We start from the raw sequence: 57,671 nt of genomic DNA, 5'->3' as shown, positions 1-57,671 counted from the left end.
ATAGTCGTTTTTGTAAGTGCATGATTTTCCGTTATGATGCAAGAAAACAATCCTCCACTGTGTTGTATCAGGTATTTTCTGTAAATCTTGCTTCAGCCATTCAAGCTGCTCCTTGTAGTCATACATTTCTCCGTTTTTAGTGTCCAAAGCAATAAAATGGGCGCTTCCTTTATCAAAACTATAATAATGCTCATTCCCCGGAAGCTTCCACTCCTTCATATAGTTATTTTCAGGCTTATGCCAATCGTGGTTTCCAAGCACGGTAAAAACAGGTACATAAGGAAAAACTCCTCCAAAATGATCGAAAAGATTAACATCGTAATCTTTACTTCTTCCATCCGGGTAAATAATATCTCCCAGTAAGAGGCCAAAATTTACAGAATCTTTGTAGGGAGCCAGTGCCTTTGCCAGCTTATCAGGCGTTCCGCCCTCTTCTATAGGTTCACCTATATCGCCCACCGCAAAGAATGAAAAGCTTTTGGTGTTAGAAGCCAGCGGGGCTTTAAAATAATAAGTTTCACTCTCTGCTAGAGAAAGATTATCCGTAAATATTTTATATTCATAGGTTGTTGAAGGAGAAAGTTCATGAAGTACAACTTCGTTTTCTATAAGGCCGGTATTTGTTTTTCTAATCTGCCCTTTTTGGTACTTCCAGTCAGTAGAACTCTTTGACTTATAAGCTACACTACAGGAACTACCTTCATTTGTTCTCCATAGTATAGTTAAACTATCAGCGATGGCACTTTGAAGGTAAGGCTTTCTGGCGATAACAGGTTTGTCTTGTTTTTGGGCTATAATAGTCGAGGGTGAATATAATAAATCTGCCAGGAGCAGAATAAAAAGGATTTTACGGAGCATATATTTTGAATTATTAAAATAAAAGTAGCAACTATTGCCACTACTTTCAAAGTACTTTTATTAAGATGGTTAATTGTATGGGTTATTGATATAAGTTCTGGAAAAATTTCCGGTTCCCTCGAAGTAAATATCGAATAATTTTGCAGGATCTGTCGCAATTTCTCCTACCTGCACATCTCCGTCATTTCCATCGTTCCAAGCCCAGGGAGCATTGGCTCCGCCACTTTTAAAGTCGTTTCCTTTGAAGCCACCACCTGAATTAAAAAACAGAGAGGTATTATTTCTCTGACTCCAAAGTCCCCCATTTTCGAAAATATCGACAAGCTTATAGCTTACGGAATTATCATAATTGTCTGCTGGCACCTCAGCAGTTCCATTGGCAGAAGGATAATAGATTACGCCATCTCCATTAATTTGGTACTGTGGCCATGCTTTTAAACCATGTCCCTTTGCCTCCTGGGCAGTAACCGGATGTAATTGCCCATCATAGTTAGTTAGCTGAAGTGTTCCATCAATAGTTTCCTGACCGTTCGTAAAGGGGCTGCCTGCAGGAGTGTAAGAGAAGAAATCGGAATGACTTACTGTTACAGCTCCTTCCAATTTTCCGTATTGGGAACCATCTTTTCTCACGGCAAGTACTATCCCTTCAAGATCATTTTCATGTTGATCCAAATAGTAAAGAAAAAAAATATCTGTCCAGTCTCTTGGATGGAAGAAAGCATAAGTTAAGAACCAGTGAGTATTGGTTTCAACCACAGAATAGTAGCAATGAGCTGAAAGTGTGCTGTTAGGAACATTGTTCCAGTTGTTTTCTGCATTCCAGTCGCCATCGTAATTTATGGCTGTAATGTAGTCGGATTTCCCACCTTCTGAATAAGTGCCTGTAGCATCTACATCCTGGTGGTGGATAGGCGCCCACCTGTAAGCTAAACCACTATCAAAGCTTACATTATTTAGAAGCTTGTTCTGAGCTTGTAACTCCAATTGGTTGAATTGCTCGTCCTGGCAGGCAAATGCGATTAAAACAACAAATGCGGTAAAGAGTCTGGTTAAGACAGTTGAATTTTTCATTTTATTATTTAAGGATTGGTGAAAATACTTTTAAGATTCTCTGTAGTATGAGCGGGGGAATTGGGTGCAGCTTTATAAATCAGTGAATTAAGAATAGGATTAATTGAACCTATTAGTTGAGAGCTAATAATTCTCAGGTATACTATTATATGGCTTGAACTATCATCCATTCCACTTAATGCAATACCAGAATTATCCTTCGAAATCATATTCCCTGTTTAAAATCTTTTCAAAGAAATTCATTTTCACTATAGAAAGGGAAAATAGACAGTTAATGAATTATTAAGTTTAAGGCAAATTGTAAATACTAAATTCTTATTGTTCTTCAATTGTTTGATTATCAATTGTTTTTATGATTGGAAAGAAAGTAGTTGACTTATGAAAGTAAACATTGGCTTAATTATGTGGAATATGTAAGCTTGTCAAGGCTTAAATGACATTCAAAGAGATAATTTTTCTACTGCGACCAATATAGTTTTAATCCAATATTTCTTTCTCTATTTTTGAAGCCGGATATTATTAGAAAATGAAGAAGAAAGTTTTGTTTATAGATAGGGATGGAACCTTAATTGTAGAGCCACCAACAGATTTTCAGGTAGATTCACTAGAAAAACTGGAATTTTTGCCTTTCGTACTATCATCCATGCAAAAGATAGTACAAAACTCTGATTATGAATTGGTAATGGTTACTAATCAGGATGGGTTAGGTACGGATTCATACCCTGAAGATACATTTTGGCCTGCCCATAATAAAATGCTGAAACAGTTGGAGAATGAAGGCATAGTCTTCAGCGAGATACTGATTGACAGAAGTTTTGAAAAGGATAATCTTCCCACACGTAAACCAGGTACAGGCTTATTGAAGAAATATATGTCAGGTGACTATGATTTAGCTAACAGCTTTGTAATAGGCGACAGAAAAACTGATGTTCAGTTAGCTGAAAACCTGGGAGCGCAATCCATTTTTATAGGTGATGAATTAAAAGAAGCTAACTTCAGTACTAAAGACTGGCGGGAAATCGCGAGATTTTTAGTGCTACCGGCTAGAAAAGCGAATATTTCCAGAAACACGAATGAAACTAAAATTTCCATTCAACTAAACCTGGATGGTAATGGCAAGTCTGAAAATACTACCGGCTTAAAATTCTTTGATCATATGCTTGACCAGCTGGGTAAACATGGCGGGCTGGATTTGAAAATTGATGTGGATGGCGATCTGGAGGTAGATGAACATCATACCATTGAAGATACTGCATTGGCTTTAGGCGAAGCATTTAAACAAGCATTAGGGAACAAAAAGGGTATTTACAGATATGGATTTTTATTACCTATGGATGATGCTTTGGCACAAGTAGGTATTGATTTTGGCGGCAGGCCCTGGATCAACTGGAAGGCAGACTTTAGAAGAGAGATGGTGGGAGATATGCCGACTGAAATGTTTTTTCATTTTTTCAAGTCATTTACGGATGCAGCTCAATGCAATTTGGATATCCAGGTGAGTGGAGATAATGAACATCATAAAATTGAGGCCATTTTTAAAGCCTGGGCGCGTGCTATTAAAATGGCTGTTAGTAGGGATGAAAGCCGATTAAACGATTTGCCCAGTACGAAAGGAACACTTTAAGCGCTTTAGTTAATCCTGATGAGCTCTGTTGTAGAAACAAAGTTTGTTTTATACGTATAGTTTTATTATTTTAGCGGTATAAAAAAATGAGTGGTCATGGATGCTAAAGTTACACTGTCTTTTAATGAAGAGGTAATAGGTAAAGCTAAGCAATTTGCTGAGAAAAATAATATTAGCTTGTCTCGTTTAACTGAGTTTCTTTTACGGCAAATCACCACCGGAGAATATAAATCTCTTGATGAATTACCTGTTGCAGATTGGGTAAATCAGGTGGCAGAAGGTAAGGCAGAATACCATACTAAATCTCGAAAAAGAAAAGATATGAAAGCAGAGTATTTAGCTTCTAAAAAATGAGAATATTTTTGGATGCTAATATTATTGTGTCTGTACTCAATAAAGAATATCCTCTATTTAATCGCACGGCAAGAATATTAAGTTTAGCTGATAACGCTAAATTCCAATTTTACACTTCTCCCATTTGCCTTGCTATTGCATTTTACTTCGCTTCTAAGAAAGTAAGCGAGGAGAAAGCAAAACAAAAAATTGCTATACTTTGTCAGCATATTAAAATAGCAGATGCTGATCAGTCAGGGGTTGAAAAAGCATTAGCAAATAAGAAAATATATGATCTGGAAGATGGCTTTGAGTATTATTCAGCTGAAAGAGTAGGCTGCCAGATTATTTTGACAGAAAATAAAGATGATTTTTACTTCAGTGAAATAGAAGTACTGGATTCAAGCGAATTTATTGCTCACAAACTTTAATGCTCTGAATGGGAAGTTTATCTCACGTAGTAAAATAGGTGATGAGTACTTATTTTCGATAAAAAACTAGACGGGTTTAAATTAATAATTATAGTTTTGTGGCTTCAAAAAAATGAATATGCATTTCAAACTTATTATTACTTTCTAGTTTGCTTTTAATAATCGCATTTCTCATATATAAGTAGTGGGTTGCCATACCAGCTGCCCTTTTATTTTCTCAAATTTATCTATAATGAATAAATACATTAACCTTTTTAATTTTTCGCAGAAAGTAAACTACAAAACCGAAGTTTTATCTGGTTTAACAGTCGCACTTGCTTTAATACCTGAGGCAGTTGCATTTGCTTTTATGGCAGAATTATCGCCCCTAACTGGTTTATATGCTGCTTTCGTAATGGGGTTAATTACAGCCATTTTAGGGGGCAGACCGGGAATGATCTCAGGAGCAACCGGAGCGGTTGCAGTAGTTATTGTTGCTTTATCTCAATCTCACGGGGTGGAATATGTATTGGCAACTGTAATTTTAGCAGGATTAATTCAGGTTACTGCTGGTTTTCTTCGTTTAGGAAAATTAATGCGATTAGTTCCTCATCCCGTTATATTTGGTTTTGTAAACGGTTTGGCGCTGATTATTTTTAGTTCTCAGCTTGATCAATTTAAAGACAAATCAGACAATTGGTTAACTGGTTCGGAGCTATATATTTTACTGGGACTTGTTCTTTTAACAATGTTAATCATTTGGGGATTGCCAAAGATAACTAAGGTATTTCCTTCAACACTTGCTGCAATTCTGGTAGTATTTGGGATTGTGTTTTTCTTTGACATTGATACCCGAAGTGTAGGAGATATTGCTTCCATTAAAGGAGGTTTTCCTCCTTTTCATGTACCGGCCATTCCTCTCACCTGGGATACGCTTGTTCTCATTTTTCCTTATGCATTAATTATGGCAGGTGTGGGCTTAATAGAAAGCCTCTTAACGCTCAATATTCTGGATGAGATTACTGAAACACGTGGGAGAGGTAATAAAGAGGCTGTTGCGCAGGGTGTGGCTAATATCTTTTCAGGATTTCTATCAGGGATGGGAGGCTGCGCCATGCTAGGTCAAAGTTTAATAAATGTTTCCAATGGTGCCAGAGCTCGTTTGTCAGGTATTGTAGCAGCCATAATGCTTTTAGTATTTATTATGTTTGGAGCAAGCCTGGTGGAGCAATTGCCAATGGCAGCATTAACAGGATTGATGATAATGGTAGCTATTGGTACTTTTGAATGGGCTAGCCTGCGCACAATAAAAAGAATGCCACGATCCGACATTTTTGTGATGTTCCTGGTGACTATAGTTACTATTGTGCTGCATAATCTTGCTTTAGCGGTAGTTGTAGGGGTTATTATATCTGCTTTAGTTTTTGCCTGGGATAACGCAAAGAGAATTCGTGCCAGAAAGCATATTGATGATAAAGGAACTAAGCACTATGAAATTTATGGCCCTTTATTTTTTGGATCAGTTACTGCTTTTAATGAAAAATTTGATGTAACAGATGATCCTGATGAAGTAATTATTGACTTTGCAGAAAGCAGAGTAGTGGACATGTCGGCTATAGAAGCATTAAATAAGCTCACTGAAAGATACCAGAAGGTAGGTAAAATAGTACATCTGCGCCATTTAAGCCCTGATTGTAGAAGGTTATTACAAAATGCAGAACAAATAATTGATGTAAATGTGATAGAAGACCCTACTTATAAAGTAGCTACTGATAGCGTTTGATGTTTTAGTTAAGAGCTTTTTCCGCTATTAATTCATTCCAAAAAGAATAAAATAATATAAGTAAAGCACTATTTACTGGTTTAAAAATTGATGTTTAGTAAGAATTGTGTAACTATGTAGGGGAATTAATATTGAACCTTCTATTATTGCAATTATGAGTCACCCTAATTTGCTGACTTCAACCAGAGAACCCCTAGATGTAGAATTAAAAGTTAAGACAGGCGAAATCCCCAAAGATTTAAGCGGATTTGTTTTTATTAATTCAGGTGCTGGGACAGTAAATTCCGGTGGCTTGCCGTATGAGAAAACCTTACCCAATGGCGAATTTAATCAGGAGTATGGCTCGCCTCTCATCAATGGTGATGGCTATATGTTCCGATTTGATTTAACCTCTTCCGGCAAGGTAAAGCTTAAAACAAGGTTGTTGAAGCCCCCATGCTATTATGCAGATATTGCCACCAGCCCTTTTCTGAATGGTGAAGAGAGCTTGTACTCTGACCTGGCTTTTAAAAATAATGGCTTAGCAAGGATGTCCCGCAAGTTAGGGACAAGAAATCAACTTAACACCGCTATCACGCCATTTAGAGTTCCCGGAGATTCGCAAGCTAGACTTTTAGCAACATTTGATGCGGGAAGACCCTTTGAATTCGATCCTGAATCGATGAACTTAATTACTCCAGTAGGGGAGAATCGGTTTTGGCGTGCAGGCACTCCACCTATAGTAAATAGTCTCTTTCCCATGATTCTTACAACAGCCCATCCTGTATATGATCCGGAAACTAATGAGCTATTCAGTGTTAATTTCACTAAAACTAATAAAGCATTACTTGACCCTACTAAAATCTTTGATTTTCTATTTAGAGATGATGAAACGCTAGAACAAAAATTAGAAGAGAAAATAGCACACTGGAAACATTATGATAGCAAGGAAAAGGTGGCTCAGGAGGTCAATGATTTTTTCTATGCAGCTAATGTAGTGCCTAAAAGAAAAAGTTTATGGGAAAATCTGAAAGTATTATTTCACAGGCTAGTCGGATACAGGATTTCCAATGAAAATGCAGTGTATCTTGTAAAATGGAAAGGCGAGAAAACACCTCAAACTTTTAAGATTGTAAACGAGGATGGTTCACCTATTGATATTGAGCATAATATGCATCAAATCGGCTTTAGTAAAGATTATTTAATTCTGGCTGATACCAATTTTAAATTTACGCTGGATGTAATGGTTAACAATCCTTATCCTAAAAATGTTAAGATTGATTCTTTTCTAAGAGAATTGCTTACCGGAGCACAGAATGATTACTCAAGTCTTTATATTATTCCCAGAAGTAAATTATTGAGCCAGGAGAAGGAAGTAAAAGCTTACAGAGTGATACTTCCGGTTGAAACTGTACATTTTTCTGTTGACTATCAAAATGACAATGATATATTAACTATTCATACAGCTCATAATTGCTGTGCTTGTCCTGCAGAATGGATTAGGTATTATGATAGGTGTAAAGTAACCCAAGCACCTATAGATGTCCAAAGAGTAGGTCTGCTTGCTGTAGGAGAAATGGATATTGGTAAAATTGGAAAGATTTTAATTGATGTAAAGAATAGAGATGTACTGGAAAGTAAGTCAAAATTTCTTCATCTCACAGGGAATCTTGATAAGATGGATCCGGGACCTCATACCTGGGGGGTAGGGCTTTACACTTATAGAGATATGCTTTCCCCTGATGCCAATGTCAATAAAATTGAATATACCTTCTGGCAGGCTTACGGTTTGTCTGATCAGATGCTAACAGAATTTATGTATGATTTATACAGAAATTCAGATAGGAACAGAGTATACTCAGCTGAAGAAATGTTAGAGTTTTGTAAGAAAGGTGCACCATTTATTTTACAATGTGTGGATACAAAAACAATGGAAGTTACAGACCATTACTCCTTTCCTAAGAATACTTTTATGTGGTCGCTTCAGTTTGTTCCTTCTTCTGAGCAAAATATTAATATTCCTTGGTCTTTAAATGGGTATATTCTTTGTACAGTAATTGGCGAAGTGGAAAATAATGAGAGCCTTACTTCCTATTTTTCAGAAATTTGGATTTTTGATGCCAAAGAACTGAATAAAGGGCCAATTGTAAAACTGTATCATGAAGAATTACAATTTGCTTTCACAATACATTCAGTATGGGTAAAAGAAGCTGTAAATGTGTCTGTTCCCTCTTATAAAATTGATATAAGGAAAGACTACAATCAGCAAATAAAAAGGATGAAGGGTAGGAGACTTCGCAAAAAAGTACAATCTTTAATGGCTGAAAATGTATATCCTCAGTTTACATAAAGGTTTGTATCTTTTATATAATAATATCAATAATAAATCAGCCTTATAAGGAATGATATTCAATTTTACTGATAATTTTGGTTTTAAATTGCAGGAAGCCTGGAAGGAAGAATACAGGAGAATTGGCTCTCTTTATGCAAGGTGGGGAGCAATTTTGGTTATCTTCTTATTCCCTTTAAGTACAATTCCTGAACTTTCAATTGAGAAGTCCAATGTAACAATATGGTATTTGTTCAGGTTTGGTCCCTCTGTTGTAGTGGGCGTTGTTTATTTATTTCATCAGAGGTATAAATTTAGCCATGAGTTGTTATTTGAGGTAATAGCTTTTTGCTTATTTACATCAGCAGCTTATATGGTTGAATGCGGAGATTGGCTTAATTATGTTATCTCAATGGTTACCGTATTTATTACAAGTGCTGTATTGGTTATACTCCGTCCCTTTTACTTTATCATTAATTTTATTGTTGTATTTATCATTCAGGTGGTGGTGAATATGGTTTTTTGCACTATGGGAGTGATGGATTATTTCCTTTTGAAGGGGGTTAATATTTTAATAGTTGTAGGTATTTCCTGCTTTTCAATAGCCGCTTTCCGCTATTATATTATGAAGAATAACTTTATGCATAGAGTTGCACTTCAGGAAGCACATTTTGAATTACAGGAGCGAAATCAGAGCTTAATAAAAGTACAAAAGGACCTACGATTCAAAAGTGAGCAAATAGCTGAGCAGAATGAAGAATTGTTGTTGCAGAAAGAGGAAATTCTTACTCAAAGAGATACGTTGCAGATTCAAAAAGAATATATAGAAAAGCAGAATGGGGATATTATTGGAAGCATTCGTTATGCCAAAAGGATTCAAAGTGCCATGTTGCCCTCTTATAGTTTGTTTACAAAATATTTACCGGACTCTTTTATCTTCTTTGCTCCGAGAGATATTGTCTCAGGAGATTTTCACTGGATAACAGAAAAGAATGGAAAAATCATAGTGGCTGCTGTTGATTGCACAGGGCACGGGGTACCGGGAGCGTTTATGTCTTTGGTTGGCCATACACATTTAACACAGGCTGTTATACAAAACGGGATAATAAACCCAGCAGATATTTTGAGTCAAATGCATAATGGAATCAATGAATCTTTAAAACAAACAGAAAATGATAACCAGGATGGAATGGATGTTGGTATAGTGACGATAGATAAAGAAGCTGGAACAATTCATTTTGCAGGAGCAAAGAATACTTTAATTATTATTGATTCTGAGGGTAATTTGGAAGAGGTAAAAGGAAATAGAACATCACTTGGGGGAATGAATAAAGATGAGTCTTCGCTTTCCTTTAAACTTTATGAAAAGAAGATTGAAATGAATGCCTCTTATTATTTATTTTCTGATGGTTTTTCGGATCAATTTGGGGGACCAAATGATAAAAAATATATGCTATCAAATTTCAAAAAATACCTGCAGAGTATTTCTAGTGAAACTATGGCAGACCAACGGCAGCTCTTAAAGCAAAAGTTTGAATCGTGGAAAAGTGATGCAGCCCAAACTGATGATGTTCTTGTAATAGGGTTCAGGTTGAATTAATACACCCACCACATATATTTTAGATGTTTCTATTTGCTGATAAAGTTGAGTATTTTCTGTAATTTACCTTATTATTCAGTAAATTTATCCAATGGAAGATTATAAGTTTCTCATATATATAGTTTTAGCTATTATCTATTATATTTTTAAAGGAATAGGTAATAAAAAGAAGCCGGTAACGCGAAGAAAATCAGAGACAAATTCTGATCCTCAAAGTACCGGAAGGCCTAAATCTTTTGAAGAAATTTTAAGGGAATTAAGTGGTGAGTCACCTCAGAATCAAAGAGAGCTGGAGTTTGAACCAGCTAAGCCTTTGGCCGATCAGGTTGAAGAGCGTGTGTTGGATCAAAAGGTAGATGGTGATGATTATGAAAATGCAGATGATACTTTAAAAGAGCTTTATAAAAAGGGAGAGCGTTTAAAAACTATAGATGAGTTGGTTGATCTAAAAGAGGTGGAAAAACAAGAAACTTCTCGTTTTGAGTCTTTTTCGATAGAAGAAGATGATAATGAATTTGCAAAGGAGATAAGAGAAGGCTTATCTGACCCTGAAAGTGCCAGAAAAGCTATAATTTACGCTGAAATACTTAACCGGAAATATTAACTTCTTTTACTTTATATTTTGAGACTTTCCATTCGTTATCGGTTTTCTTTAAATCCGCTGTTAAAACAATTTTCTTTTTCTCTTCGAAATAGAGCCTGGCATTTTTATAGCTTAACACCAATGCAGCTTTTTTATCACTGATTTCAAACTCGTCAATTTGAATGAGAAATATTTTATCATTTAAAAAAGCTGAGGCACTATCTATTATTTCCACAGGAATCTGATTGATTTCCAGTTTATAATCTTTGCTAATTTTATTGTGAGCCACCAATAAGATATGATGATTCTGGCTACCCATATATCTGGGGGTCTTAGATATATATTGTTTAAATTCTTTAATATTTAAAACTTGTTGCAATACCTTCTGATTATCAGCTGTTTCGTTAAATGAAAGAGAGAATAGGAAAGAGGTAATTAGGAATAAAATTTTCATTGTAGTAAGTATTTATATAATACTTCTTTAATTTAAGAATAAATTTTAATTTTCTTCAATTTATATAAAAGAAACTCCGAAAAGTTATTTTGTTAGGTTTACGGAATCACTGAAGTAAAATGTTATAAAGCAAAGCGTATAGGTATTATACGTTGAGATCTTACAATTATTCCATCTTGTTTTCCTGGTGTCCAATTAGAAGATTTCTTTAAGGCTTCCACTGCAAGTTCATCACATCCTCCGCCAATTCCTTTTACAGGTGTTATGTTACTTAAGCTGCCATCTTTTTCAATTATAAATTGTAGGTAAACAATACCTTCTATGCCTTTGTTCTTAGCTTCTTGAGGGTATTTTCCTTCTAAATATTCAGAGATTCCATTATAAAATTTTTGAAGATCGTCTTTAGGCTTAGCGGGAACTTCCACAATAGTGAATACCTGCTGGTCGGAGAAACTTTGATCTTGACTGGCTTCCACCTCTACTACTTCAGGTGCTATTTTAATTTCCGGTTCTTCCTGAATATCACATGCGTAAATAACAAGCATGAAAAAAGCTAATGAAATTGCTATAATACTTTTAGAAATGCTTCTTTTCCCATTTTTCAACATATTAATTCTATTCAAAATTGAAGGTTTTGCAAAAGAACTCACCATTTTTAAGTGGCTTGGGAATAGCGTCTGCTCTATTAGTAATTCAATGTATTTAGATTCAGTATCTTCCTTTATAGCAGCAGCATCTGCCATATATTCGTGGTTTTGCAGTATGAATTCTTTGTATTTTCTTCTTAAAGGATTGATAAAAAGGAGGCAACCTACTATTTCCGTTAGAATGACATCCATGCTATGCCATTGCTTAGCATGTGTTTTTTCATGCTTCAAAATTAATTCAGCATCTTGTTTTTCTATGATGGATGCTGGGATTATACAGTCACTAAAGAAGGTAAATGGAGCAGTTTTGGATGAAGTTATATAAATGTCAAGCTTATCATTAAAAGTTGACCTACTTTTTAAATCTTCTACGCTGCGGAGAAGCTTTAAAAATTTGATCGAAAATGACAAGAGAAGAATAGCGGAAATTATGAGATATACGAAAGAAGCAATTTGCCAGGAAGTAAAGCCTTTTGTTCCTTCTTGTTCACTTCCCGTAGAAGGATTGCTTGTAATGTTCGCTATGTCATTAATTGCAGGAAAAGATAGAGTGGAAGCTTCATTGACGATAGGAATTGATATAAATGGAAGAGAAAAACTAACTATAGCCACTCCCAGCAGAAAATAGCGATTGAACTTAAAGTTAGCTTCTTTCTTGAGTAATAAATGATAAATAACCACCAATATAATAAATACTATATTAACCTGAATAATGTAACTAATAGCAGTCATATTATTTGTCTTTTATATCCTTTTTAAGATGACTGAGAAGTTCATCTACCTCTTTTGTACTTAAATTTTCTTCTTTGGCAAAGAAAGAAGCCATTTGAGAAAACGAGCCCTCAAAATAGCCTTGGATCAATTGCTTCAGAGATTGCTTTTTATATTCCTCTTTCCTTAAAATCGGGAAATACAAATGGCTCTTGCCCACAACTTCATGACCTACCACTCCTTTTTTTTCCAGAATTCTTATGATGGTACTCACTGTGTTATAGGCTGGTTTGGGCTCTGGCATTAAACTCAAAACTTCTTTAACATGAGCTTTTTCCAGCTCCCAAAGCTTCTGCATAATTTCTTCTTCGGCTCTTGTAAGTTGTTGCATATCTGGTTAATAATGATTACACTAAGATATACTAAATATTTAGTTGATCAACAATATAAAGCAATTCTTTATTCTAATCTTAGCGAAATAATTAAATATATAAATGCATTTAATTTATCGAATGTCAGAGAATCAAGTAATTGTAAAAATTCACTAAGGAAAATAAAGTAGGTGTATTAATAATGTTTTAGACTTAAAAGATAGGCACATCAACCTCGTGAAAGATTGCTGACATCGTCATTATTAAATTCGTAGAATAGTTTCTCGCTATAATTTATTGTAGAGGATGAATAAATCCCATACTAGCTTTCAGTACTTTGCATGTCATAATTCTTCTTTTTTAAGAAAATTAGTCTGTCCTCTTTCTCTACTTCCTCAGGGTAACCTGAAATTATATGAAGCTTTTTACCGGGTTTGATTATAAATAGTGGGATTATGCTTTTACCTTTTTCTTCTATAAATTCCTCATACTCTGAATCAGCATTAAATCTCACTTCTGAAATTTCGCTGTTTTCTCTCAGCATCTGGTTAAGGCTTAGGTAGTCCAGTCTGGATTTAAAAAGGACATTTTTGGGCAAAGGAAGATTTTCGTTTTCAGCTTCCTCTTTGCTTACAAGTCTGTAAGTGTTTTGCATCCCCAATTCATTGTCGAACCAGCTTAGTGCTAATGAGTTGATGCCCGAGTTACTGGTAACTGCTACAAGTTTTCCTATTTGGGAGAGGTCCAGCTCTTCAAAGATTTCTTCCGATAGAATATTTCCTTCATACACATGTAAATCCAGCTTTCTGGCCTCCTCAACATTATGTTTTGCTGTGTCGGCCAATAATACATAAAAGCCTTCTTTCTTAAGAAAAAGCGCAAGTTTCTTAGCGATTTCATTTGCACCTACAAATAGTACACCTTGAGGTTCTTTACGTAATACGTTTAAAAGTTTACCCACCCATTTAGCACTAGTACCTTGTATAACTACTGTTCCTACTATCACAAGAAATACCAATGGCAGTAATAATTCAGCCTCTGCTCTTAGAGAGGCAGAAGTAGTTTCGGATTTCATTAAATCAAGTGAAAATAGGGAAGCCACTGCTGCTGCCACTATACCTCTGGGGCCAATCCATGAGATAAATAATTTCTCCTGCCATTTCAAGTTGGATCCGATAGAACTCAGAAATACTCCAAGAGGCCTTAGAACAAATATAACTACTGCAAAAAGTAATAAACTTCTGGTTCCTAATTGCTCTATTTGCTCAATATTAATTCTTGAGGAAAGTAAGATGAAAAGCAGCGTTACCAGAATGAGGCTAATATCTTCTTTAAAAGAAAGAATTTTTTTAAAATCTTCCAACTTCATATTTGCCAGCACTATTCCCATAATAGTGGCAGCTAATAGACCTGCTTCTTTCTGTAGGATATCAGCAGTTGAAAAAACTAATATCACAGTTCCCAGCGTGAATATATTTCTAAGATACTCCGGTATTTTGTTTTTACCTATCAGATACCAAATAATAATAGCACCCATGCCTCCTACAAAAAAACCAATTGAGATAGTAACGAAGAAATCCTTTAGTGCTTCTACAGTATAGTATTCGCCATGTGAGGAACTTTTAATGAATTCATATACTAAAACGGCTATTAAGGCGCCTAGAGGGTCTATTAAAATTCCTTCCCATTTTAATATGGTGTTAGTTTTGGCATTGGGCCTTACATTACGAAGAATGGGTAATACTACAGTTGGACCGGAAACTATAATTAGCCCACCGAAAAGAAAAGCCATCGAGAGACTAAGGTCTAAAATGAGGTGAGCAGCAATAGCTCCACCAATAAAAGTGATAAACACACCAATAACAAGAAGGTTTCGAACAGTTGTAGCTACAGTTTTTACTTCTTTTAGATTAAGAGTAAGCCCACCTTCAAAAAGTATAACTCCTACTGATAAGGAAACGAAGGAAAAAAGTAAATCTCCTGAGAAGATGCTATCACCATCAATCAGTTTGGTACCATCCGGGGTAAAAAAGGTTGAAACAGGGCCAATAAGTAGCCCAATCAGAATTAAAGGTAAAATAGCAGGTTGCTTTATTCTCCATGCCAACCACTGGGCAAATACACCTAATACTAAAATACTTGCTAATTCGACCATTTATTCTCTGTTATTAAAGTAGTTTGAATTGGAAAAATAGTGATAAATTTCTTTAATAGAAATATTTATTAATTAATCTAACCAATAGTTCAATTAATCATGTCTGACTATTGGATTAAAGGTTTAAATAATTATCACGAATCTTATATGTGTTCAGAATATATAAGTAATCAGGCAAACAATGCAAAAAGCGGTAACAGATATAATTGCAGTCATCACAGTCCAGGTTTTAAAGGTAACCTTCTCACTGATCCCTAAAAATTCTTTTACAAGCCAATAACCACTATCATTTACATGAGATAAAAAAGTACCACCGGCAGCAATGGCTACTACTACGCAAGCTATTTCGAAACTAGTAGAAGTATTTGAAATAAGTGGAGCTACAAGGCTGGCTGCGGTAATCATTGCTACTGTAGCAGAGCCCTGAATTACTCTGACAATTAGTGCAACAATAAATGCGAACACAATAATTGGAAATCCTATTCCTCCCAAAGACTCAGCAATTAATTCTCCTGCACCGGTATTTACTAACATTTGTTTAAAAACTCCGCCAGCCCCTGTAATTAAAATAATAAGGCCTGCAGGTTCCATTGATTTTGATGTGACTTTTAGTAATTCAGCTTTAGTATATCCAAGTTTTAATCCTAAAATATTCCAGGCAATTATATTGGCTATTATTAATGCTGAAAAGGGATGCCCTATTAGGCTGATAACTTCTAAGAGAATTCCGCTTTGAATCTCCACTATCCCGCTATCGGCAAAAGTGCTGGTTAAAATCAGTAAAATAGGGATAGCAATAATGAATAGTATAGTACTCACCGCTGGTACTTTTTTCTTATTCTGAAGCCCTTCTTTTTTTTTAAGCAGGTCGTGAGTTGGGGCTTCTACATATATTCTATTTCCAATGTATTTTCCATAATATAGACCTCCAATTATTACAGCAGGAAAGCCGGTAACACAACCTATTAATATTACCCAACCTAAATCAGCGCCTATAATATCTGCTACGGCAATAGGGCCCGGTGTAGGAGGTATAAAAGCATGTGTGATGGCAAGGCCAGCCAGAAGGGGGAGCGCATAAAGCAAGAGTGATTTTTTTGTTTTGCGCTGGAGGGCATAAATCATAGGCACTAGTAAAATAAAAGCTACTTCGAAGAATACAGGGATTGCAATGATGAAACCAGCCAATGCCATCGCGACCGGAGCTTTTTTTTCACCCATTTTTTCAATTAAGAACGTGGCAATTACTCGGGCTCCTCCAGATTGCTCCAGTATTGCACCAAACATAGCACCTAACCCTACCACTGTAGCAACGAAACCCAAAGTGTTAGCCATCCCTTCCTGAATGGTTTTCATGATGACCATGGGTTCTAAACCTGCGATTACCCCAACTGCTATACTGGCAATTAATAATGAAATAAAAGCATGCAACTTTAATCTAAGAATAAGTGAGAGGAGTATAAATATGCCAGCAACTACAGCTGTTAATAAATTATATTGTATCATTTTTTCGGTTATGCAGGTTGAATTCCAGTTTTTTAATGAGAAAGATTTTGTATGATATTATTTACAATTTGCTCAGGAGGATCTAGTATATTTATTTTTATTGCATTTTCGGGAATTTGCAAGGCTTCAAACTGAGATTGTAACAAAGCCGGAGGCATGAAGTGCCCTTTTCTGTTTTGCAATCTTTGAGAGATAATTTCAAAGTTACCCTCAAGAAAAACAAAGTAGACAGGCTGAGAGACCCCTTTTGCCAGTGTCTTTCTATATTTCTCCTTTAATGCCGAACATCCAATAATACACCCTTTATTTTTTCCTTGGTTGATTGCCAGTTGGTTAAGGCTTTCTAACCAGACTTGCCTATCTATATCTGTTAATGGCTGGGCAGCAGACATTTTTGCGATATTTTCTGGAGAATGATATTCATCACCTTCAAAATAGGGTAGTGATAGTTTAAGTGAAAGTAATTTCCCAATAGTGGATTTACCTGAACCAGAAACGCCCATAACAAATATCACTGGATTAATATGTTCATTCATAAGCGGCAGTTTGTTTTTTTAATTACTCTAAAAATTTCGTCAATTTAAAGTTTTTAAAACAATTAGATATGTTTTAGCTTGAATTACAGGGTTCCTAATTAATTTAGATTTTCTTAAAGATCTTTTGAGTACCAAAATTTTTTCAAAATCCATCAATACTTTAATTTCGTAATTCCTGAACTTAGACAGTGATATTTCTTAAAAATTTAATATTATTCGCTGAAATGTAATATTTAATAGGTTATTATCAGCAATATAGAAATTATAGTTAGTAATTTTACCCATTAAATTTGCCTTAAGAATAGGTGATTTACTTATAGTTTGAAAGAAGAAAAGTTGAAGTATGAAACAACATATACTGGTATTTGTATTTTTTTGCTTATTTGGATTGAGTAGTTATGCTCAAGTAAATGGGGATTTTCGCTCTCGCCAATCAGGAAACTGGAATGACAGTGATACATGGGAGGAATTTCAAGGGGGAGCATGGAGTAATAGTGCGAACGTTCCTAGTAGTGCAGATGGAGAGATTTCAATTAGAAGCGGTCATATAGTTTCTATACAGTCCGGAGTTGCTATTACTGCTGATCAAATATCAGTTTTATCTTCCGCAACCTTAAATATTTCAAGTAATGGATCACTTCTATTAAATGATGGGCCAGGAAATGATTTAGTTATTACTCCTGCTACTGGTGGTAGATTTGGAACACCTAGAGGGTTAGTAAATGTATATGGAAATTTGAGACTTGATGATAATACTTCTGTTTCGAATACTAATTTAAATCTACTAATTAAAAGCGGAGGTACACTTAATTTAAATAGTACTTCTACTCAAGGCACAATCCCCACTGCAACCTGGGAAACAGGTAGCACTTTATTAGTTTCCGGAAATACAACCAATACAAATGCACCAAATGGCTTAAACCAAAATTTTTATAATTTTGTTTGGGACACCCCGGCTTCAACAGCTAATTTTATTGATTTAAATTTCCAACCTATTGCAGATAATGATTTTATTATAGAAAATACAGGAAGTACCTATCTTCTTTTTTCATCATCATCATCATCATCGTATTCAATTGGAAGAGATTTAATTATTAACAATGCTAGCCTGGTCGATTTTGATTATGAAGGAACTATAACAATAAATATAGGCCGTAATTTAGTGCTTAATGATGATGCTGCACTAGGAATGGCTTATATAGCTAATACTACAGTTAATATAACGGGAGACTTAAATATTAATGGAGGTGCTTTAGATATCGATGCATCCGAATTTGGTGGTTCTCCTAATGGTGAGGGAATTATTAATTTGTCAGGAAACTTCATATGCAATGGAGGTGATATTTTAAAGACAGGAGAAGGGTTAGCTCAATTAAATTTTAATGGTTCAGGTACAATTGATTTTACGAATGAGGCTAATATCGAAATTGATTATTCATTCGGCCCCAATTCTACTTACGATATAATATCTGGAGCATTAAGTGGTTCTGGTGATTTAGTTGTTAATGATAATGTTATTCTTGGTATCTCATCAGAGGAAGGGATTTCTACCGGAACTACTTCAGGTAATATCAAAGTATCAGGAACCAGAACTTATGGAATACCGGTAACATTTATTTATAATGGTACTTCAGCACAAAATATAGGGAATGGATTACCTGCCTCAGGCTTTAATTTAGAAATCAATAATTTACTAGGTGCAAGCATGAGTAATAATCTAACTATTGGAGCTGGTAGGTCACTTAATTTGATAGAAGGTTCATTTAATATTGGTGCAAACACCTTAACATTGAATGGTACGGTAAGTACCTCGAATGGAGGGTTGTCTGGCGGCTCAACGTCTAACCTCGTAATAGGAGGTACCGGAAATTTTGGGGTTCTTGGCTTTATAGGAACCACAGAACTTAACAATTTTACTCTTAACAGAACATCATCCGGTAATGTAACTTTGGGAGGCCCTTTAACAGTTGTAGGAACTTTTGAACAAACTGTCGGAGATCTTACATTAAATGGAAATTCTTTTACAATTAATGGTGATTTTGTTCAAAGTAATGGTTCCCTGATCTCAGATGGCCAATCCTCATTAGTAATAAATGGAGCAGGTACTTTACCAACAGCAGTATCTCTGACAGGTGATTTACAGAAACTTACACTAGACAGAGCTTCTTCAAATTTTTCTACAGGTCTTTCTGATTTTGCTATAGATTCTTTGAATCTATTTTCTGGTACGTTTACAAATGAAGGAACTATTTCTATAAATGATGGGGGATATGTTGAAAGAAAAGGAACAGGGCAATTAACAGATCAATTAAACGCAATAGGATCTTATGATGTGGTATATAGTAATGTAGTAAATATTAATACAGGGCCTGAACTCCCAGTGGTTAGTACTGCTTTAAACAACTTAATCAAGAGAAACACTGGAATTGTAACTTTGGCATCTAATTCAACAATCAATGGCAGACTGGAATTAGTGAATGGTCAGCTAGATGCCGGGACTCAAAGCATAGATCTTAAAGGTGATTTTATAAGTAATTCCAATTCAGCCCTGCAAGATGCTACATTTACCTTTAGTGGTTTAACTAATATTACAGGTACTACAACACCAACTTTTGGTGATATTTCTGTTACGGGTACTCTAAATCCAATGGCTAATTTTAATGTTAATGGTGATCTAGTTAATGATGGTGTTTTAAATAGTAGTTCCGGAACGGTTACTTTTGGAGGGAATACTACCATTTCTGGAAGTCAGCCTGTAACATTTAATAATATTGATATTACTAACAGTCTAACAGCATCCGCTTCACAGGATTTAACAGTTATAGGTAATATCAGTAATTCAGGAAGTTTTAATGCGAATGAAGGTAGAGTAATTTTTGGAGGTACAACATCTATAAGTGGAACATCTCCAAATTTTCATTCAATAGAAATAACTGGTACTTTAAATTCTCCTAATACTCTTTTTGTATCAGGTAATTTTGTAAATAATGGTATATTTAATAATGGCAACGGTACCGTTGATATGACAGGCAGTGGTACCAGATCTATAGGGGGATCAAGTGCACTCGATCTTTTTAACTTAAATGTAAGAGGCGGTACAATCAACAACAATAATACGGCTGTTTCTTTAATTAATGGGGTAACTATTGGAGCAAATACAATTTTTGATGTGGATGGATCCGGTTCAGGAAATTTGATTTTACAATCTACTTCTTCAACTGAAGCGGCTTATGTTGGTATAATCCCTTCAAGCTCGTCTGTTACAGGGGATATTACAGTTGAGAGATACTTCAATGTGGGTAGATATTACCGTTATCTCGGTTCACCAATAACTGATGCTACTGTGGCTGACTGGCAGGAGGAAATACCTATATCAGGAAATTTTGATGATCCTTCAACCGGCACATACGATGGGAAAACAATAAATTCATCCAATCCTTCTTTGTTTTACTATGATGCTGCCAATAGCGAGTATGTTGATTATCCTTCCAGCGGTACGGCAGCTTCTAACCCTATTGAAAATGGTAGGGGATATACACCATTTTTAAGAAATAGTACTTCAAATATTATAGGATCTGTTAAGGGAACTCTGAAACAACAGGCGGCCTCACTACCAGTTGACTTTTCAGGTGTACCTGCTGAATCATGGAATTTAGTAGCTAATCCTTATGCTGCACCAATTGATTGGGATGCTTTAGGATGGACTAAAGTGAATGTTTTTGACGAAGTTCATGTTCCAATTGCGGAATCAGGTGGTTTTGCAACATATATTGCAGGGGTAGGGGCTAATGGTGGTTCTCAATATATAGCTTCAGGTCAGGCATTCTGGGTAAGAACTTCAGCAGCTTCACCTTCCTTATCAACTGTTGAAGAAGTTAAAAGTGTAGATCAATCTCCGGTTTATTTCCGTGGAACTAACCCTTTAGAAACATTTAGGGTTAAATTAGTAAGTTCCACATTTTCTGATGAAGTAGTTTTTGCATTAAGAGATAACGCAACTTTTTCTTACGATCCTGAAGTTGACGCTGTTAGGAAATTGAATACGAATAATAAATATACCTTCTCATCAAGATCTGAGGATAACTTAAATTTAAAAATAAACAGTATTCCCAAGTTGAGTAATTCTAATTGTTCTGTTACTATACCATTCATCATGGAATCAGTTAGTAGGACAGGTAATTTCACATTATCATTTGAAGGAGTTAGTAATTTAACCAAGTATTATTCAGTAGATATAATTGATAATTTTACAGGCAATATCATACATTTAAGTAGTAATGATTCCTATTCCTTTCAGGTAAACAGTGATCGACTTTCCAAAAACCCTGAAAGATTTAGTATGATATTGAATAACAGAGCTGCTCCTTCCTTAGGAAGTTTAGATGCTCTCAGTACCTGCGAAGGAGAAGATGCCATCTATACTTTAACTGATTTAAACCCTTCATTTACATATTCTATTTACAACGAGAATACTTTGGTATCATCAATAGAAGGAAAAAGTCAAACTTCCTTTTCTATACCGCATTCATTACTTACGTATGAGCCTTCTAATTTCAATGTATATGGAAAAGTTGGACAATGTGATTCTTCTGTAGTAGGTTCGTTTCAGGCAGAATTGATATCTTCTGTAGATCGAAGTATTGCTGTAATTGGTAGCCAGGTGTGTGGTAAATCTTCTGCAACAGTTACTATCGATTCTGAGAGTGGGATAGCTTACAACTTTATCTTAAATGGAAATGTTGTGGCTGAAGTAATGGGTAATGGAAATCAGATAAGTACTGAAATACCTTCATCTCACTTAAACAATGGTACAAACGAGGTGTTTATTTCCGCTACCACGCAAAGTTGTGGAACATTTGAATTGGAATCATCTGCTATTATTACTCTTATGAATCCAGCTTCATTAGCTGATATAAAAGATCAATCAATTTGTCCAGGGGAGTCTGTGGAGGTTAATGCTTTCTCATCCTCAAGCATTTTAAATTACCATTTGTACAAAGGAGATTCATTGGTAAGCGAGAATTCTACAGGTATTTTTAATATTTCTCCTATATCTGAGACCTCATATAGAATAAGTGGAGTTTCTGAAGGTGGTTGTATTCCTTCACCAACTGAATTTACTATATTTGTTACCGATATGCAAAAGCCTGAAATAAGTGCCCACTTAAATATTCTGGAAAGCACAGTTGAAGGTGACTCTTATCAATGGTTCTTGAATGGAGAAATCCTGGATGATGAGGTTAGTGCTACGATAGAGCCCCATAAGGAAGGAAGCTATGAAGTTTTAGTAACTCAGGGAAATTGCGAAAAAATAAGTGATGCTTACTTGTATATTGACCAGATAACTGCTTCACAAAAGACTTTAAAGCAGCAAATAAAATTATATCCGAATCCTATCTTGGATTATTTAAATATTGAAAGTAATTTTAAGAGTCTTGAATTAAGTATATTTACCTTAGAGGGTAAATTTGTTGAGCATATTAAAACCGAAGAGGCAAATGCTAACGTTAGTATGGGACACCTTAGACAGGGAACTTATTATTTGAGAATTAACGTACCTAATAAGGGTTACACCACGTACACCATTATTAAAAGATAAATTAGAGGATGCAAAAAAGTTTTTTTAGAATAGTACTGATAGTCGCTTTAGTTTGTGTAGCTGAACTATTGAGTGCTCAGCCAGGACCTCCTGGTGGTGATCCTGATAATCCTGTACCCATTACTGGTATTGAATACCTGATTGCTGCAGGAGCTGCTTTCGGAGCTAAGAAAATATACGATAAGCGTAAAAGTAAGTAGTTTTACAAAATTAATAGATTGAAAGAAGCAGTAGAGAGTAATTTCTGCTGCTTTTTTCGTTATGTAATTTGGATGACCTTTGTAATAATCAACTTTGATTAAATAAAGAAACAAAGGCTTTTTAATGAAAAAACATGTAGCTTATGATAATAGCAGCAATAATTCCTACCAAATCAGCTAGTAAGCCGCAACTTACGGCATAACGAGTATTTCTTACATTGACAGCACCAAAATATACAGCTAATACGTAAAAAGTAGTTTCAGTAGAACCCTGAAGTACACTTACTGTTCTTCCTACAAAAGAGTCTGCACCATAAGTCTCCATCACATCAACCATCATACCTCTGGCACCACTGCCACTCAAAGGTTTCATTAGAGCAGTAGGAATAGACGGTACAAAATCTGTATTGATATCTAATAGGGTGAAAAAACTTTCCAAACCGCTTTTCACTACTTCCATAGCTCCGGAGGCTCTGAATACACCAATTGCTATTAAAATAGCGACCAGGTAAGGAATGATGGTAATAGCATATTTAAAGCCTTCTTTCGCTCCTTCTATAAACGATTCATATACATTCACCTTCTTTCTGAGTGCCATAATAATAAAGGCTATAATGATGGCAAAGATGATAAAATTGGCAATTGCTGAGGATATTGGGCCTATTTCTGCCTGGCTTAAACTTGTGAAAAACCATATAACTCCGGCAATCATCAAACTAACTGTTCCTAAAGAAAGTAAAATCTGCCTGTTAAAAAAGTTAATTCGCTGAACTATACCTACAGCAAGTAAACCGGCCAGGGTAGAGAAAAAAGTAGTCAATAGAATGGGTATGAAGATATCTGATGGATCTGCGGCCCCTAATTGCGCACGATAAACCATGATGCTAATTGGAATAATAGTTAATCCGGAGGTATTAAGAACCAAAAACATGATTTGGGCATTGCTTGCCGTATCTTTATCAGGGTTTAATTCTTGCAAACTGTGCATTGCTTTTATGCCTAATGGAGTAGCAGCGTTATCAAGCCCCAACATATTAGCTGAAATATTCATAAGCATTGCCCCCATGGCAGGATGCTCTTTAGGGACTTCCGGAAATAATCTGGAAAATAGGGGAGAAGTAATTCGGGATAAAGCAGCTACCATTCCTCCTTTTTCACCTATTTTCATAATGCCGAGCCACAATGTCATTACTCCCGTTAGTCCGAGTGAAATTTCGAAACCAGTTTTAGCCATGTCAAACGTAGCCTGTGTAAGTGCAGGGAATATTTCCATATTTCCCATGAAAATCCACTGAAATAATGCAAATGCAAAAGCGATTAAGAAAAAGGCAATCCAGATGTAATTTAAAACCATATGCGCAAGTAAAAACTAAAAAAGTGAATTTACAATGTGCCTTCAAGGAATATTTTGAAGTGATAGAAAGTTAAGGTGTTATAATTGATGAAATAAAAAAGGAGCTATAGTTTTTGTATAGCTCCTAATACGATAAAGAGATAATTGAGATAGATAAGGTTAATCTATTCGCTCAATCTTTGCCCCTAAAGCTTTCAATCTTGTGTCAATATTCTGATAACCTCTGTCAATCTGCTCTACATTATGAATTGTACTCTCTCCATCAGCGGAAAGTGCTGCAATTAATAAGGAAACACCTGCTCTAATGTCCGGAGAGGTCATAGAAATACCCCTGAGATTAATTTGTCTGTTCAGTCCAATAACTGTGGCTCGGTGTGGATCACACAATATAATCTGTGCACCCATATCAATAAGTTTATCCACAAAGAATAACCTGCTCTCAAACATTTTTTGATGCACCAACACGGTTCCTTTTGCCTGTGTAGCTACCACTAAAACAATACTTAACAGATCAGGTGTGAAACCAGGCCAGATAGCATCGGCTATGGTCATAATTGAGCCATCAATAAAAGTTTCTATCTGATAGTTGGTTTGCGCAGGAATAAATATATCATCACCTCTAAATTCCATCTTAATCCCTAACCTCTTAAAAGTATCAGGAATAATTCCTAAATGTTCTAAACCAACATTTTTGATCGTAATTTCTGATTGAGTCATTGCTGCCAGACCAATAAAACTTCCGATCTCAATCATATCAGGAAGCATAGTGTGCTCTGTTCCTTTAAGTTTTTCAACCCCTTCAATGTAAAGCAAGTTAGAGCCTATACCCGTAATTTTGGCTCCCATTCGGTTTAGCATTTTGCATAGCTGTTGTAGGTAAGGCTCGCAAGCTGCATTATAAATAGTGGTTTTGCCTTCGGCCATGCAAGCCGCCATTACCACGTTGGCTGTACCGGTTACTGAGGCCTCATCTAAATGTATATAAGCTCCCTTTAAAGAGGAGGCATCAATGTGATAGTAGCTGCTTTTGCTATCAAAAAGAAATTTAGCACCCAATTTCTCAAAACCTATAAAATGAGTGTCCAATCTTCTTCTCCCAATTTTATCTCCGCCTGGTTTAGGAATCATTGCTTTGCCAAAGCGGGAGAGCAAAGGACCTAAAAGCATAATTGATCCCCGTAAAGAAGCAGCTTTTTTGGTATAAGCCTCTGTGCCAAAAAAATCAAGATTGATGTTTTGAGCTTTAAACTCATAAGACTCTTCACCTATTTGAGTTACCTCTACCCCTAAATCGCTTAATAAATCAATAAGCTTTACTACATCAACAATGTTAGGAACTTTATGAATTGTTACCGTTTCAGGTGTTAATAAAACAGCGCATAAAATTTGTAAAGCCTCATTTTTTGCACCCTGTGGAGTAATTTCACCGGAAAGTTTTACTCCCCCGGTAATTTTGAATGACGCCATTGATTAATTTCTTCTTTTTTTGTAATTCTGTTTTTTACCCTTATGGTTGTTGCTGGGCCTTGATGATGGCCTGGAGGTATCTTTATATATAAGATCAAAAGCGTTATTATCTTTTACTTCCTGAATATCCACACTTAACTGACCTCCTGAAAGCTGCTTAATATTGTCTGCTACTGCTTCCTCTGTTACATTATCACGATTCCAGGTGCTATAAAAGGTTTTCATGAGTCTTCCTATATATAAAATAGCAGCGTTTTTCTCTTCTCCATCTTCCAACGCAATAGCTTTTTCTACTAAAAGCTCTACATTTCTTCCGTAATGCTTAAACTTTACTTCATTGGTAACATACTTAACCCTTGCAGGCTTTCTCCCCAATATTTCTTTAGCAGGCATTGGGTAGGGGCTTTCTACGTCAAGGTCAAAATCAGACATTATAAATAAATCATCCCAATATTTTTGCATGTTTTCCTGATTTGCATCCTTCGGACCGTTGCTCAGCTGTTTAATGAGATCCACAACAGTGTAGGCCATCTGTGTTCGGGTGTCCTTATCCTCTACAGTGCGAAGGTGCTTTACCAGCATCTGAACATTTCGTCCATATTCTTTTAATTTCATATCAGGGCGTTGGGTATTGTAATCTAACATAGTATTTCCTGTTAACTTGAACAAAGTTAGAAAAATAGATATAAATAATAGCCTAAACAATGGCTGAGTTTAATAATTATACCATTATATATCCATATTAATGAACATTCATTAATAAGTACGAATTATTCTTCTAAAAGAACAGCTTTTAATCTGCTCATCCGAGAAAATCGGACTCTTACATAAATTTAATTGGCTAATTGAATGGATTTGTTCATTTTTAAGTTTTAAAGATTCCTAAAATTATAATTATGAAAATAAAAATTGCAATGATTACTCTGCTGGGCTATATGGCAGCTTTTGCTTCTACAGCCCAAACGGATAGATGGCAACAAGCTATTAAGTATGAGATGGAAATTGACATGAATGTAGAAAACCATCAATTTACTGGTAAGCAAAAAGTAAAGTATACAAATAACTCTCCTGATACGCTTAAAAAAGTATTTTATCATTTGTATTTCAATGCTTTCCAACCTAACAGTATGATGGATGTGAGGTCAAGAACCATCATGGATGCTGATAGAAGAGTGGGCGGAAGAATTGCAGAGCTTTCTACAGGTGAAATTGGCTATCAAAAAATTAAAACATTGAAGCAAGATGGGAAAAACGTAAAATATGAGGTTGTAGGAACTATTTTGGAAGTGGAACTTTCAAAACCTATTATGCCGAACTCCACTGTAGATTTTACAATGGAATTTGAAGGACAGGTTCCTGTTCAAATAAGAAGGTCTGGTCGTGATAACGAAGAAGGAATAGCTTATTCAATGGCGCAATGGTATCCTAAAATGGCTGAATATGACTACCAGGGTTGGCATTCTAATCCTTACATCGGGCGTGAATTCCATGGTGTCTGGGGAGATTTTGATGTGAAGATTACGATTGATAAAGACTATATACTAGGTGGAACAGGTTATGTGCAAAATCCTAATGAAGTGGGACATGGTTACCAAAAAGCAGGGGTTAAACCAGCTAAAGGAAAAGATGGAAAGCAAACCTGGCATTTTAAAGCACCTAAAGTAATTGATTTTATGTGGGCTGCAGATCCGGATTTTACACATGAAACAGCTCAAGTACCTAATGGACCTACTTTACATTTCTTATATCAGAAAAACGAAAAAACAGCTGAAAATTGGGAGAAGCTGAAAGGCTATACAGTTAAAGCTTTTGAATATGCCAATAAAACTTTTGGTAAATATCCTTATGAACAATTCTCTGTAATTCAGGGGGGAGATGGGGGCATGGAATACCCTATGTCCACTTTAATAACGGGTGAAAGAAGTTTACCAAGCCTTGTAGGTGTTACTGTACATGAAATGTTTCACAGTTGGTACCAAGGTGTCTTAGCCACCAATGAGTCATTATATGAATGGATGGATGAAGGGTTTACTTCGTTTGCTTCTTCTGAAACTATGAATGTTATTATGGAGCAAGGAGAGCAAAATCCTCAGGCAGGAAACTACAGAGGATACCTTTCATTAGCAAAAAGTGAATATGAAGAGCCAATGAGTACTCACGCGGATCATTACCACACTAATTTTGCTTATGGGAGAGCAGCTTATTCAAAAGGAGCTACTTTTCTAGGGCAATTGAGATACATAGTAGGCGAAGATGTTTTTTATAAAGGCATGCGCAGGTATTTTAACGAGTGGAAATTTAAGCACCCTAATCCTAACGATTTCATTAGAATTATGGAAAAGGAGTCCGGACTGGAGCTGGATTGGTATAAGGAATACTGGGTGTATACTACTAAAACTATTGATTACGGTATTAAATCTGTGCTTGAGTCAGATGGTAAAACAGTAGTAACTTTAGAGAAAATTGGTAAAATGCCAATGCCCGTTGAAGTAACTGTGAATTTTAAAGACGGGAGCACAAAATTGTACTATATACCTTTGCGTATTATGAGAGGAGAAAAGAAATTTTCAGATAGCAAGAATGTTAAAGTGTTAAATGATTGGCCATGGGTGTATCCGACCTATACTTTTGAAATTGAAGGAAGTGCAGCTGATATTCAAAGTATGGTTATTGATAAGGATAATGGAACGGCTGATGTAGAAGAGGGTAATAATAGCTTTGACAGAGAAAAACACCTTAAAGTTACTTTTGAAGAATAATTTCGAATAATTATAAAATTTAATAGATTTTGCTAAAGCATACTTCTGATTTTCAGGGGTATGCTTTTTTTTGTTTATCCGGTTTTTAATGAGGTTAGTAGCTGAAAAGATCAGATTTGTAGAAAAAAACTTGAAATAATAAAAGAATAGCTCAAAAATGAAATCCGGATATGAAGTGTTAATCGTAGTTTAAGCTGATTAAACCCTATATGGATTATGGTACAAGCTCAAACCCGAAATACAGCTATTAAGTGGCAGCAAATATTTAGTTTATTAGCACTTTATGCTTCAGTTATTATTGGCTGGATAGCTTATCACCGATATCAACCTGCCCTGCTGGAAACATTTGACATGAAAGGATTTGCCCCTGCTCTTACCTGGGGAAAGGCAGTCATTTTGATTTTAACTCCTCCACTTGCGGGTTATTTGGGAGATAAGTACAGAGATAGGTTAGGCAACCGCCTGAGGATAGTTACTTTAGGTGTTAGTTTTGCTGCCATGATATTTATGACTGTGGCATTTACTTTAATTGTTAATCCACCACAGTCTTTTGTGCTATACGCTTTACCTGTTTTAGTCATTTTATGGTTATTCGCAATGAGTTTGTTTACAAGTCCCGCTATATCCACCATTGAGTTATTCTCGCCTTCAGCACAACTTCCAATTACTGTTGCAGCACTTACCATTGTTTCAGATTTATTATATTCTTTGGAACCGGTAATTGTTGATATCATTGATTTTCTGGGAGGAGCAGCAACTTTTGCTGTTGGCGGAGTAATAGTTTCTATCTCGGGTTATTTATTAAGAAAAAGCTCCCTGCATACAATGGCAGGAGAGCAGGAGGTGAGACCAGATGAGGAAAAACCTAAATCAAAAATGGGTAAAATTGTTTTTCTTGGCATTGGAATGGGCCTGTTTTCAGGAATAATAATTGAAGTTTTTCCTAATTACCTTGATATCCTGAAATCTACAATAGGTATTAGCGGTCAATGGATATCTTCATTAGTATTGGTTCTTACAGCAGTTTTTTCAATTATCATAAGTAGGTGGGTCTCTAAGAAGAATATTATTAAAATATTGCTTACAGGGCTTCTATTTGCAGCAATTAGTACCGTAGGTGTTTTTACAGTTTCAAGCCATTCAGTGATGTTAATATTGCTTGCAGCATTTGCCATTTTCTATGCTATGGTAAATGTAACCTCCCTGCCATTAGCGCTTCAGAATACCAGTGTGAAGGAGAAGGTATTTGGTGTGGGTGTTTTCTTCTGTGGTTTTGAAATTCCTAATAGTTTGATTGATGTTTTGATGATGTAAGGGAAGTAATAAAGAAGCGAAAGCACTAGGCTTATGCTAACTCAATCATAGAATTTATAACTAATAAACTTTCAGCACAATATTTAGAGAAAAGTAGGTGAAAGCGTTGATTCAAATGATGTTGATGTTTGTTGGAAATGCAAAACTCTATAGTTAAACTTCAAAAACCTACCAACCTATATCGGCTTAAAACTTTCAAAGGCTTCACCACAATTATTGCAATGATGCAAGGAACGGCATAGGGTAGGGCCGAAAGGTGATTTTAAAGTAGTATTAGTGCTATCACAATTTGGACATTCTGCATGTTCAATAATGTCTAAATCCTCGATAATGTTATTATGAACCGGAGGAGGGGCTAACCCGAACTTCTTCAATGCCTGTTTACCTTCAGAGGAAATTAAATCAGAACTCCAGGTGGTTTTTAAATTAAGGTTGACTGCATGATTGGTGATTCCATGTTTATTCAATACTTCAGTCACATCAGATTTCATATAGTCCATAGCAGGGCACCCTATGAAGGTTGGAGTCATATTGACAGTAACATGCTCACCTTTTACTTCAATGCCAGTAATTACGCCTAAATCTACCAATGAAATCACTGGTATTTCAGGATCTTTTACTTCTTTCAAGAAAGATAATATGTCTTCTTTTGTGTAATTCATTGCTTGCAATAACGTATAATATTTTATATTTATACTGAGCCTAGGTTCGTGTCTCACGAAACAAATCAAAAAGACTTAATCACCAATCCGCAGTAGGGTCCTCATTAAATACTTCACTCATTTCACTTAAGAGTGGCTGTAGGTATTCAGTATGCTTTCCATATCTACCACCATAAACTGGTTTTAATGTGTCCCAATCAGGTAACTTGAGGCCTGCTTCTTCCAGCACCATGTGAATGTTTTCTTTCCATTGTGTTTCAATAGCTTTCTCACCAGCATAGATCCCAGCTTCAATAAAGTCGTTTTCATATTTTGAAGGCTCGAAAATTCCCAGAGCGTAAGGTAGCGCATAATCTAAAGCAGATTGCATTTTACTATGTGCCTCTTCGTTGGCATTAGATAATTGTTTTACCCACGTATTGGCGTGCATAACATGGTATTTTACTTCTCCTTTCAGCTTTTTGGCTACCTGTGCCACTTCTTCAATAGGGCATTCTGCCAGCATTTGGAAGCGGATGAATTCTGCATGATCAAATAAGAAGTGCCTTATTAAACTGAAATCATATTCACCGGAAGGTAACTCAACTAATTGGCAATTATGAAACTGTTCTGCATTTCGGGTGAAGGCAACAGTATCAGGATCTTGCTCTCCTAACTGATGTAGCAGATTATAAAAAGCCAGGCTTTGACCTACCTTGTCTTGTGCCATAGAGGAAAAGGCAATATCTTCTTCTAAAAGTGGTCCCATGCCGGTCCATTCCGAGTTTCTGTGACCAAGAATCAATTGGTCATCAGCAATTTTATATAAAAGATCTTTTAAGGCTTCTTCAGTCATGTCTTAAGCTTTTTGTTGTTCTTCTTTAAACTTTTTAATTTTCTCCGTGGCTTTGTAATCCATTGCATCACGATATTTTTTATCGGGAAGAGTATTCCAAATATCTGCAAATTCATCACCTTCAATCTTTAGAATGTCCTCTTCTTTAACAATCCATAAATTCAATGCTGGTTTGTCATCTGCAAAAGTATTCTTGGCATTCCATAACGCTTCTTCAAAGGAATTTGCTTCTACTGAACCACTCAAACTATGCTGTTTACCTCTCTTAGCCAATTGAAAAACCTGGTAAGTCGAAAGCCCATTCTCTTCGGCACCCTCCATAATTTCTTTATTGATATAATCATAGATATCTTCACCATTTTCAGTGATAGGAGATACCTGAATAGCTGTTGTTTTGATTACCCAAATTCCCACGCAACTCATACCTCTTCTGCTAAACTGTTCTTTAGCAAAAAGGAAGGCCATCTCTTCAGTAGGAGCATGTACTATGCCCTCGTGCTGCATGGCTTTATTTTCTTTAGGCTGAACGAAAACTTCGTAGGTAATAAACTGGTCTTTTTCATCCTTTTCCGGGAAAGAGCTACCAAACTCTGCCGGAATCGAAAGCCTGTTGATCCGTGGATCCAAAGATTTTAAAAAATCAGACATATATTAGTAATTAGTTAATGGTAATTAGTGAATTAGTTAATGGTAATTAGTGAATGGTAATTAGTTAATTAGTGAATGGTATATAGTTACTAGTCAAAGGTGAATGTTCACAGGATTTCTCCTAATGCCCAATTACTAATAACTTTTTCCTATATGATTAAGCCATCGGAGCAACGTATTTGTCACCTTTTGTCTTAGCAGCTAAGGCTCTTCTTACCCATGCACCGCGTTCTTCAGCAGTTCTTCGTACCGCTAAACGTTCCTTATTGCAAGGTCCATCACCATTAATAACCCTTTTAAATTCTTCCCAATCTGGTTCAGTAAATTCCCATTCTCCTGTTTCCTCATTTTTCTTTAAATTCTCATCAGGAATTGTTAGGCCTAGTTCCCAAATTTTAGGAACATACATGTCAAGGAATTGCTGACGACATTCGTCATTGGTGGCCATTTTTACTTTCCACTTAGTGAGTATTTCAGTGTGTGTTGAAATTTTATCTGAAGGTCCAAAGAAATGCATCATAGGTGCCCACCACCTGTTTACAGCTTCCTGCATCATTTGGCGTTGTTTCGGTGTGCCTGTAGCAAGATGTATTACACAATGATGACCATATTTTAGATGGAAAGACTCTTCGGCACAGATTCTATCCAGTGCTCTGCAATAAGGGCCATAACTACCTCTGGCATTTGCTAATTGATTAACGATAGCTCCCGCATCTACTAACCATGAAATAAAACATGAATCAGCCCAGGTAAAGGTAGGGTAGTTGAAGATGTTGGAATATTTTGATTTTCCGGTAATTAAATCCTCAATCATCTGCTCTCTGGATTTACCAAGTGTTTCAGCAGCTCCATAAAGTAGCTGAGCATGACCTACCTCATCCTGTACTTTTGCCATTAAGGCAAGCTTTCTCTTGAAACCCGGAGCGCGGGTAATCCAGGTGCCTTCGGGTAAAGAGCCAATAATTTCTGAATGAGCGTGCTGCTCTATCATGCGAATCAATTGCTTCCTGTAGAGCTTAGGCATCCAGTCTTTAGGCTCTATTTTCTCGCCTCTGGCTATTCTGGCTTCAAACTCAGCTAATTTTTTCGGATCCTCATCTTTCAGCAATTCATTGTTTGTTGAAGAAGGTTCAAATACTTGTCCACCACCGTACATAATAAATTTATTTTAGGTTAAAAATTATCTTACTCTCAATCCGTTGATAAAAACATCTGTAACATTTCCAGCAATATCTTTCGGACTTAATTTGCCTCCGGGCTTATACCAGGCAGGCATCCAGTTGATGGAAGAGAGTAGTGCTAATACTGTAAATTTAGCGTCTAAGGTTTTAAATATACCTGACTCATTACCATCAATCAATATTTGAATGAATCTGCCTTCATACTGATCTCTCATCTCGAGAAAATCTGTGAGGTAAGGTTCACTTAAATGTCTCCATTCTGAAAAGAACACTGCACTTGCAGCAGGATCTTTCGTTAAAACCTCTACATGGGAAACGACTGCTTTCTGAAGTTTTTCGTCAGCACCACCGTGTTCCAATTCTATCGATTGCAAAGAATTGAAAAAATCTTCTGCTAACTGAAAGCAAATTATTTGTAAAATCTCTTCCTTCGATTTTATATGAGAATATAAACTGGCAGCCTCAATTCCTATAAAGCTTGCCAAATCCCTCATGGAAGTAGCAGCATATCCTTGTTTTTGAAACAACTGAGTAGCTTTCTCAATTATTTGCTGCTTTCTATTCAGTTTATTCTTTGTAATCATTTGTTAAATGTACCAAACTAACGATTGTTAGGCAAATATTGTTCCTGATTTTTTTATTTTCTGATTATTATCTGCTGCTTGTAGAATCAGAATGCTATAATTCAATTAGAGAATATAGAATTTTTGTAAGGTAAGAGTGTTAGTATATACTAAAATGATAGGGATTAATTATTAAGTGTTCTTCCTGCTGATTTGGAGTACATTGGGTACTTCAGCGTAAGTTTTAAGCGCTTTTACCGATACTAGTTCTTTTTCAGGGTAGCGAAGTGCTGTAAGGAAGCCACCGTAGGCACAACCGGTATCAATATTAATTGTATTATTAATCCAGTCGGTTTCCGCAACAGGTGTATGGCCATATACAACCATGGCTTTGCCGGAATATTTTTTTGCCCATGGAAAACGAACAGGTACTTTAGTTTTGTCGAGGTCGTCCTTTGGTTCTCCATTAATGCAAAACTCTTCTACAATTACAGATTTCTTTCCCAGCATTTTCTTTTTGATGCCGGCATGAACTACAGCTAACTTTCCCTCATCAAATACGCTGTGAGCAGGTAAACCATTGATAAAGTTGACCAAGATTGTTCTGAATGATCTTGTTTCCTTTTTTAATTGTTTAGCTGTTTTTTCAATACTACTTCCTTTTTTAATGCTTTCTCCGTTGAGCATGTTTTCCAGCTTCACTTCATGGTTACCTTTTACGCTAAAAGCTATTTCCTGATTAACCATGCTCATAGCCAACTTGAGTACATGTAGTGAATCAGGGCCTTTGTTAACAAGATCCCCTACGAAAATAAGTTTCCGGCCTCTCGAATGAGTCACTTTGAAACCAAAGTTTTTTTCATCGTACGGACACTCTTCTACACTGTATTCCAGTTTGTGAAGCAGTTCTGTGAGTTCTTCAATGCAGCCATGAACATCACCAATAATATCAAAAGGGCCTGTATGTTTTTTGTATTTAACCTTGGGCTTCATAAAGATGATTTAAAAGTATGATCGCAATAATTGCAATGAGCTATAGTAAATTTATCGGAGAAGCCTCTGAAATGTTAGGTTTATCAGAGTATTTGTTGAAGAAGTAGTGTATTTAGGGCCTGCTTAAAAAGTCTCAGGTGCCTAAAATACAATCCGGCAAAGTGAAGATGTATACTTATACCTCGAACTGAAGCCAGGGAAGTAGTGGAGGTGCTTGAGACTAGCCCACTAAAAAATTAAAATTCGATTTTTTAGTGCACAGGTTCTGAAGTTTTATTCTAATAAAAAAATGCATTTACTGAAAAACTATTGGAGACTAATCATGTTTAAGGGATATTTGTCTCAAGTTTAGTTGCTTTTAAGAGCCCTATTTAGGAGGATGAATAGAGTGGGAGAGCAACTAAAGTCATAAAAAAAGCCCTGATAAAAATTTACCAGGGCTTTCAATTTTTGTTCGAAATCTTTTATTCTGCAACAACAGAAAGAGAGATTTCTTTTTTAACTTCTTTATGAAGATCGATTGTAGCTTTATACTCACCTAATTCTTTAATATCTCCACCGATAGCAATTTTCTTTCTATCAATGTCAAAACCTTTTTCTTTTAAGCCTTCAGCGATTTGAACAGTAGTAACTGCACCAAATATTTTACCGCTTTCACCAGCCTTAGTTTTGATTGTTAGCGTAAGATCACCGATTTTCTCAGCTATTTCTTCTGCATCCTTCTTCATTTTTTCAGCTTTGTGAGCTGCCTGACGGATGTTTTCTTCTATTTTCTTTTGGTTTGAGTTATTAGCAATGATTGCGAAACCCTGTGGAATTAAATAATTTCTTCCATATCCGGGCTTTACTGTTACTGTATCATTCTTATAGCCCAAACCATTTATATCTTGTGTTAAGATTACTTCCATTTTCTGATAAAATTTATTGGGTTAATTTATTTCAATGAGTCAGTAACATATGGCAATAAAGCAATATGTCTTGCTCTTTTTACAGCTTGTGCTACTTTTTTCTGATACTTAGCACTTGTTCCTGTAATTCTGCTTGGTAATAATTTACCTTGCTCGTTTACAAATTTCAATAAGAAGTTAGGATCTTTGTAATCAATATATTTAATACCAAACCTCTTGAATCTACAATATTTCTTTTGATTATCTTGCTTTTTAGCGTTAATCGGTTCGTTATGAAGTGTCATTTGGCTACCTCCTCTTTATTTTCTTTGTTTTTATTAAATGCGCCTTTTCTGCGTCTTTCTCCGTATTCCACAGCATGCTTATCTAAAGCTACTGTTAAGAATCTCATCACTTTCTCGTCTCTTCTGTACTCTAATTCAAGCGCTGCAACAACTTCAGGAGTAGCCTTAAATTCGATAAGATTGTAGAAACCAGTGCTCTTGTGTTGAATTGGGTAAGCTAATTTTTTTAAGCCCCACTGCTCAACATTAATGATTTCAGTGTTCTTATCTTCTAAGATTTTTCTGAACTTGTCGACAGCATCCTTCATCTGAGCATCAGATAAAACGGGAGTTAAGATGAATACCGTCTCATAATTTTTCAATTCCATTATAATTGTTTTTAAAATTGGTCTGCAAAATTAGACTTTTGAATTTAATTTAACAATACTTTTCTAAAAGATTACCAATAAATATTGCAACACTTACAACCTTTTTACTTTTTTGATTGTCTTTGCAGTTGAGAATTTGTTTTATGAAGTATATTTTAATCATTCTATTGCTAATAAGTTTCGTCTCTTGTTCAGAGTTCGATGAAGATAATAAGGATCTTTGTGTTTCCGTTTTTTGTGGTGAAATTGACGCCAATCAAGTAAACTTTACTGTTTATAATAACACCAATATAGATTTTGATATTTTCATCTGGGATGTAGGAGGTACAAAAGACACGGTTGAATTGTTTTCTCTAAAGCAGTATACTTGCTGGTACAATTATGATTCACTCAATACAGCTTATATTTATGCTTATGGCGAGTCCGGCAATAATAAGTATGCTTTGGATACATTAATGATGGATCAGGATTTCGTTCGTAATTTAACAAAGGGTAATTACGCTTTAGAAATTTACAGAGATGGCAGTTCAGGTAACCTTTCTCACCTGCTTATAGATAATTACTCCGGAGAATGCAGAGAGTTTAAATAGCTGTTTACTGCAAGTGTGAAACTTTTAAGTGTAAAAGGAGTTTTGTCACTATGTTCCGTAAACTCTTTATTCTTGTAGTTATTTTATCCATTCTGGCAGTCTGGCTGGTACCAAAGGAGTCCGATTACATTGCAAGGATAGCCAAGGATTATGGAAGTATGCATTCGGGAATACAAATTCCTCAAGAGCAGCTTAAACAAATGATCAGTTATCAGTTTGATCATCATTTGTTTTACAGTGAGTTTACTTGCACCTACGGAAATATTTCCGTTGAATACCATGGCTTCTTCAGTATGATATTTTTTGTTGAGAGTACAAATAATCAGGAATTATTTGATATAGTGGTTTAACTTATATCCAGTCAATGTAATTTTATATTCTAAAATTGCTTTTTATAACCCTCAGAAAATTTTTTCTTTGCACTCACAAGATTTAGCCCAGTAGCCACAGGCAGTTGAGGTTTTCTCCCCCTCTTGTTTTGCACTTTTAAATCATCTGATATATGAACTTTTTATTGCGTTTGCAAAATATTGGTATTCGCTCTTCTTTTGCTGAGCATGTGAACAATAAAATCAAACTCAGCAATATTGTAGCGTTTTTTATTATTCTGTTGGTAGCAGTACCATTTGTATTTATCTCTGTTTTAAATGCTCCTGCACTTACGTTTATTCCAATTGGTGGATTAGTAGCTATGCTTCTAGTTTGGATTTTAAACAAAACAGGTGCTATATATATGGCGAGAATATTTTCAGCCAATGTGCCACTTTTTCTTGCTGCTTGGTTTACAGCCTCACTCACAAGTGCTGAGAGTCAGCCTCCTTTAGTAATGGTTTTAATTTGTCTTGCTTTTGCGATTTTACCATTTCTGGTTTTCGATATCAGGGAGAAGTCATATCTGATTTTTTCAGCAACTATAAACTTTCTCGTATTTATTAGTTTGGGAGAAGTGGCGGGCATATTTGCAAGTGGTATTGATAGTTCGTTCATTACATCAGGCTTTTTATATAAAGCTAATTTTGCTATTTCTATACTTTTAGCTTACACTATTGTTTTTTTATTAGCGTACATAGGTTTTCAGGCGGAGAAAAAGAGTCGTGAATTGATAGAAAATAACGCTGAGCAGAATAAGGAACTGAAGGAATCTGAGGAAAGACTGAAGGATAATTTAAAAGAAGTACATAAAGCGCAGGAGGAAGAGAAAAACAGAGCATGGATAACAGAAGGATTGAGTAGAGTAAACAACCTTACTCGAGCCCATAGCGACCCTGAGAAGCTGAGTAAAGATGTAATTAGTGAAGTAGTAAAGTATTTAGGAGCAAACCAGGGGGCCATCTATTTAGTAGAGCAAGAGGAGGATGTTTCTGAAACTTTCATGGAACTAAAAGGAGCTTTTGCCTTTGGAAGAAGGAAGGTAATAAATGATAAAGTTAAGCCTGGAGAAGGATTGATTGGACAGTGTTTCTTGGAGAAAGATATGATTTTTCTTACAGAGGTACCTGAAAATTTTGTCCGTATCAAGAGTGGGTTGGGTGATGCGAGCCCTAGAAATATTGTGATTATGCCTTTAATGAATAACGAAAGTATTGAGGGTATTATTGAGGTAGCATCATTTGAGATATTACCATCTTTTAAAGTGGACTATTTAAAAAAGCTGGGAGAAAGCCTTGCAACTTCATTTAGCCTGAATAAAATTAACGCAAATACTAAACATCTGTTGGAGCTTTCACAGGAGCAGGAAGAACAAATGCGTTCTCAGGCAGAGGAATTGCATCAGAACATGGAGGAGCTTCAGGCCACTCAGGAAGAAATGCAGCGGAAAAGTCGTGAAACGGAAGAGCAGAACCAGCAGCTACAACAACAGGAGGAGGAATTACGCCAGAATATGGAAGAATTGAGTGCCCAGGCTGATGAAATGGAGCGTAATATGAGAGAAATGGAGGCAATGCAACAGGAAATGAAGGCACGTGAGGATATCCTGAATGAAAGCACCGTTTTATCTGAAGCTGATTTAAGCGGAAGAATAGTTTATGTTAATGATAAATTATGCGAGGTTTCTCAATACAGTCGGGATGAAATGATAGGAAAGCCTCATAGTCTTTTCCGCCATCCTGACACCCCTAAAAAGTTATTTGAGTTAATGTGGAAGACTATTAAAGCAGGAAAAGTATTCCGTGGAATAGTTAAAAATAAAAAGAAGGATGGTAGTGTTTACTGGGTAGATGCTACCATAGCTCCTGTTTTGGACGATCATAACAAGCCTTTAAAATATATTGGAGTGCGATATGTAATTGACAGGGAAGATATTGCCCAACAGCTGTTTGATGCTCAGTTAAAAGCCAATGGTTGGGATTAACCTTATTTTCTGAAATTGTAAACGTAGCCCACACTTAACTCAGAAAAGTCCGCTTTACTTAAATTAGCATTTAAATATGGCGCCAAGTATAAGTTATGCCTCGGCTGTTTTGAGGTGTTTAGCAAATATAAGCGTATACCTAATCGAGTCTGAAAAATTCCTCTTAAATGATATTTGATGGAGTTTTTAGACTCATATCTTGCTGCAAAATGTTCATAGAAAGGTTTGTATAAATTAATTCCTCCTTCAAAAGATAACCCAACATGATGGATAAGAAACTCAGCACCCATTATAAAGTAATAGTTATTAGGGGAAATATTTAGCGCCTGTAATTCAGGGTTGCTGGCAATTGAATCAGCAAAATGTTCATAATGTCTTATTCCAAATCCTGCAGACCATCTGAATTGGTTTTTAAATACTATTCCTGCTGTTAGGGAAGAGCTATAAACAGCCTTTTTTCCTCCACCCACAGGGCCTGAAGTACCTCCGAATTCGTGAAACCCCCAGCCTGTATTGGTACTGATAGATATCCTACGTAAATTTCTTGTATCAGTAGTATCCTTAATCCCTCTTAAAATTGCTGGTTTATTATAAATACCTATGCTTATTACAGCTGAATTTATTCCAAAGTTAGGTAACTGTGTGTGTCCGTTTGAACCATGAACAAAGCCAAACCCCATCCTGAGGGTTTTGCCGGAGGATAATAAAAAATGGCGGTAATAAAAGCTATGAAAAGCCCAGGTAAAGTGGCTTCCAACCGCTTCATTGAGCTTATTATCCTTGTACATTTTAGTAAAATAAGAAAAGCCTAATCCGAATTGAAACATCCCTTTATTCATTGGAAAGCCAATAACAGGGAGTACACTTATTTCATTCCCGAATACATTTGCGTTACCTAAATAATGGAAGCTGGCATGTACACCCATCATAGGATTTCGGAAGTAGCGGTTAACAGAGGTATTGCTATTGGACTGCTTGTAGTAAGTAATTCCGGCACCTATTCTTGGATAAGCAGGTGGGTAATTCAGGTGATTAGGTACAATTCTTCCAATAAAAAGTTCAGGAATAATAAACCTTGCGTCTATCGTGCTATCTTTTTCCTGGGCTTTGGCATCGGACAAATTGAGCAGATATAAAAAGCAAAAACAACTGATTAGAAGAGAACGAGTTATACCGGGGTGACGTTTCTGGAAAGATAGGAAGCAGTGACTCAATTCTTTACTTGGTTATTGTTAACACGATATTATAATAGGGGTACTAAATTAATATTATAAATTTGATTAATTTTAATTTGCCATGGTGATATAGAGAAATAATTCCTGATAAAGAATTATTTCTTTTGTATTTGGCGTTACTTGTAAGGCATTTGATATCCCGGAAAGAAAAAATTACTGTGTCAGATTATACTTCAAAAAAAAATAGAAATACCTCAGCGCTCACAAAGCTTTGGATAGTGCTTATTATCATTATAATAACCGCAGGATCAGTTCTTTTTTGGGGATATGATAACTATGGTAAGCTGGTTCAATCGCTTAATACTATTTCAGAACCTAATCAAAAAATTGCTCTTATAAATGAGTTGTTTCAGGAAATTGTGGAGGCAGATAATTATTTCAATGCATACGCCCTAACTGATGACACTGCCAGCAGAAAACAATACCTTGATAAAATTTCATCTGTAAGAATTATATTAGAAGAACTTGAAATTATTCTTGCGGATGATAGTTTGCAGAAGGAAAGGGTAGATTCTTTGCAACAAACTATCAATGTAAAATACAATTACCTTACCACCTTTCTTAACCTTAAAAAAGAGAAAGCCTCTGCTTTATTTACTAATGAAGCTCTCAACAGAATAAGTAATCAGTTGAAAGACTCTGCTTTCATAGAAAAGGAATTAAAGAGAGAACAAAGAATGGTCAGCAGCGTGGAGCCTGTTGAAAAAGAAAAAATTGTTGTCAGACCTGATGAATATGAAGGCATAAATGGCTTTTTCCGTAAGCTTTTTGGAAAGGAGAATCTGAAGTTAGATACTGTAAAAACCATTGAAGATCGTATTAATTACAGTCTGGATTACTCAGTTGATACCAGCATTGTCCGCGATTATTTTATTGACACTACTCTTTCTGCTGTAAAGAATATTTTAGTTGATGTGTTGGCAGAGGAAATAGATATGCAGCAAAAGCTGAATAAGGTGGAGTTGGAACTCATTAAACAAGACCAAAAGTTTATAGCCATCATTCGTTCTATTATTTCGAAGTTAAGAACTGAGGAGCTTGCAAAAAACATCAGGCAGCAGGATGTATCCAGAATTCAGGCTAAACAGCTCACGCGTGAACTGCTGATTATTGGTGGAATTGGTATAGCACTCAGTGCGATATTTATTTTCCTTATTTTGCGAGATATTACCCGGGCAGGTTTGTATAGAAGAAAGCTGGAGGAGGAAAAGAAGAGAGCAGAACATTTGGCAAAAGTTAAAGAAGAGTTTCTTTCAAAAATGAGTCATGAGATCAGGACTCCGCTTCATAGTATTATAGGTTTTTCAGATTTAATGAGCCAATCAGAATTAAATGCTAACCAAAAAAGGTATTTACAAGCCATTGCTGAATCCAATAAACATTTGAAACAGCTAATTGATGACATATTAGACCAGGCAAAAATAGATGCAAAAAAATTAATTATAGAAGAGCAGCCTGTGTACATTCCCAAATTGGCGAAAGAGCTGGAACTCATCTTCCTTCAGAAGTTTGAATCCTCCCAACTTAGCTTTGATGTACAGGTTTCCGATTTCTTTAAGGCAAATATTTTCATTTCGGACTTATTTAAACTGAAGCAGGTATTGATGAATTTAATTGGGAATGCAATTAAGTTTACAGATATCGGCTATGTACGTTTAAGTTTTGAAGCAGAGAAACTTACCGATGAAGACTGTAAAATTTATATTGCTGTAGAAGACACAGGCAAAGGGATTAAAGAGGAGGAGTTCTCTCAAATTTTCGAGCAATTTCAACAGGGCGTTTCAGGAAGGCAGATTGGGATTTCCGGTACCGGATTAGGGCTTTCAATTAGTAAAAGCATCATTGAAGCACTAGGCGGAAGCATTGCCGTAGAAAGTGAAGTTGGAATTGGCTCTGTCTTTAAAATTAATTTTAGAGCGAAGTATGCGGCTTATAGTGAAGCAGATGCTATAGAAATAATTAATGAGGAACTTAATCAAAGCAAAAATTTTTCAGCGAATATATTAGTACTTGAAGATGATCCGTGGAATGCGCAATTACTGGCTGAAATTCTGAAAAATACCACCGAAAGTTACACAATCTGTAGTAGTGCGGAAGAAGCGATTACCCTATTAAAAAGCAAGCCGAAGATAGATTTAATATTTACGGATATTAATCTGCCTGAAATGAGTGGAGAAGACTTTCAGAAGTTCTGTAGAAGCAATGGGCTTAATATTCCAATAATTGCACTTACAGCCCATATTCAAAAGAGTAAAAAAGAAGAATTGTTAAAAATGGGCTTTGATGCTGTTTGTATTAAGCCTTTTGCTAAAATTGAGATCTTACAACTCCTCAGTACTTTTTTGGAGGAATTAGTAGTTGTAGAGCAGCCACCTTCAGAAGCTGATAAAAAGCCTGCTACTGAAATAGATACTTCAGTTTTACAACAATTTGCAGGCAACAATGCAGAGGTTTTTCAAGAGTTGTTAAATACTTTCCACGAAGAATATGCCTTGAAACTGGAAAAGCTTGACACTGCTTATAAGCAAAAAGATGTCAAAGGAATAGGGAATATTGCACATCAGTTAAAGTCTGCCCTGGAACAAATAGCTTTTGACCAACTAAGCGAGACTTTGAAGACTATTGAGCTTTTTGCCGAAATGGATAAAACCCAGCGGGTACTTGAAGAAACGCAAAGAATTTTACCGGATTTACACGAAGTAGAAATGAAGTTAGAAGCACTTAGGCATCAATCCCATATTCTTTAATTTTCTTGTAGAGGGTAGATCTGTCAATATTAAGTATTTTTGCTGCCATTGACTTATTAAACTTTGTATCTGCCAGCACCTTTTTAATAGTATTGATTTCCTGTGCTTTTTGTATCTCTTTTAAATCCTGATTTGTAACATCATTTTGCTGGATTGAGGATTTATTTCCCGAGTCCACAAAAGTATTTTCAGTGTTTTTAAAGCCCTCAGGTAACTGATCCATCGTTATTTTGTCCGTTGGAGCTAGCAAAACAGCTCTTTTAATAAGATTTTTGAGCTCACGCAGGTTGCCCGGCCAATCATAATTTTTAAATGCCAATAAAACCTCTTCAGATAAAGTTTTGTGATTTTTATTAAGTTCCAGGCATGCTTCTGAAATAAAAAATTCACAGTATTCCTCTAAATCAGCCAGCCTGTTCCTTAATGGGGGCACGTTAAGTTCAAATTCATTTATTCTATGGTATAAATCATTTCGGAATTCCTCGGAGTTTCTGTTTTGAGATAGGCTTTCATTTGTAGCAGAAATGATTCTAACATCAATAGGAATTTCTTTATCGCTTCCCACTCTTTTAATTATGCGTTCTTGCAATACACGTAGGAGCTGAACCTGTACCTCATAAGGAAGGTTTCCTATTTCATCTAAAAATAAAGTACCTCCATTTGCTACCTCAAATTGTCCTTTTTTATCCTGTGTGGCACCAGTAAAGGCTCCTTTTACATGTCCAAAAAGTTCGCTCGCTGCTAGTTCTTTAGAGAGAACGCCACAGTCTATTGCTACAAATTGTTTGTTGGCTCTTTTGCTCTTCTGATGGATAATATTGGCAACATATTCTTTCCCCGTTCCACTCTCGCCCAATATCAGCACACTCATCTTAGTAGGAGCAACCACATCCACATAATTCCATAACTCTAATGACTGCGGAGTTTGTCCAATAATAAATTGAAGCTGCTTTCCATTTGTCTTTTTTGGTGATTCTGTGGTTTTCTCTTGTTCTTCTGGTTTTCTCTCAGCTTTTAAAGCCTTCTCAACAGTTTTCAACAGCTCATCAGGGTTCACAGGTTTATTTACAAACTCATATGCTCCAAGCTTAATAGAGTTAACTGCTGTACGAATGTCAGAATAATTGGTAATAAGAATTACAGGTGTTCCCGGATAAATTCTTTTAATTTCCTGCATTAGTGCTATACCATCCATACCAGGAAGCTTAAAATCTGTAAGTACCAGATTAAACACATGATCTTTCAATAATTCAAGTGCTGATTGGGGTGAGTGAGCAGATTCAACCTGGTAATTATTTCTTAACAGAAAACCTGTTAACATTTTATTAAAAGAAGGATCATCATCAATTACCAGCAGTTTCATGCGTATTTTCTCAATTTTTAAAGTAATCTAAATTTGTTTACGAGGTTTAGAGGAAACATAATTTAGTTACCATTTTACTCAATAATTATCGTTCAAATTTGGTAACGATATTTATTGAAAACCTATTTGAATTATATACAAAAAAAACTCCCCGAAGGGAGTTCTTTCTAGTTTAATCCAAAGTTAGTGATTAATTGGAAATATTACATAACTTCTTTTTTGTCAATTAATTTTCCGTTAGCATCATACTTTAATGCCCATTTCTGATTATCAACCTCGATAATAATTTTATATACTTTTAGAGAATTTTCCTCCATCATGTGCACCTCTTTTATGCTTTCTTTGGTGTATTGAGAGTTATTAAAAGTTTCTTGCACTGCAGCAGGAGCTTCCTCAAACTTAATCTTTTTGGAATCTACCTGATTACTCTCGATTTGAACAGCTTTTACTTCTTCAGTAGCTGCAGTATTAGTAGGCTGAATTGATTGAGCCATTGAAACCATACCTATCGAAGTTACTAGTCCTAATGTTAAAATAAGCTTTTTCATAATATTAAGTTGTTTGATTGAGTTTCTAATTAAATTATACTTATTAAAAGGCTAAATGCGTGCCGGCTTTTTCATTTATTTTATATTACTGATATTCAGTTGGTTATGTGTTTTTAGTGTTTTTGAACTGTTGAAATATCACATCAATGTGTAGGATTAATCAACAAGCTGTGTATTATCATGAGATATATAGGTAAGGAATATTATGAAACTCTTCTGCAGTAATACCATTCTATTCATTTTAGAAGGAAATTTTTCGGAAGTGTCAAAGTAGGTATGACAGTATGCAAAGCGATAAAGTACTTAGGGAGTAAATAAAAAACAGCGGATAAAGCTACTTAATTAAGGAAGTAATTGATCTAAATTGTTAGCTTCGCTTAATTTATTAGAATCTAGCAATTTACCATTTTCATTATATTTCAAAAGCCATTTACTGTCGTCTTCGTAAAGAATAAACTCATAAACTTTACCTTGAGTGCTATTCACTTCTTTTGCGTCAATTATACTTTTAACTTGAAAGCCTGATGCTTCGAAGGTTCGCTGAACAGATGCAGGCATTATTAATGAAGTGTTAATATTATTTTTATGAGATGGGATTTTAAAAGGAATTGAGTCCATTCCTGTTATGGTGTTCCTTACATGCAAAGAGGTGTTGCTAAAAGAAATTAATATAATGCAGATAGCTACAAGTACGCCCAGTGTTAAAAATAATCTTCTCATCGTATATTCCACTAGCTTAAATAAGTGTTAGATACTATAATTGAGCCAAATTGATATTATACTGTTATCTGTATGATTTTCAGATGATTGTATGTTTTCATTGTAAACATGAATTCTATTAAAAGTGTAGGATAATTCCACAATGTGAGGCGATAGAGCACACAGTTCGTTAGCCTAAGGGCAAAAAAAACTCCCCGAAGGGAGTTAAAGAAGCTAAAAGTGAATAATTAAGAACGAATTATTTTGCCTCTTTTTTCTCTAACAAGGTGCCTTTCTCATCAAATTTTAAAGCCCATTTTTGAGCATCCTTTTCAATGATGATTTTGTAAGTTTTTGTACTGGCTTCTGTCACCTCTTGCACTTCTACAATATTTTCTTTAGGGTACTTTTCAGCTTTAAAGGCATTTTGTACGGCAATCGGAGCTTCTTCAAACTTTATTACTTTAGGATTTGAAGTGTTTTTTAACATTGCATTTTCTTTCACCTCTTTAGTTTTTTCAAGGGAAGCCTGAGCTAATGATGTTGTTGATACTGCAACTGCTAATCCTAACGTTATCAATAAACTTTTCATATCTGTAATTTTAAGGTTAAACATGTGTTAGATGTAAGTCTAACTTTATGCCAATGCCAGATTTAATTACAAGTATTTGATTTTCAATTATTTATAAATTAATCTAATTTTTTAGATTGTTGATGTATGCGCCAAAATGTGGAATGTTGCAACAATATGTTCTTAATGATTGAACAAGTTGCATTAGAGTAGTGAAGTGAAATAAAAAAGCCATGCTACCCACAAAGAATAACATAGCTTTATATTTAGTATACTAACGAAAGGTTATTTAACTACAAATTTTTCTTTTCCAATTACATAGTCATCAGCATATAGTTCTACCTGGTAAACACCTTCTTCGTATTCCTCTCCACGATCATATAAAAAGGAAAGCCGCTGTTGTGTATTGTCGAATAAAATTTCTTGTTTAGCTGTATAAAACATTTCCTTACCTTCTATCATAAAGGATCCGGAACCTGTAGCTACATCAAAAAGGATATCGCCTTTCGGGTTAATCACTCTTAATATTATATTTTTACCTTCAGGCTGGGCCACATTGTTTTCAGCCAGGTTAAAAGTTACTTTTAGTTGCTCAATATGTCTTGGTCTGAATTCATCTTCTCTTTCCTTTCCTCTGCTGTTAACAGCCATTACTTTAATATTTTCAGCTTTAAGACGCGAGGCCAGAGCTACTTTACTTTTTAACTCTTCTCTTCTGTCTTTCAAATCAGAAATTGAGTCGTTTAACACATTTTTTTCTGTTTTAAGCGTAGTATTTTCAGTTAGGAGTTGTTCATTTATTTGCTCCAGTTTTTTTATTTTATCGTCCTGTAGTGTTAACAATTCCTCGTAACCACTTACTTTATCTTTATATTTTTTAATCTGGTTAGCAGCCCAATTATTGGATTTTCGAAGTTCCTCTTTTTCATCTTCCAGATTTTTTCTTATCAATTGCAGCTCTGTCACATCACCGCCTAAAGTTTCTATTTCCGCAATTTTCTGGTCTAATTGCTGGCTTATGCTATCTAACTCGCCATAAGTTTCCTGTAATTCAGCTTGCAGACTTTCATTCTCGCTGGCTTCATCAAGGTAGAACTTTATTCCTACAACAGCAGCAATAATAATAATGAAGGCAATAATGATAGCTCGTTTATTAGAGCTTTTAGTGGTTTTACCGAATTCTTCAGAATTGTTTTTTGGTGATTCCGTAGCCATATTTAAAATATTTAATTTAAGTTTTATATCGTTTTAGGATATATATCAATACTTTTATCCGATTAATAACGCTTTTTTATCGGTAGAATTTAGTGCGCAAATTAAAACATTTATTTATACTAATCTAATGGAGTTAAACGAATCTTACTGGACTGACAGGTATTTAGAGGAAAGTACGGGATGGGATATTGGATATGCTTCTCCCCCAATTGTTCATTATGTAGATAAACTAGTGAACAAAGAACTTAAAATATTAATACCAGGCTGCGGAAATGCTTATGAGGCAGAATACCTCTGGAAGGCAGGTTTTAAAAATGTTTATTTAGCGGACATCTCTTTAACTCCTTTACAGAAATTTGCTCAAAAGGTTCCCGACTTTCCGGAGCAGCATCTTTTGCATCAGGATTTTTTTCTTTTGGAAGAACAATATGATCTGATTCTAGAGCAGACATTTTTCTGCGCACTTCATCCATCATTGAGGGAGAAATATGTGCAGCAAATGCACCAACTACTTTCAATAAAGGGTTGCCTGGTCGGCTTGCTCTTCAATGATCCACTGAATGATGATCATCCTCCTTTTGGCGGTAACAAGGCTTTGTATGAACAATTATTTAAGAAATTATTTAGCATACAAAAAATGGAAACCTGTTATAATTCAATTGCTCCCAGGCAGGGCAGAGAACTGTTTATTAAGCTACAGCCCATCAAAAATTAAGAATATAATGTTGTTTTTCAAAATCAGGATTAAAGAAAACAAAGCCTGCATCAAAAATATCAATAGTGCTTTTAACTTCAGGGTGTTGCTTTATTTTTTTCCAGGCTTGTTTCATGCCTGAAGACCAGTGGATATCATCAAAAATAAAAATTGAACCAGAGTGATGGTGGGGGAGTAATTGGTTAAAATAATTGAGAGTAGCCTCATAAGTATGGTTAGCATCCAAATAAACTAAGTCTATTGAAGAAGCCATATCAAGGAGGAAGTGCGGTAGGCATTCATTAATATTTCCTTTAATGAACTGGATATTTTTGTATTTAGCACATGTACTTTTAGCAATGTCAATCAAATTTTCATCACCTTCAAAGGTATATATTTTAGATGCGGTATCAGCATCAGCAAGATAGGCAGTGTTAACCCCCAGGCTGGTGCCTAACTCCACTATTTGCTTAAAATGAAACTGCTTAATGAGTTGATTTAACAATAAGGAAAATTTAGGAGAGGAAAGGCTGTTTTTTGCTATGTCCTTTATTTTTCTTTTATCTGATTTTAATGTTTTAGAACCTGCACCAAGGTCCTGAACTTCAATTGTCTGCTCAGATTTTAATAATTTTTGTCGTTGAGTTTCAATAGAATGAATATATGCGTCATTTTTACCGCTCTTTAAGTGCTCTTTATAAAATCTGAAAAAAAATGGAGAATGAAGCGAATGTTCATCTGTTTTTAAATGAAAATAGATGAGCCATTCCTTTAATAAAAAGAAATTCAAATCGGAAGATTAATTAAGGCGGAATGGTGCCACCATTACAAATTCGGGAATAGTTACTTCTATTTGTTTGCCGTCCACTAAACGTTCCATTGCGAAGTGTCCAAGCATTTTACCATATGCTGATTTTAAGTTACAGCCTGATACATAAGAATGCACATCACCTGGTTCTAATATAGGCTGCTGACCAACAACCCCTTCACCTTCCACTTCTTTTTTGGTGGTGCCAGCATCATGAATGTACCATTGCCTTCTGAGCAATTGAACAGTGTGCTCACTTTTATTTTCAATTGTTACTTTGTAGGTGAATACATAATGAAACTGAACCGGACTAGAATATTCAGGTTGGTATTTAGTTTCAACACTAACGCTTATGCCTTTTGTTATCAGTTTAACCATTTAGTAAAGATATACTGTTTTAACGATTTTATAAATTGAATAGTTTTTAAAATTTAAATGTGCTTAAAATTTTTTTAATTTTGATGCTATGGCAACAGCAGCAAATGTACAAATTGACCCTAGTTGGAAAGTTTATTTAGAACAGGAATTTTCAAAAAGCTACTTTACTGAGTTAATAAAATTTATTAAAGCTGAAAATCAAGCTAGAACTATCTATCCCAAAGGCAGTCAAATTTTCAACGCTTTTGCGCAATGCCCTTTTGAAGAAGTTAAAGTGGTTATTCTTGGCCAGGATCCTTACCATGGGCCAGGTCAGGCAAATGGATTAAGTTTTTCTGTTAACCCTGGTATTCCTATGCCTCCTTCGCTTGTTAATATTTTCAAGGAAAGAAAGGCTGATTTAGATAAACCTATGCCTCCCAATGGTGATTTAACACCCTGGGCAAAGCAAGGAGTTTTACTTTTAAACGCCACTTTAACTGTGGCTGCAAAGTCTCCGGGCTCCCATCAAAACAAAGGTTGGGAAGAATTCACTGATGCAGTTATTAAATTACTTTCTGATCAAAAGGAAAATCTGGTATTTATTTTATGGGGAAGTTATGCTCAGAAAAAAGGCGCTGTCATTGATGCCAACAAGCACCATATTATTCAGTCTCCGCATCCTTCTCCGTTTTCTGCACATAGAGGCTTTTTCGGTTCAAAACCTTTTAGTAAATGTAATGCTTATCTGGAAGCAAAAAGATTGACTCCTATCAACTGGTAGATAGCTTAATCCTCATAAATTTTCCTGATCTAACTCTATACTTACTTTAACCCCCTGTTTCTGCAGTTGTTCTAAGGTTTGTATGATAGACTCTGCTTTCGATTTGGACTCTGCTTCAAAAGTAATCCCTCTTATCCACAGGTACTTCAAATGATTTAAAGAGGTTATTGCCTCGGGAATGGAATGAATCTCATTGAAGGAAATATCGAGGTCTTCCAATTTGTTAAATGATAAAGCGCAAGAGGGAAAGGCATTTAAATAATTATTGTTGACATGAAAATCGGTGATGTTAGCCAGTTTTTTCATGCTTTCAGGAAGATAGGAAATTCGGTTATGATGAAGATAAAGTTCCTTCAGGTTATTTAGATTCCCCATGTTTTCAGGTAACTGAAAGATTCTGTTATTAGCTAAAAATAGCCTTTCCAATTTTTGCGCGCTAGTTAGTGTTTCAGGTAATTTTTCAACATTATTGTAGTAGATGTCGAATTCAGTCAGGTGGGGTGAATTGAAGAAGTAATCTGGTACTTCAGTCAGGTTGTTCTTGTAAAAAGAAAGCATTACCAATTTCCTCAATGTTCCAATTGCAGGATCTATGTTTTGGCTTACAATTTCATTTTCGGCTAATTGAAGCTCAATAAGTTCAGGAAAATAGCCAATTTCTTTTGGCACTGCTTTTAGCTGATTGAAAGATAATATCAATTGCGTAAGATTTTGGACAGTGTCGTTTGCCAAATTTTTTATGAGTACTGAATTATTGGAGAGGTTTGCACTTTCTAGCTTTGCCAGTCTATGAAGGTTAAACTTTTCTGTAGGGCGGAAATCATTTCTTACAAAGTCTATTTTTTTTAGATTTTTTAGTTTGTGAAAGGATTTTGGGGCAGAGGCGTAGGGGCTATCCCGGTACACTAATTCCTTAATATTTCTGTTTTTAGAAAACCTGAAAGGTTTTTTGCAGGCATAATTATAGATTGTGATTTTTCTCAAGCTATCTAACCCAAACAATTTCCAGTTTAAGAGCCATGGTAGCTTCTTTGTTGAAGAGCCAATAAGTTCTATCTCTTTTAAATTTTTGCATTTTAATATTTGAAATAGCGGTAATTTTTTCAAGTCTGCAAAAGTCAGATGTGTGATGGTATCTTTTCTTGTGCTGTTCCTTAAACCATCATGCTTCGTGAAACTTTTGGTCGGTGAATGTGTTGAAAATGAAAATTTCGGGATTCTTCTTAACTCTGAGATAGCTGAGTCACGAGATATTTTTGTATCGATGTAACTGCTATCAGTTAATACAATCACAGCTTTTCCATTTTGCATCTCTATAGAATTTCCATTGGTTAAAACCATGCTATAACGGTGATGACGTAAAGAATCTTCCTTGCTATAAAATTTATAAGGACCACGCTGAGCCAAAACGTTCAATGAGATGATGAATAGGAGGACAATTGTGCTTGCTTTTTTCATGTAGGTTCGTTTATCAACTAAATATATAGTTAATAAATTTATGCTACAAATTTCACCTTTGATTTTTACAGACGTATATGCGGTAGTTTTTTAACAAAACTTTCAAAAAATGCATAAAAAAGCATTTTTATGCTATCATTATCCATATAAAAACCTTATTTTTGATCTTTTGGTAAAAGTACTATGAGTAAAGAAAAAGATAAGAAGAATCAAGATTATTCAGCAGGTAATATCACCGTTCTTGAAGGATTAGAAGCGGTAAGAAAAAGGCCTGCCATGTATATTGGCGATATCGGGGTAAAAGGCTTCCACCACATGGTGTGGGAAGTAGTTGATAACTCTATTGATGAGGCAATGGCCGGCCATTGTACTACTATCAAAGTAGAAATTAATGAGGATAATTCTGTTACTGTTACAGATGATGGTAGAGGGATCCCTGTTGATATGCATGAAAAAGAAGGGAAATCAGCTCTTGAGGTGGTTATGACTGTTCTTCATGCCGGAGGTAAATTTGATAAAGATACATATAAAGTTTCTGGTGGTTTACATGGTGTGGGTATTTCAGTAGTAAATGCACTTTCTACTATGTTAAAAGCCACTGTGTACAGCAGAGACGGAAAAATATACGAACAGGAATATTCAAGAGGTGTGCCTAAAGGGCCCGTAACTCCTGTGGGTGAAACAGATATTACCGGAACTAAAATTCATTTTAAGCCGGATCATGAAATTTTCCTTTTAAATGAATTTAAATACGAAACTATTGCTACAAGGCTTAGGGAATTGGCTTACCTTAATGCAGGTGTTCGTATTGAATTAGTAGATCACAGAGATCAAGATGAGAAAGGTGAAGACAAAACCGAGGTTTTCCTAAGTGAAGGAGGTCTTTTGGAATTCGTGGAATACCTGGATGCAGGTCGTGAAAAACTAATTCCATCACCTATTTACATGGAAGGAGAGAAGAATGGTGTGCCTGTTCAGGTAGGGTTAAATTATAACACTTCCTATACTGAAAATGTTGTTTCTTATGTTAATAACATTAATACACATGAAGGTGGTACACACGTTTCCGGATTTAGAAGAGCGCTTACCCGTACTTTAAAAGCTTACGCAGATAAATCGGGTTTATTGGATAAACAAAAGATTGAAGTAGCCGGAGATGACTTTAGAGAAGGACTAACCGCTATTATTTCAGTAAAAGTAGCCGAGCCTCAGTTTGAAGGTCAAACAAAAACAAAGCTAGGAAACTCCGATGTAATGGGTGCTGTAGAAACCTGCGTGGCTGAAGTACTCCAAAATTATCTTGAAGAGAACCCGAAAGAGGCTAAAATGATAGTGCAGAAGGTTCTTTTAGCAGCTCAGGCACGTCATGCAGCACGTAAAGCGCGGGAAATGGTGCAAAGGAAGAACGTGATGAGTGGCTCAGGTTTACCCGGCAAGCTGGCTGATTGTTCTGAGAAAGATCCCGGAATTTGCGAACTGTATCTTGTGGAGGGAGACTCTGCAGGTGGTTCCGCCAAGCAGGGAAGAAACAGAAAGTACCAGGCTATTCTTCCTCTTAAAGGAAAAATCCTCAATGTTGAAAAAGCTCAAATCCATAAGATTTACGATAATGACGAAATAAAAAATATCCTGACAGCTTTGGGTGTATCTTTTGGAACAGAAGATGATGAAAAAGCATTGAATATCGCCAAACTTCGTTATCACAAAATAGTAATTATGACGGATGCCGATATTGACGGTTCTCACATTAGAACCCTGATATTGACATTGTTCTTCCGTTATATGCGCGACCTTATTGAAAAAGGGTATGTGTACATTGCACAGCCACCTCTATATTTAATCAAAAGAGGTAAGAAAGAAATGTATTGCTTTACTGAGGATGACAGAGAAAGAGTAGTAAAGGAGTTGGCTCCTGAAGGTAAAGAAGATTCATTACATATTCAGCGCTACAAAGGTCTGGGAGAAATGAATCCCGAACAACTTTGGACCACTACTATGGATCCTGAAACCAGAAATATGAAACAGGTTTCTGTTGAGTCTGCAGCAGAAGCTGATCACTTATTCAGTATGCTGATGGGAGACGAAGTGCCTCCTAGAAGAGATTTTATTGAAAAGAATGCTAAATATGCAAAAATTGACATTTAATATACTTCAATTCAAGAATTTGAAAAGCCTCTGCTCATGGTAGAGGCTTTTTTTGTGAGTTAGCTTATAAAGGAGCGATTCTTTAGAGTTCCAGCAAAGATTTCCGATACATGTTATAAAATGCTAAAGGGAGGAAAGCAAAGGCAAAAAGTACAAAAGCTGATGTCATAGCTATGTTAGCGTAAAAATCGCTGGTAAACCTTAACCACGTTGAGCTGATAAAAACTATAGCGGTTACACATCCACTTAGCCACTGGTAAAATACAAGTCTATCTCTCAATTTGTTTTCCTTCCATCTGAAGAAGAAAATCAAAGGAATGCTAAAAAGTGAAAAGCCTGTTTCTCCAATGTAAAGCAAGTTGAAAGCGCCAGGCAAATGCAATAACTTAAAGAGAAAGCCTGAAATAAATAAAAAGCTAAAGAGCCATGCGGATAGATAAATTGTTTTTTTTATCATCAATTACTTATCTCAGTTTCACCTGATTGGTACATTCTAAAGAATAAAAAAGGAAGAAATCCTAAACCGAATACCAGAAATCCTATACCTAACAAAATACCTGCACCTTGCAGATGAAGCATTTTAAAAATAGAAGCTGTGATGATAATCATTAAGCTGGCTGTACCTAGTATCCACTTTAACTTTTCTGAGAGTAGAGAAAATACTTTGTTCTTAAATTTATTAATAAGCAGCATCGGCAAGAAAATAAATGAAATACCCAGTAGTCCGCTAAACATTAAAACGGAGGCACCAGGAAGATGCATTATTTTGAAAAATGCACCAACTGTAGTACTTAAAGCAAAAATATAGCCTGAAATGTAAGTGAATTGTTTCATGATAATTATTGTTTTATGGTTTATTAAAAAAAGTGTTTCATGTTGTATTTCAGTAAACCCATTAGGGGTAGTTTGTTGAAATGCTTTTTGATAAGCCTTTTCAAATGATATTCCCTTTTGCATATCAATTTCTATCAGGCAACAAAAGTGGTCTATCAGGTCATCTTGCAGCGCTTGAGAAGTTATACCACTTTCTTTAATTTGTCTGCTTACAAAATCAACTTGCTCTTCAGAAATCATAATGCTGGTGAAGTTTTGTTATTAGTAAACACAATTTTCTGTAAGGTTTCAATAAAGTCGGATAGCTCTTCCATTACTGCATTCTTTTCTTTTTTTCCTTTTGGAGTTAAAGCATAATACTTTCTTACTCTTTTGCCAATTTTTACTTCTTCAGTGGTAACTATGCCATCTTTTAATAGCTTATGCAAAGTGGGGTAGAGGCTACCATCCTTGATGAGTATTTTCCCACCTGAGGTTTCTTTTACCTTCTGACATATTTCATAACCATACATTTTGCTGTTTTCCTCTAGTAGCTTTAAAATAATTACTCCTAGTGTTCCTTTTAATAATTCCTTTGAATACATAGTTCAAATATACATCAAATTATGATGTATCAAAATTAAATATAAAATTTTATGATTATTTAACCCATTCTGTTTAATTAAAGAGCAAAGCTTTTCTATATTTAAGCTTATTTCAATTTTCTTATGGCAATAGACAGAATTAGCGATTTAATTAATAATAGTACTTTAGTAAGCAGGGATTTAAGCTGGCTTCAATTCAATTATAGGGTATTGGATCAGGTACGCCATCCTGAGAGAAGTATATTTGAAAGGCTTAAGTTTCTGGCGATTACGGCATCTAACCTTGATGAATTTTTTATGATCAGGGTAGGGTCGCTCTATAATTATATTGATTATGGAAGAGAGCGAATTGACTATTCAGGCCTGAGGGAGTTACCTTTTAGAAAGAAGCTTCTTACAGAATGTCAAAATTTTGTAAAGGCTCAGAATAAGATTTTCACAGAAGAGCTTGAGCCTTTTTTTGAAGATAACGATTTCAAAATAGTTAACATAGATTATTTAAAGGAAGCAGAATTGAAAAAGGCGCACTCTTTTTTCGATAAGATCATATTCCCTATGTTAACTCCCATGGTGTATGACAACTACCATACTTTTCCAATTTTAATGAATAAACTGCTGATTTTTTCGGTGGTTACACGGAATCATGGAGATAAGAAAGACAATAAAAAGCTTTCATTTATTCAGATGCCACAAAATATTCAACGATTTTTTGAGATCTATAGAGATGGCAAAATTCTATTTTTACCTATTGAACAGTTAGTTCGTGCCAATATTGAGAAGCTCTTCCGGAATATTGAAATTCTTTCTGTTAATATGTTCAGGGTTACCAGAAATGGTGACTTTACTTTAGAGGAAAGTGATGATATTGAAGCCAACTTCCTCGAAGAAATGCGCAAAAAACTTAAAACAAGGAAAACGGGTAGGGTTGTTCGGATAGAGATCGATAAAGATTACGATAAGTGGATGATGAAAGTGTTGTGCGACAGGTGGGAAATAGACAAGGACAACATATTCAAGTTTGATAAAAATGCCCTGCTGGACTACGGTGCGCTTTGGCAGATCATTAAGCACAATGAATTTAAGGACAAACTTCCTGTACCTCACATGCCTGTTCCACCGCTTACTTTTCCTGAGCATAAATCTGATTCTGATAATATTTTTGAGATTTTGAAGGAAAGGGATATTTTGCTTCATCACCCATACAATAACATTGAACCTGTTTTGGATATGATTGAAAAGGCAGCAGATGATCCTAAGGTGCTTTCTATCAAATTAACCATTTACAGGCTTGCAAAAGATTCCAGAATAGCTGACGCTTTGTTAAAGGCAGCCGAGAATGGTATTCACGTTTCGGTGTTATTTGAAGTTAAAGCGCGTTTTGATGAGGAAAACAATATAAGAGAAGCAAAAAGGCTTCAAAAAGCCGGTTGCTTTGTAATTTTTGGCATTAGTAGGTTTAAAACACATACAAAACTATTGATGATTGTGCGTAAAGAAGGGGAGAAGGTGACCCGATATCTGCACATGGCTAGTGGAAATTATAATGAAGATACAGCCAGACTCTATACTGATATAGGCCTAATGACCACGGATGAAGTATATGCTCAGGATATTTCTGAATTTTTCAATGTAATTACCGGCCATAGTTTCCCACAAGAGTACGAGAGACTGATTACTGCGCCAAAAGATATGCGGAACAAGCTGATTGATCTTATCAGAAATGAAGCAAAAAATGCGCAACAAGGTCTGCCAGCAGGTATTTGTATTAAAATAAACTCATTGGAAGATAAGGAAGCGATCGATGAATTATATGCCGCTTCCCAGGCAGGAGTACCTATTAAATTGATTGTTAGAGGAATTTGTTGCTTAAGACCAGGCAGAAAAGGACTAAGCGAGAATATTACGGTTTGCTCAATAGTGGGTAATTACCTGGAACATTCAAGGATTTATTATTTTCATAATAATGGTGACCCGAAAGTCTATGGAGGTAGTGCTGATATGATGGTAAGGTCCTTTGAGCGGAGATTGGAATCTTTATTCTTAATTGTAGATGAAACACTTAAAAAGCAGGTGATGAACATCCTCAGATATAACCTTAGAGATAATGTGAATTCTTATATTATGAATGAAGATAGTACTTATTCTATTAGAGAGAAAGGTGAGATGGAACCATTTAGTATCCATGAAGAATTCTATAAATTGACTCCTGAAATAATTGATGATGTCAAATTATTCTAGATTTAGCTGATGTGCTTAAATCCCTAAATAAGAGTAAGTTAACATATTAACTCTCTGGTTTTCCGTGAGAGCTAAGGGATTTAGAGGGTTTAGTATCACATTTTAAAAGCCACAATAGACATTTAGATAAATTTATTGTGGCTTATTTTTATGTCTTATGTAATTGATATCACTCTGCTTTTATGAAGATTAGGGATCAACCCGAAAAGTTGGGGAGTAGTAATTTCAAGCATAGATTCTTGAGAGTCTATAGAGGAAGAAAGCTACGTTTTTGACCCCTCTGAACTGAGCTCTAAAGGCTTTGATCTTTGCATTAAATGATTCAGCTGCTGCATTGGTACTTCTTCTTTCAAAGAAATTGAG

General features: G+C 35.5%; 53 protein-coding genes (1 of these 53 running past the window's edge). 19 read left to right on the top strand and 34 right to left on the bottom strand.

Going from position 1 to position 57,671, the window contains the following annotated elements; genetic code table 11:
* The 3 genes from IEV85_RS00265 to IEV85_RS00255 all read right to left on the bottom strand — a co-directional run.
* Positions 1-858: the 5' portion of a purple acid phosphatase family protein gene (locus tag IEV85_RS00265; protein ID WP_188459794.1), read on the bottom strand. Its footprint begins 381 nt before the window's first position; only the first 858 of its 1,239 coding nucleotides appear in the window; the start codon lies at positions 856-858; the stop codon falls past the left edge of the window.
* A gap of 69 nt (positions 859-927) precedes the next feature.
* Positions 928-1,929 (bottom strand): hypothetical protein, encoded by a 1,002-nt coding sequence (locus tag IEV85_RS00260; RefSeq protein WP_188459793.1) that lies wholly within the window; start codon positions 1,927-1,929, stop codon positions 928-930.
* 8 nt (positions 1,930-1,937) lie between these two features.
* The gene (locus IEV85_RS00255; protein ID WP_188459792.1) at positions 1,938-2,138 is read right to left on the bottom strand and encodes a hypothetical protein; all 201 of its coding nucleotides are present in this window, start codon (positions 2,136-2,138) and stop codon (positions 1,938-1,940) included.
* A 317-nt stretch (positions 2,139-2,455) separates the two neighbouring features.
* Here IEV85_RS00255 and hisB point away from each other — a divergent pair, with 317 nt between their 5' ends.
* From hisB to IEV85_RS00220, 7 genes are all read left to right on the top strand, one after another.
* Positions 2,456-3,553 (top strand): bifunctional histidinol-phosphatase/imidazoleglycerol-phosphate dehydratase HisB, encoded by a 1,098-nt coding sequence (gene hisB / locus IEV85_RS00250; protein WP_188459791.1) that lies wholly within the window; start codon positions 2,456-2,458, stop codon positions 3,551-3,553.
* 96 nt (positions 3,554-3,649) lie between these two features.
* Positions 3,650-3,907 (top strand): DUF6364 family protein, encoded by a 258-nt coding sequence (locus tag IEV85_RS00245; RefSeq protein WP_188459790.1) that lies wholly within the window; start codon positions 3,650-3,652, stop codon positions 3,905-3,907.
* Positions 3,904-4,317, top strand: coding sequence for a type II toxin-antitoxin system VapC family toxin (locus IEV85_RS00240; protein ID WP_188459789.1), 414 nt, complete (start codon positions 3,904-3,906; stop codon positions 4,315-4,317). Before IEV85_RS00245 ends, IEV85_RS00240 begins: the two co-directional genes overlap by 4 nt.
* A 232-nt stretch (positions 4,318-4,549) precedes the next feature.
* Positions 4,550-6,079 carry a SulP family inorganic anion transporter gene (locus IEV85_RS00235; protein WP_188459788.1) on the top strand — a complete coding sequence of 510 codons (1,530 nt, stop codon included), beginning with the start codon at positions 4,550-4,552 and terminating at the stop codon, positions 6,077-6,079.
* 154 nt (positions 6,080-6,233) lie between these two features.
* Positions 6,234-8,408, top strand: a complete 2,175-nt coding sequence (locus IEV85_RS00230) for a carotenoid oxygenase family protein (protein ID WP_188459787.1) — start codon at positions 6,234-6,236, stop codon at positions 8,406-8,408.
* Between the two features lie 52 nt (positions 8,409-8,460).
* Complete coding sequence (locus IEV85_RS00225; protein ID WP_188459786.1) at positions 8,461-9,987, top strand: PP2C family protein-serine/threonine phosphatase; 1,527 nt, start codon at positions 8,461-8,463, stop codon at positions 9,985-9,987.
* 91 nt (positions 9,988-10,078) lie between these two features.
* Entirely contained in the window at positions 10,079-10,591 is a 513-nt protein-coding gene (locus tag IEV85_RS00220) for a hypothetical protein (protein WP_188459785.1), read from the top strand.
* Here IEV85_RS00220 and IEV85_RS00215 read toward each other — a convergent pair.
* The 6 genes from IEV85_RS00215 to IEV85_RS00190 form a co-directional block, all read right to left on the bottom strand.
* The gene (locus IEV85_RS00215; RefSeq protein WP_188459784.1) at positions 10,575-11,024 is read right to left on the bottom strand and encodes a hypothetical protein; all 450 of its coding nucleotides are present in this window, start codon (positions 11,022-11,024) and stop codon (positions 10,575-10,577) included. The two genes, IEV85_RS00220 and IEV85_RS00215, sit on opposite strands and share 17 nt — an antisense overlap.
* 122 nt (positions 11,025-11,146) lie before the next feature.
* Positions 11,147-12,403 carry a M56 family metallopeptidase gene (locus tag IEV85_RS00210; protein ID WP_188459783.1) on the bottom strand — a complete coding sequence of 419 codons (1,257 nt, stop codon included), beginning with the start codon at positions 12,401-12,403 and terminating at the stop codon, positions 11,147-11,149.
* 1 nt (position 12,404) lies between these two features.
* Positions 12,405-12,773, bottom strand: coding sequence for a BlaI/MecI/CopY family transcriptional regulator (locus IEV85_RS00205; RefSeq protein WP_188459782.1), 369 nt, complete (start codon positions 12,771-12,773; stop codon positions 12,405-12,407).
* Positions 12,774-13,075: 302 nt separating this feature from the next.
* Positions 13,076-14,908 (bottom strand): cation:proton antiporter, encoded by a 1,833-nt coding sequence (locus IEV85_RS00200; RefSeq protein ID WP_188459781.1) that lies wholly within the window; start codon positions 14,906-14,908, stop codon positions 13,076-13,078.
* A gap of 153 nt (positions 14,909-15,061) precedes the next feature.
* On the bottom strand, positions 15,062-16,414 hold the full coding sequence (locus tag IEV85_RS00195; protein WP_188459780.1) for a GntT/GntP/DsdX family permease: 1,353 nt from the start codon (positions 16,412-16,414) through the stop codon (positions 15,062-15,064).
* 32 nt (positions 16,415-16,446) lie between these two features.
* Entirely contained in the window at positions 16,447-16,950 is a 504-nt protein-coding gene (locus IEV85_RS00190; RefSeq protein ID WP_188459779.1) for a gluconokinase, read from the bottom strand.
* 343 nt (positions 16,951-17,293) lie between these two features.
* Between IEV85_RS00190 and IEV85_RS00185 the strand changes: the two genes are divergently transcribed.
* Together IEV85_RS00185 and IEV85_RS00180 are read left to right on the top strand one after the other, a co-directional pair.
* Complete coding sequence (locus tag IEV85_RS00185) at positions 17,294-22,549, top strand: T9SS type A sorting domain-containing protein (protein ID WP_188459778.1); 5,256 nt, start codon at positions 17,294-17,296, stop codon at positions 22,547-22,549.
* A gap of 8 nt (positions 22,550-22,557) precedes the next feature.
* The gene (locus IEV85_RS00180; protein ID WP_188459777.1) at positions 22,558-22,749 is read left to right on the top strand and encodes a hypothetical protein; all 192 of its coding nucleotides are present in this window, start codon (positions 22,558-22,560) and stop codon (positions 22,747-22,749) included.
* Positions 22,750-22,870: 121 nt separating this feature from the next.
* On the opposite strand, the gene IEV85_RS00175 is transcribed toward IEV85_RS00180, so the two are convergent.
* From IEV85_RS00175 to IEV85_RS00165, 3 genes are all read right to left on the bottom strand, one after another.
* On the bottom strand, positions 22,871-24,103 hold the full coding sequence (locus tag IEV85_RS00175) for a nucleoside recognition domain-containing protein (protein ID WP_188459776.1): 1,233 nt from the start codon (positions 24,101-24,103) through the stop codon (positions 22,871-22,873).
* 159 nt (positions 24,104-24,262) lie between these two features.
* Positions 24,263-25,570 (bottom strand): UDP-N-acetylglucosamine 1-carboxyvinyltransferase, encoded by a 1,308-nt coding sequence (murA, locus tag IEV85_RS00170; RefSeq protein ID WP_188459775.1) that lies wholly within the window; start codon positions 25,568-25,570, stop codon positions 24,263-24,265.
* A 3-nt stretch (positions 25,571-25,573) separates the two neighbouring features.
* Positions 25,574-26,215 (bottom strand): DUF4290 domain-containing protein, encoded by a 642-nt coding sequence (locus IEV85_RS00165; RefSeq protein ID WP_188459774.1) that lies wholly within the window; start codon positions 26,213-26,215, stop codon positions 25,574-25,576.
* A 251-nt stretch (positions 26,216-26,466) separates the two neighbouring features.
* On the opposite strand from IEV85_RS00165, the gene IEV85_RS00160 reads away from it, so the two are divergent.
* Positions 26,467-28,329 carry a M1 family metallopeptidase gene (locus tag IEV85_RS00160; protein ID WP_188459773.1) on the top strand — a complete coding sequence of 621 codons (1,863 nt, stop codon included), beginning with the start codon at positions 26,467-26,469 and terminating at the stop codon, positions 28,327-28,329.
* A gap of 216 nt (positions 28,330-28,545) precedes the next feature.
* Positions 28,546-29,643 carry an MFS transporter gene (locus IEV85_RS00155; RefSeq protein WP_188459772.1) on the top strand — a complete coding sequence of 366 codons (1,098 nt, stop codon included), beginning with the start codon at positions 28,546-28,548 and terminating at the stop codon, positions 29,641-29,643.
* A 176-nt stretch (positions 29,644-29,819) separates the two neighbouring features.
* Here IEV85_RS00155 and paaD read toward each other — a convergent pair whose 3' ends face one another.
* From paaD to rpsF, 9 genes are all read right to left on the bottom strand, one after another.
* Positions 29,820-30,305 carry a 1,2-phenylacetyl-CoA epoxidase subunit PaaD gene (paaD, locus tag IEV85_RS00150; RefSeq protein WP_188459771.1) on the bottom strand — a complete coding sequence of 162 codons (486 nt, stop codon included), beginning with the start codon at positions 30,303-30,305 and terminating at the stop codon, positions 29,820-29,822.
* Between the two features lie 79 nt (positions 30,306-30,384).
* Positions 30,385-31,140, bottom strand: coding sequence for a 1,2-phenylacetyl-CoA epoxidase subunit PaaC (gene paaC / locus IEV85_RS00145; protein WP_188459770.1), 756 nt, complete (start codon positions 31,138-31,140; stop codon positions 30,385-30,387).
* Between the two features lie 3 nt (positions 31,141-31,143).
* The gene (locus IEV85_RS00140; protein WP_188459768.1) at positions 31,144-31,788 is read right to left on the bottom strand and encodes a phenylacetic acid degradation b; all 645 of its coding nucleotides are present in this window, start codon (positions 31,786-31,788) and stop codon (positions 31,144-31,146) included.
* Positions 31,789-31,945: 157 nt separating this feature from the next.
* Positions 31,946-32,944, bottom strand: coding sequence for a 1,2-phenylacetyl-CoA epoxidase subunit PaaA (gene paaA, locus IEV85_RS00135; protein WP_188459766.1), 999 nt, complete (start codon positions 32,942-32,944; stop codon positions 31,946-31,948).
* 24 nt (positions 32,945-32,968) lie between these two features.
* Positions 32,969-33,553, bottom strand: a complete 585-nt coding sequence (locus IEV85_RS00130; RefSeq protein WP_188459765.1) for a TetR/AcrR family transcriptional regulator — start codon at positions 33,551-33,553, stop codon at positions 32,969-32,971.
* Positions 33,554-33,724: 171 nt separating this feature from the next.
* Positions 33,725-34,525 carry a metallophosphoesterase gene (locus tag IEV85_RS00125; RefSeq protein ID WP_188459763.1) on the bottom strand — a complete coding sequence of 267 codons (801 nt, stop codon included), beginning with the start codon at positions 34,523-34,525 and terminating at the stop codon, positions 33,725-33,727.
* 464 nt (positions 34,526-34,989) lie between these two features.
* Positions 34,990-35,433, bottom strand: a complete 444-nt coding sequence (gene rplI / locus IEV85_RS00120; protein ID WP_188459761.1) for a 50S ribosomal protein L9 — start codon at positions 35,431-35,433, stop codon at positions 34,990-34,992.
* Positions 35,434-35,459: 26 nt separating this feature from the next.
* On the bottom strand, positions 35,460-35,717 hold the full coding sequence (gene rpsR / locus IEV85_RS00115; protein WP_188459759.1) for a 30S ribosomal protein S18: 258 nt from the start codon (positions 35,715-35,717) through the stop codon (positions 35,460-35,462).
* Entirely contained in the window at positions 35,714-36,085 is a 372-nt protein-coding gene (rpsF, locus tag IEV85_RS00110) for a 30S ribosomal protein S6 (RefSeq protein ID WP_188459757.1), read from the bottom strand. Before rpsF ends, rpsR begins: the two co-directional genes overlap by 4 nt.
* 143 nt (positions 36,086-36,228) lie before the next feature.
* On the opposite strand from rpsF, the gene IEV85_RS00105 reads away from it, so the two are divergent.
* The 3 genes from IEV85_RS00105 to IEV85_RS00095 all read left to right on the top strand — a co-directional run bounded on the left by IEV85_RS00105 (position 36,229) and on the right by IEV85_RS00095 (position 39,028).
* A complete protein-coding gene (locus IEV85_RS00105; protein WP_188459755.1) occupies positions 36,229-36,675 on the top strand; it encodes a hypothetical protein in 447 nt (148 codons plus the stop codon).
* A 50-nt stretch (positions 36,676-36,725) separates the two neighbouring features.
* On the top strand, positions 36,726-37,025 hold the full coding sequence (locus IEV85_RS00100; RefSeq protein ID WP_188459753.1) for a hypothetical protein: 300 nt from the start codon (positions 36,726-36,728) through the stop codon (positions 37,023-37,025).
* 152 nt (positions 37,026-37,177) lie between these two features.
* The gene (locus IEV85_RS00095) at positions 37,178-39,028 is read left to right on the top strand and encodes a PAS domain-containing protein (RefSeq protein WP_188459750.1); all 1,851 of its coding nucleotides are present in this window, start codon (positions 37,178-37,180) and stop codon (positions 39,026-39,028) included.
* Between the two features lie 2 nt (positions 39,029-39,030).
* Here IEV85_RS00095 and IEV85_RS00090 read toward each other — a convergent pair whose 3' ends face one another.
* Positions 39,031-40,149: an acyloxyacyl hydrolase gene (locus IEV85_RS00090; RefSeq protein ID WP_188459748.1), complete on the bottom strand. Its 1,119-nt coding sequence runs from the start codon at positions 40,147-40,149 to the stop codon at positions 39,031-39,033.
* Between the two features lie 272 nt (positions 40,150-40,421).
* On the opposite strand from IEV85_RS00090, the gene IEV85_RS00085 reads away from it, so the two are divergent.
* Complete coding sequence (locus IEV85_RS00085; protein WP_188459746.1) at positions 40,422-43,010, top strand: ATP-binding protein; 2,589 nt, start codon at positions 40,422-40,424, stop codon at positions 43,008-43,010.
* Here the strand turns inward: IEV85_RS00085 and IEV85_RS00080 are convergent.
* The 5 genes from IEV85_RS00080 to IEV85_RS00060 form a co-directional block, all read right to left on the bottom strand.
* On the bottom strand, positions 42,985-44,373 hold the full coding sequence (locus tag IEV85_RS00080) for a sigma-54-dependent transcriptional regulator (protein ID WP_188459744.1): 1,389 nt from the start codon (positions 44,371-44,373) through the stop codon (positions 42,985-42,987). The two genes, IEV85_RS00085 and IEV85_RS00080, sit on opposite strands and share 26 nt — an antisense overlap.
* Positions 44,374-44,576: 203 nt before the next feature.
* On the bottom strand, positions 44,577-44,921 hold the full coding sequence (locus IEV85_RS00075) for a PepSY-like domain-containing protein (protein ID WP_188459742.1): 345 nt from the start codon (positions 44,919-44,921) through the stop codon (positions 44,577-44,579).
* A gap of 342 nt (positions 44,922-45,263) precedes the next feature.
* A complete protein-coding gene (locus IEV85_RS00070; protein WP_188459740.1) occupies positions 45,264-45,641 on the bottom strand; it encodes a hypothetical protein in 378 nt (125 codons plus the stop codon).
* Positions 45,642-45,879: 238 nt separating this feature from the next.
* On the bottom strand, positions 45,880-46,212 hold the full coding sequence (locus IEV85_RS00065; protein WP_188459739.1) for a PepSY-like domain-containing protein: 333 nt from the start codon (positions 46,210-46,212) through the stop codon (positions 45,880-45,882).
* A 264-nt stretch (positions 46,213-46,476) separates the two neighbouring features.
* Positions 46,477-47,406 carry a coiled-coil domain-containing protein gene (locus tag IEV85_RS00060; RefSeq protein ID WP_188459737.1) on the bottom strand — a complete coding sequence of 310 codons (930 nt, stop codon included), beginning with the start codon at positions 47,404-47,406 and terminating at the stop codon, positions 46,477-46,479.
* Positions 47,407-47,533: 127 nt separating this feature from the next.
* On the opposite strand from IEV85_RS00060, the gene IEV85_RS00055 reads away from it, so the two are divergent.
* The gene (locus IEV85_RS00055; RefSeq protein WP_188459735.1) at positions 47,534-48,121 is read left to right on the top strand and encodes a methyltransferase domain-containing protein; all 588 of its coding nucleotides are present in this window, start codon (positions 47,534-47,536) and stop codon (positions 48,119-48,121) included.
* On the opposite strand, the gene IEV85_RS00050 is transcribed toward IEV85_RS00055, so the two are convergent.
* Together IEV85_RS00050 and apaG are read right to left on the bottom strand one after the other, a co-directional pair.
* Positions 48,111-48,890: an O-methyltransferase gene (locus IEV85_RS00050; RefSeq protein WP_188459733.1), complete on the bottom strand. Its 780-nt coding sequence runs from the start codon at positions 48,888-48,890 to the stop codon at positions 48,111-48,113. The genes IEV85_RS00055 and IEV85_RS00050 overlap by 11 nt on opposite strands.
* A gap of 9 nt (positions 48,891-48,899) precedes the next feature.
* A complete protein-coding gene (gene apaG / locus IEV85_RS00045; protein ID WP_188459730.1) occupies positions 48,900-49,286 on the bottom strand; it encodes a Co2+/Mg2+ efflux protein ApaG in 387 nt (128 codons plus the stop codon).
* Between the two features lie 88 nt (positions 49,287-49,374).
* On the opposite strand from apaG, the gene ung reads away from it, so the two are divergent.
* Entirely contained in the window at positions 49,375-50,049 is a 675-nt protein-coding gene (gene ung / locus IEV85_RS00040) for a uracil-DNA glycosylase (RefSeq protein ID WP_188459728.1), read from the top strand.
* A gap of 12 nt (positions 50,050-50,061) precedes the next feature.
* Here the strand turns inward: ung and IEV85_RS00035 are convergent, their stop codons facing one another.
* A complete protein-coding gene (locus IEV85_RS00035; protein ID WP_188459720.1) occupies positions 50,062-51,507 on the bottom strand; it encodes a leucine-rich repeat domain-containing protein in 1,446 nt (481 codons plus the stop codon).
* 183 nt (positions 51,508-51,690) lie between these two features.
* Between IEV85_RS00035 and gyrB the strand changes: the two genes are divergently transcribed.
* Entirely contained in the window at positions 51,691-53,652 is a 1,962-nt protein-coding gene (gene gyrB / locus IEV85_RS00030) for a DNA topoisomerase (ATP-hydrolyzing) subunit B (protein ID WP_188459718.1), read from the top strand.
* A gap of 82 nt (positions 53,653-53,734) precedes the next feature.
* Here gyrB and IEV85_RS00025 read toward each other — a convergent pair whose 3' ends face one another.
* The 3 genes from IEV85_RS00025 to IEV85_RS00015 are packed head-to-tail and all read right to left on the bottom strand — an operon-like array spanning position 53,735 to position 55,070.
* Positions 53,735-54,109, bottom strand: a complete 375-nt coding sequence (locus IEV85_RS00025; RefSeq protein ID WP_188459716.1) for a hypothetical protein — start codon at positions 54,107-54,109, stop codon at positions 53,735-53,737.
* Positions 54,109-54,726, bottom strand: coding sequence for a hypothetical protein (locus tag IEV85_RS00020; RefSeq protein WP_188459714.1), 618 nt, complete (start codon positions 54,724-54,726; stop codon positions 54,109-54,111). Before IEV85_RS00020 ends, IEV85_RS00025 begins: the two co-directional genes overlap by 1 nt.
* A complete protein-coding gene (locus IEV85_RS00015; RefSeq protein WP_188459713.1) occupies positions 54,723-55,070 on the bottom strand; it encodes a PadR family transcriptional regulator in 348 nt (115 codons plus the stop codon). The genes IEV85_RS00020 and IEV85_RS00015 overlap by 4 nt, the downstream gene beginning before the upstream one ends.
* 123 nt (positions 55,071-55,193) lie before the next feature.
* Between IEV85_RS00015 and ppk1 the strand changes: the two genes are divergently transcribed.
* Positions 55,194-57,308: a polyphosphate kinase 1 gene (gene ppk1 / locus IEV85_RS00010; protein WP_188459711.1), complete on the top strand. Its 2,115-nt coding sequence runs from the start codon at positions 55,194-55,196 to the stop codon at positions 57,306-57,308.
* A gap of 225 nt (positions 57,309-57,533) precedes the next feature.
* Here ppk1 and IEV85_RS00005 read toward each other — a convergent pair.
* Positions 57,534-57,671: transposase (locus IEV85_RS00005; RefSeq protein WP_188459705.1), on the bottom strand; the 138-nt coding region annotated here is incomplete at its 5' end.

This window comes from Marivirga lumbricoides, from assembly GCF_014636295.1.
GTDB classification, from domain to species: domain Bacteria; phylum Bacteroidota; class Bacteroidia; order Cytophagales; family Cyclobacteriaceae; genus Marivirga; species Marivirga lumbricoides.
This window is presented reverse-complemented; position numbering and strand designations above follow the sequence as displayed.

Bases quoted from the DNA above. Each gene is read 5' to 3' on its own strand.
- IEV85_RS00125 (WP_188459763.1), bottom strand. From the start codon at position 34,525: ATGAAGCCCAAGGTTAAATACAAAAAACATACAGGCCCTTTTGATATT.
- gyrB (WP_188459718.1), top strand. From the start codon at position 51,691: ATGAGTAAAGAAAAAGATAAGAAGAATCAAGATTATTCAGCAGGTAAT.
- IEV85_RS00095 (WP_188459750.1), top strand. From the start codon at position 37,178: ATGAACTTTTTATTGCGTTTGCAAAATATTGGTATTCGCTCTTCTTTT.
- IEV85_RS00060 (WP_188459737.1), bottom strand. From the start codon at position 47,406: ATGGCTACGGAATCACCAAAAAACAATTCTGAAGAATTCGGTAAAACC.
- IEV85_RS00015 (WP_188459713.1), bottom strand. From the start codon at position 55,070: ATGTATTCAAAGGAATTATTAAAAGGAACACTAGGAGTAATTATTTTA.
- rpsF (WP_188459757.1), bottom strand. From the start codon at position 36,085: ATGGAATTGAAAAATTATGAGACGGTATTCATCTTAACTCCCGTTTTA.
- IEV85_RS00260 (WP_188459793.1), bottom strand. From the start codon at position 1,929: ATGAAAAATTCAACTGTCTTAACCAGACTCTTTACCGCATTTGTTGTT.
- IEV85_RS00025 (WP_188459716.1), bottom strand. From the start codon at position 54,109: ATGATAAAAAAAACAATTTATCTATCCGCATGGCTCTTTAGCTTTTTA.
- IEV85_RS00255 (WP_188459792.1), bottom strand. From the start codon at position 2,138: ATGATTTCGAAGGATAATTCTGGTATTGCATTAAGTGGAATGGATGAT.
- hisB (WP_188459791.1), top strand. From the start codon at position 2,456: ATGAAGAAGAAAGTTTTGTTTATAGATAGGGATGGAACCTTAATTGTA.
- IEV85_RS00190 (WP_188459779.1), bottom strand. From the start codon at position 16,950: ATGAATGAACATATTAATCCAGTGATATTTGTTATGGGCGTTTCTGGT.
- IEV85_RS00155 (WP_188459772.1), top strand. From the start codon at position 28,546: ATGGTACAAGCTCAAACCCGAAATACAGCTATTAAGTGGCAGCAAATA.
- IEV85_RS00105 (WP_188459755.1), top strand. From the start codon at position 36,229: ATGAAGTATATTTTAATCATTCTATTGCTAATAAGTTTCGTCTCTTGT.
- IEV85_RS00065 (WP_188459739.1), bottom strand. From the start codon at position 46,212: ATGAAAAGTTTATTGATAACGTTAGGATTAGCAGTTGCAGTATCAACA.
- IEV85_RS00080 (WP_188459744.1), bottom strand. From the start codon at position 44,373: ATGAAACTGCTGGTAATTGATGATGATCCTTCTTTTAATAAAATGTTA.
- IEV85_RS00180 (WP_188459777.1), top strand. From the start codon at position 22,558: ATGCAAAAAAGTTTTTTTAGAATAGTACTGATAGTCGCTTTAGTTTGT.
- IEV85_RS00200 (WP_188459781.1), bottom strand. From the start codon at position 14,908: ATGGTCGAATTAGCAAGTATTTTAGTATTAGGTGTATTTGCCCAGTGG.
- IEV85_RS00160 (WP_188459773.1), top strand. From the start codon at position 26,467: ATGAAAATAAAAATTGCAATGATTACTCTGCTGGGCTATATGGCAGCT.
- paaC (WP_188459770.1), bottom strand. From the start codon at position 31,140: ATGACTGAAGAAGCCTTAAAAGATCTTTTATATAAAATTGCTGATGAC.
- IEV85_RS00220 (WP_188459785.1), top strand. From the start codon at position 10,079: ATGGAAGATTATAAGTTTCTCATATATATAGTTTTAGCTATTATCTAT.
- IEV85_RS00140 (WP_188459768.1), bottom strand. From the start codon at position 31,788: ATGTCTGATTTTTTAAAATCTTTGGATCCACGGATCAACAGGCTTTCG.
- IEV85_RS00195 (WP_188459780.1), bottom strand. From the start codon at position 16,414: ATGATACAATATAATTTATTAACAGCTGTAGTTGCTGGCATATTTATA.
- paaD (WP_188459771.1), bottom strand. From the start codon at position 30,305: ATGAATTACACAAAAGAAGACATATTATCTTTCTTGAAAGAAGTAAAA.
- murA (WP_188459775.1), bottom strand. From the start codon at position 25,570: ATGGCGTCATTCAAAATTACCGGGGGAGTAAAACTTTCCGGTGAAATT.
- IEV85_RS00070 (WP_188459740.1), bottom strand. From the start codon at position 45,641: ATGAGAAGATTATTTTTAACACTGGGCGTACTTGTAGCTATCTGCATT.
- IEV85_RS00230 (WP_188459787.1), top strand. From the start codon at position 6,234: ATGAGTCACCCTAATTTGCTGACTTCAACCAGAGAACCCCTAGATGTA.
- rpsR (WP_188459759.1), bottom strand. From the start codon at position 35,717: ATGACACTTCATAACGAACCGATTAACGCTAAAAAGCAAGATAATCAA.
- IEV85_RS00210 (WP_188459783.1), bottom strand. From the start codon at position 12,403: ATGACTGCTATTAGTTACATTATTCAGGTTAATATAGTATTTATTATA.
- IEV85_RS00055 (WP_188459735.1), top strand. From the start codon at position 47,534: ATGGAGTTAAACGAATCTTACTGGACTGACAGGTATTTAGAGGAAAGT.
- IEV85_RS00175 (WP_188459776.1), bottom strand. From the start codon at position 24,103: ATGGTTTTAAATTACATCTGGATTGCCTTTTTCTTAATCGCTTTTGCA.
- rplI (WP_188459761.1), bottom strand. From the start codon at position 35,433: ATGGAAGTAATCTTAACACAAGATATAAATGGTTTGGGCTATAAGAAT.
- ung (WP_188459728.1), top strand. From the start codon at position 49,375: ATGGCAACAGCAGCAAATGTACAAATTGACCCTAGTTGGAAAGTTTAT.
- IEV85_RS00100 (WP_188459753.1), top strand. From the start codon at position 36,726: ATGTTCCGTAAACTCTTTATTCTTGTAGTTATTTTATCCATTCTGGCA.
- IEV85_RS00130 (WP_188459765.1), bottom strand. From the start codon at position 33,553: ATGATTACAAAGAATAAACTGAATAGAAAGCAGCAAATAATTGAGAAA.
- apaG (WP_188459730.1), bottom strand. From the start codon at position 49,286: ATGGTTAAACTGATAACAAAAGGCATAAGCGTTAGTGTTGAAACTAAA.
- IEV85_RS00075 (WP_188459742.1), bottom strand. From the start codon at position 44,921: ATGAAAAAGCTTATTTTAACATTAGGACTAGTAACTTCGATAGGTATG.
- IEV85_RS00020 (WP_188459714.1), bottom strand. From the start codon at position 54,726: ATGATTTCTGAAGAGCAAGTTGATTTTGTAAGCAGACAAATTAAAGAA.
- IEV85_RS00205 (WP_188459782.1), bottom strand. From the start codon at position 12,773: ATGCAACAACTTACAAGAGCCGAAGAAGAAATTATGCAGAAGCTTTGG.
- IEV85_RS00235 (WP_188459788.1), top strand. From the start codon at position 4,550: ATGAATAAATACATTAACCTTTTTAATTTTTCGCAGAAAGTAAACTAC.
- IEV85_RS00165 (WP_188459774.1), bottom strand. From the start codon at position 26,215: ATGTTAGATTACAATACCCAACGCCCTGATATGAAATTAAAAGAATAT.
- IEV85_RS00185 (WP_188459778.1), top strand. From the start codon at position 17,294: ATGAAACAACATATACTGGTATTTGTATTTTTTTGCTTATTTGGATTG.
- ppk1 (WP_188459711.1), top strand. From the start codon at position 55,194: ATGGCAATAGACAGAATTAGCGATTTAATTAATAATAGTACTTTAGTA.
- IEV85_RS00240 (WP_188459789.1), top strand. From the start codon at position 3,904: ATGAGAATATTTTTGGATGCTAATATTATTGTGTCTGTACTCAATAAA.
- paaA (WP_188459766.1), bottom strand. From the start codon at position 32,944: ATGTACGGTGGTGGACAAGTATTTGAACCTTCTTCAACAAACAATGAA.
- IEV85_RS00225 (WP_188459786.1), top strand. From the start codon at position 8,461: ATGATATTCAATTTTACTGATAATTTTGGTTTTAAATTGCAGGAAGCC.
- IEV85_RS00245 (WP_188459790.1), top strand. From the start codon at position 3,650: ATGGATGCTAAAGTTACACTGTCTTTTAATGAAGAGGTAATAGGTAAA.
- IEV85_RS00035 (WP_188459720.1), bottom strand. From the start codon at position 51,507: ATGAAAAAAGCAAGCACAATTGTCCTCCTATTCATCATCTCATTGAAC.
- IEV85_RS00215 (WP_188459784.1), bottom strand. From the start codon at position 11,024: ATGAAAATTTTATTCCTAATTACCTCTTTCCTATTCTCTCTTTCATTT.